Source organism: Pseudomonas pharyngis (assembly GCF_021602345.1).
In the GTDB taxonomy this organism is placed as follows: domain Bacteria; phylum Pseudomonadota; class Gammaproteobacteria; order Pseudomonadales; family Pseudomonadaceae; genus Aquipseudomonas; species Aquipseudomonas pharyngis.
On the sequence record NZ_BQID01000010.1, the window covers coordinates 1 to 57,488 of the forward strand.

The window sequence follows — 57,488 nt, forward strand, 5'->3', positions numbered from 1 at the left end:
ACATAGCTCGCATGCACAACGACCTTGGTACTGTTATTTTCGCACCCTCAAACTAAACAAAAAGAGAAACCGTCATGAATGACACAACAAACAACACCGCTTCAAAAGACGAAAACAATCATGAAGAAACTCAAATCAAAACATTCGAAAACACTACTCTAAACTCCATTTTATCAAGCTCAACCTATTTAATTAATCCAGTCGCCGCTGGTATTTTAGGTACTGTGCTTTCCAGCGTCACCGACGACGAACCCACCAAGACCACTAACCACTCAAAACCCGAAGATGAATTTAAAACCGTTATCAAAAAAGCTCAACAACACGAAGAAAAAACCTGGAATACGATTAAACACGAAGGCAATAACAGTATTCTGATCAATATCTACAACGGAACCTCGGAAAAATTTTCACTCACCCAATGCAGCTGGGATACCAGTGGATTCCAAGGAGAGGATCTGGTCATCCACCCGTGGAAATACATGCAGTTCATACTACGCAGCACGCCTCCAGCGATTTCTGGTGGGGCGAAACGGCGCAGATCCACCCCCGTCGGACATGCGTTTACTTACTCCGGTGAAAAACAGGCCTTTCATTTCACAACCTCAGTAAAGTTAACGGCCCCCTATGAACCGTTCGCCTTTGACACGAAAATAATCCCCAAACGCGAACATAACGTTCGTTCTATTGGCAAAAAACCACTGACCTGCGAATCTCATATAACCCGGCAACAGCCCGCTCGCCCTTATAGCTATGCCATAGTGATCAACTTAGGTTAAGTACGACCGCCGCCCGTATAACCAATTATTGGGCTGTCGGGAACTGAGATTACATAGTTCGCAACCATTCAAGTAAAAAGATTCCTTTGTTCGTAAAGCGGTATGCACTCAAGGATGCTCCACGGTCGGCCACATCGACTACCCGACAGTATTCGTCAATTACAGAAACACGAAAAAAGCCCTGGACTCGAAAGAGTCGGGGCTTTTTGTTTATCGTAGGTCTGACGCAGCTCCAATAGGGGATCACGTCAGGATTGATTGTCTGGCACTTACCCTCTCTCACATTCCAGACACAAAATTCCTACAAAATACTGAGCTAGCAATCTGTCAATCAAGTGAACGTGCGTATATAAAAGCAGCCCATCACCGCAGCGTGCGTGAAGCACCGTTCATTTTCAACATCACGGTTGACACCCACGGACCAATAACGAATTTTGTTTCATTTGCGCAGGCTGGGGCTCCAGCGCAGCATGTCCAGCCCCGTATCGACCCAACGCTCCGCCTCGGCGTACAGATCGAAGGCGTCCGGCGCCAGGAGCCATCCATAAAGGAGGCCGTCGATATAGGCGTGAATGCTGATGGCTGCCCGGGCGGTGTCGAGGTCCGCCGGCAACTGCCCACGATTGACCGCGTTACTCAGTGTCAGCGCGATCCGCACATTGCAATCGAGGCTGGCGGTCCGGCGCTGCTGACGCAGATCGCACATTTCATCGGTGAACTCGCACTTATGAAACAAAATTTCGTTGATACGCCGGGTCTTCGGATCCAGTGCAACTTTATGAAACAAATGAATCAGCAATTGGCGCATGCAGCCCAGTGGATCGGGTTCGTCCTCGCTTTCGCTGGCCTTGGCCAGTTCGTCCAACGGCTCATGCAGAGTATCGAGCATGGCTTGCAACAGATCGGCCTTGTTGCTGAAGTGCCAGTAGATGGCTCCGCGCGTCACCCCGGCCAGGGTCGCGATATCCGACAATGTCGTGCGCGCCACGCCCCGCTCATAGAAGGCTTTCTCGGCCGCTTCGAGAATCTGGCTGCGCGTTTCCTGAGCTTCCTCTTTGGTACGACGGACCATGGCAGTAAAACCTCAAACAGGATGTTTCAGGGATGGCTGAATATCCGCTGAATAAAAAAGGGTCGATCTCTCGCGGATCGGCTCCCCGGCCTACAATTTCAGACCTTGCGACGACTTTTGTAACAGGATGGATACGACGCCAAGGTGTTTACAAACAACCATGAACGTAAGTATATTCATTAGCAAGCTACTTATCCACCCGATAACCCTTTTTTACCCTTCCACACTTCTTGTGCGCTTTTCGCGCGCCTGACCCGAGGATCTTCATGCAATTCAAGCCAGCTGTTACCGCTCTGGTCACTGCCGTCGCCCTGGCATCGCTGCTCAGCGGATGTAAAAAGGAAGAGGCGGCTCCCGCCGCACCACCTCCTCAGGTCGGCGTCGTCACCCTGCAACCACAAGCCTTTACTCTGACTTCCGAACTGCCGGGCCGCACCAGTGCATTCCGCATCGCCGAAGTTCGTCCGCAGGTCAACGGCATCATTCTCAAGCGTCTGTTCAAGGAAGGCGGCGATGTCAAAGCCGGCCAGCAGCTGTATCAGATCGATCCGTCGGTTTATGAAGCGACCCTGAAAAGCGCCGAAGCCAACCTGCGTTCGACCAAGTCGATCTCCGACCGCTACAAGCAACTGGTCGACGAGCAGGCCGTCAGCCGTCAGGAATACGACACCGCCGTGGCCAACCGCCTGCAATCGGAAGCGTCGTTGCAAAGCGCGCAGATCAACGTGCGTTACACCAAGGTCTACGCACCGATCTCCGGTCGCATCGGCCGTTCTTCGGTGACCGAAGGCGCGCTGGTCAGCAGCGGCCAGACCGACGCGATGGCCGTGATCCAGCAACTGGACCCGATCTACGTCGACGTTACCCAGTCCTCGGTCGAGTTGCTGGAATTGCGTCGCGAACTGGAAAGCGGTCGTCTGCAGAAGGCCGGCGACAACGCCGCTGCCGTCAAGCTGACCCTCGAAGACGGCAGCCAGTACAAGCTCGACGGTAAGCTGGAATTCTCCGAAGTGTCGGTCGACCAGACCACCGGTTCCGTGACCCTGCGCGCCGTGTTCCCGAACCCGGACCACACTCTGTTGCCGGGCATGTTCGTCCACGCGCAGTTGCAGGCCGGTGTGAACAGCGCCGCGATCCTCGCGCCGCAGCAAGGCGTGACCCGCGACCTCAAGGGCACCCCGACTGCGCTGGTCGTCGGTCCGGACAACAAGGTCGAGCTGCGTCAGCTCAAGGCCAGCCGCACCGTCGGCAGCCAGTGGCTGATCGAAGACGGCCTGAAGGCCGGCGATCGTCTGATCACCGAAGGGCTGCAATTCGTCAAACCGGGTGTTGAGGTCAAACCGACCGAAGCGACCAACGTCGGCAACAAGAACCCGGCCCCCGCTCAGGCAGCTGACAAAGCCGCCGGCGGCAAAGGGGAGTAATCCATGTCAAAATTTTTCATCGACCGTCCGATTTTCGCCTGGGTAATTGCCCTGGTGATCATGCTGGTCGGGGCACTTTCGATCCTGAAACTGCCAATCAACCAGTACCCGAGCATTGCGCCACCGGCCATTGCAATCTCGGTGACCTACCCGGGTGCTTCGGCACAGACGGTTCAGGACACCGTGGTGCAAGTGATCGAGCAGCAGCTCAACGGTATCGACAACCTGCGTTATGTGTCCTCGGAAAGTAACTCCGACGGCAGCATGACCATCACCGCGACCTTCGAGCAAGGCACCAACTCCGACACCGCGCAGGTCCAGGTCCAGAACAAGCTGAACCTGGCCACCCCGCTGCTGCCGCAGGAAGTGCAGCAACAGGGTATCCGCGTGACCAAGGCAGTGAAGAACTTCCTGCTGGTGATCGGCGTGGTGTCGCGTGACGGCAGCATGACCAAGGACGACCTGTCCAACTACATCGTGTCGAACATGCAGGACCCGATCTCCCGGACCGCCGGTGTCGGTGACTTCCAGGTCTTCGGTGCCCAGTACGCGATGCGCATCTGGCTCGACCCGGCCAAGTTGAACAACTTCAACCTGACCCCGGTCGACGTGAAAACCGCGATTGCGGCGCAGAACGTCCAGGTTTCGTCCGGTCAGCTCGGCGGCTTGCCTGCCGTGCAGGGCCAGCAGCTGAACGCCACGATCATCGGCAAGACCCGTCTGCAGACCGCCGAGCAGTTCAAAGAGATTCTGCTCAAGGTCAACAAGGACGGCTCGCAGGTTCGCCTCAAAGACGTCGCCGACGTCGGCCTGGGTGGCGAGAACTATGCGATCAGCGCCCAGTTCAACGGCAGCCCGGCGTCCGGTCTGGCGGTGAAACTGGCCAACGGCGCCAACGCCCTCGACACCGCCAAGGCACTGCGCAAGACGATTGACGACCTCAAGCCGTTCTTCCCGCAAGGCATGGAAGTGGTGTTCCCGTACGACACCACCCCGGTGGTGACCGAGTCGATCAAAGGCGTGGTTCACACCCTGGTCGAAGCGATTGCGCTGGTGTTCCTGGTGATGTTCCTGTTCCTGCAGAACTTCCGCGCCACCGTCATCACCACGATGACCGTGCCGGTGGTATTGCTCGGTACTTTCGGCATCCTCGCAGCGGCCGGTTTCAGCATCAACACCCTGACCATGTTCGGCATGGTGCTGGCCATCGGCTTGCTGGTGGACGACGCCATTGTCGTGGTGGAAAACGTCGAGCGGGTGATGAGCGAAGAAGGCTTGTCACCGAAGGAAGCGACCAAGAAATCCATGGGCCAGATCCAGGGCGCCCTGGTCGGTATCGCCCTGGTGCTGTCGGCGGTGTTGCTGCCGATGGCATTCTTCAGCGGCTCCACCGGTGTGATCTACAAGCAGTTCTCGATCACCATCGTGTCGGCCATGGCGCTGTCGGTACTGGTCGCGCTGATCTTCACCCCGGCGCTGTGCGCCACCATGCTCAAAGCGATTCCGCACGGTGAGCACGGCACGCCGAAAAAGGGTTTCTTCGGCTGGTTCAACCGCAACTTCGACCGTGGCGTCAACAGCTACGAGCGCGGTGTCGGCAACATGTTGTCGCGCAAGGCGCCGTATCTGCTGGCGTACCTGCTGATCGTGGTCGGCATGATCTGGCTGTTCACCCGCATCCCGACCGCGTTCCTGCCGGAAGAAGACCAGGGCGTTCTGTTCGCCCAGGTGCAGACACCCGCCGGTTCCAGTGCCCAGCGCACTCAGGTGGTGGTGGATGAAATGCGTGAATTCCTGCTGCGTCCGACCAAGGACGGCGGTGAAGGCGACGCAGTAGCCTCGGTGTTCACCGTGACCGGCTTCAACTTCGCCGGCCGTGGCCAGAGCTCGGGTATGGCGTTCATCATGCTCAAGCCGTGGGACGAACGTAACGCCGACAACAGCGTGTTCAAACTCGCCGCCCGCGCCCAGCAGCACTTCTTCAGCTTCCGCGATGCGATGGTGTTCGCCTTCGCCCCGCCGGCCGTACTGGAGCTGGGTAATGCCACCGGTTTCGACGTGTTCCTGCAGGACCGCGCCGGTATCGGTCACGAACAACTGATGGCCGCGCGCAACCAGTTCCTCGGCATGGCCGCGCAGAGCAAGGTGCTCACGCAGGTCCGTCCGAACGGTCTGAACGATGAACCGCAGTTCCAGCTGGAAATCGATGACGAGAAGGCCAGTGCCCTGGGCATCACCATCTCCGACATCAACAACACCCTGTCGATTGCGCTGGGCAGTAGCTACGTCAACGACTTCATCGACCGTGGTCGGGTGAAGAAGGTGTACGTGCAGGGCCGGCCAGACTCGCGCATGAGCCCGGAAGACCTGAAAAAGTGGTACGTGCGCAACGCCGCCGGCACCATGGTTCCGTTCTCCGCGTTCGCCAAGGGCGAGTGGATCTACGGTTCGCCGAAGCTGGCGCGTTACAACGGCGTTGAAGCGGTTGAGATCCTCGGTGCCCCGGCGCCGGGTTATTCCACCGGTGAAGCGATGGCCGAAGTCGAGGCGATTGCCAAGAAACTGCCGGCCGGTGTGGGTATCTCGTGGACCGGTCTGTCGTACGAAGAACGTCTGTCCGGCTCACAGGCTCCGGCGCTGTACGCCCTGTCGCTGCTGATGGTGTTCCTGTGTCTGGCGGCGCTGTATGAAAGCTGGTCGATTCCGATCGCGGTCATGCTCGTGGTACCGCTGGGGATCATCGGTGCACTGATGGCCACCAGTCTGCGCGGTCTGTCGAACGACGTGTACTTCCAGGTGGGTCTGTTGACGACTATCGGTCTGGCGGCTAAAAACGCCATTCTGATCGTCGAGTTCGCCAAGGAATTGCACGAGCAGGGACGCAGTCTGCGCGATGCGGCCATTGAAGCCTGCCGCATGCGTCTGCGACCGATCATCATGACGTCGCTGGCCTTCGTCCTCGGTGTTGTACCGTTGGCTATCTCCACCGGCGCAGGCTCGGGCAGTCAACACGCGATCGGTACCGGCGTGATTGGCGGTATGCTCACCGCGACGATCCTGGCGATATTCTGGGTTCCACTGTTCTTCGTCACTGTGTCGTCCATGGGTCAGCGCAAAAACGCCGGCAAGGATGACGCCATAGAAACTCCTAAAGAGGCTGGCCAATGAGCAAGTCGCTACTCTCCATCGCAGTCGCCGCCTTCGTGCTGAGCGGTTGCTCGCTGATACCGGATTATCAGCAGCCGCAAGCACCGGTGGCGGGCCAATACCCGCAGGGCCCGGCGTACTCGCCGGCCCAGGCACCGGCGCAGGCCGCTGCTGAGCAGGGCTGGAAGCAGTTTTTCCATGACCCGGCCCTGCAGCAGCTGATCCAGGTGGCCCTGGAAAACAACCGCGACCTGCGTGTCGCGGCGCTGAACATCGACGCCTACGCGGCTCAATACCGCATCCAGCGCGCCGATCTGTTCCCGGCCGTGTCGGCCAATGCCAGCGGCAGCCGCCAGCGGGTTCCGGCCCGTGCGTCGCAGACCGGTGAAGCGGCCATCAGCAGTTCCTACTCCGCTACCGTCGGCATCAGCGCCTACGAACTCGACCTTTTCGGTCGGGTTCGCAGCCTGAGCGAACAAGCGCTGCAACAATACTTCGCCACCGAAGAAGCGCGCCGCAGCACCCAGATCAGCCTGGTGGCCAGCGTGGCCAACGCCTACCTGACCTGGCAGGCCGACAAGGAACTGCTCAAGCTGACCCAGGACACCCTCGGTGCCTTCGAGGAAAGCTACAAACTGACCAGCCGCAGCAACGAAGTCGGTGTGGCCTCGGCGCTGGACCTGGCGCAGTCGCGTACCTCGGTCGAGAACGCCCGGGCACAACTGGCGCGTTACACCCGCCAGGTGGCCCAGGACGAAAACAGCCTGACCCTGCTGCTCGGCACCGGCATCCCGGCCAACCTGCAAGCGGCCAAACCGCTGTCGGATGACCTGCTGGCCGACGTACCGGCCGGTCTGCCGTCGGATCTGCTGCAACGTCGTCCGGACATCCTTCAGGCCGAGTACAACCTGAAGGCCGCCAACGCCAACATCGGCGCGGCCCGTGCAGCGTTCTTCCCGAGCATCAGCCTGACCGCCAACGCGGGCAGCCTGAGCCCGGACCTGTCCGGCCTGTTCAAGGGCGGTTCGGGCACGTGGCTGTTCCAGCCGCAGATCAACCTGCCGATCTTCAACGCCGGCAGCCTGCGCGCCAGCCTCGACTACGCCAAGATCCAGAAGGACATTGGCGTGGCGAACTACGAGAAGTCCATTCAAACGGCCTTCCAGGAAGTCGCCGACGGCCTGGCCGCGCGCCAGACCTACACCGAGCAGTTGCAGGCCCAGCGTGATTTCGTTCAGGCCAACCAGGATTACTACCGCCTGGCCGAGCGTCGCTATCGCATTGGCGTCGACAGCAACCTGACCTTCCTCGATGCCCAGCGTCAGCTGTTCAGCGCACAACAATCGCTGATCACCGACCGCCTCGCGCAGCTGACCAGTGCGGTCAACCTGTACAAGGCCCTGGGCGGTGGCTGGAATGCGCAGACCGCGCAGAACGAGCCGCTCAAAGAAGAAGCGCCGAAGATGAAGTTGTTCTGATCATCTGCTGAATACAAGAAGCCCACCGTTTGGTGGGCTTTTTGTTGCCCGCAAATCTTGCGTTCGATAATCGCCCAAATTCCACTTTCACCGATTGAATCGCCTCGCCCGCGCCCCGCACCATTCGAGCCACAAAACCAATAACAACAGGTTCGACACCATGCTCCCGCGCCCTGCTCCTCCCGGCTGATCACCGCCGCTTCGCCTCTGAATCCATCGAATGTCTGCGCCTTGAAAAACGGTCGCAGCGCCCCCGTTTGCCCAAAAAAACAAGAGAGACCCGAGCCCATGACAACCTCCCCTGCGCCCTACGCACTTCCCGGTCTGATCGCCCTCGCCCTGGCCGGCATCGCGATGCCCGCTGCGGCAGAAGAAACCGGTTTTATCGACGGGGCCAAGGTCAACCTGAACCTGCGCAACTTCTACATCAACCGCAACTTCACCAACCCGACCAAGGCTCAGGGCAAGGCTGAAGAGTGGACGCAGAACTTCATCCTCGACGCCAAATCCGGTTTCACCCAAGGCACCGTCGGGTTCGGTCTGGATGTGCTGGGGTTGTACTCGGTGAAGCTCGATGGCGGCAAAGGCACCGGCGGCACGCAATTGTTGCCGCTGGATCATGACGGACGCCCGGCGGACAACTTCGGCCGCACCAACGTCGCCTTCAAGGCGAAGCTGTCGCAAACCGAAGTGAAGGTCGGCGAGTGGATGCCGGTGTTGCCGATCCTGCGCTCGGACGACGGCCGCTCGCTGCCGCAGACCTTTCGCGGTGGCCAGATCACCTCGAAGGAAATCGATGGCCTGACCCTTTATGGCGGCCAGTTCCGCGCCAACAGCCCGCGTGACGACAGCAGCATGAGCGACATGTCGATGACCGGCAAAGCCGCGTTCACCTCCGACCGCTTCAACTTTCAGGGTGGCGAATACGTGTTCAACGACAAGCGCACCCAGATCGGCCTGTGGAACGCTGAACTCAAGGACATTTACAGCCAGCAATACGTCAACCTGATCCACAGCCAGCCGCTCGGCGACTGGACGTTGGGCGCCAACCTCGGTTTCTTCTACGGCAAGGACGACGGCAGCGCCCGCGCCGGCGAGCTCGACAACAAGACCTGGTCGGGGATGTTCTCGGCAAAATACGGTGGCCACACCTTCTACGTCGGCCTGCAGAAACTCACCGGCGACAGCGCCTGGATGCGCGTCAACGGCACCAGCGGCGGCACCCTGGCCAACGACAGCTACAACGCCAGCTATGACAACGCGCAGGAACGCTCCTGGCAGGTCCGCCACGACTACAACTTCGTTGCCCTGGGCATCCCTGGCCTGACCCTGATGAACCGTTACATCAGCGGCGACAACGTGCACACCGGCACCATCACCGACGGCAAGGAATGGGGCCGCGAATCGGAACTGGGCTACACCGTGCAGAGCGGCACGCTGAAAAACCTGAACGTCAGATGGCGCAACTCGACCATGCGCCGCGACTTCAGCAACAACGAGTTCGACGAGAACCGCCTGATTGTCAGCTATCCGATCAGTTTGCTGTAGGTATCAATCCCCCTTAGGTGCCACCCGTCAGGATGTGTGGCACTTCGGCGGGCGTCGATTAGAGTGGAATCACCTGAAGGACTCAGGTGCCTCACCCTTCCCGCTTCCGTTATCTGTTGATGTTGGTCCCCAAGACTCGAGCCAGGCTGTCATCGGAAGACACTGCTGATCACCGGAGGATCACCTCATGATCACTCGCCTCAACACGCCACCCGACTGGGACGCCAAGGCGTACCAGCAGTTTTCCCGTCTCAGGCAACAACCGGTCGTTGAATTGCTCGGCCGCGTCGAACTGAACGATCCGAAACTCATTTATGACCTCGGTTGCGGCACCGGCATTGCCACGCAACTGTTGGCCGAACGCTGGCCGCGTGCGCAGTTGCGGGGCATCGACAGTTCGGCACAGATGCTCGATCAGGCCCGCAGCCTGCCGATCAAGGCGTCGTGGCAGCACTGCAATCTGCTCGACTGGCAACCCGAGCAATCGGCCGACCTGCTGCTGGCCGCAGCCGTGCTGCACTTTATCGACGACCATGAGCAACTGCTGCCCCGTCTGCTCGGCCACATAAACCCCGGCGGCTGCCTGGCCGCGCATATGCCGGACTGGCGTGATGCGCTGTGGTATCAGCTGATGCTCGACACCCTCAACCATGCCGGACCCTGCGGCCGCCCCATCGGCACTGCGCAATTGCGCCAGCGCATGGCCGCGCGGACGTTGTTGTCGCTGGAGGATTACTACCGGCTGCTGGCCCCGCTGACCCAATCACTGGATATCTGGGAAACCGAGCAGTTGCAGGTGGTCGACGGCAAGTCGCCGGTTTATGACTGGGTGAAGGTGTCGGCGCTGCGGCCGGTGATGCAGGGGCTGACGTCGGAGGAACAAGCGCGCTTCATTTATCACTACCTGAGGCGGGTGCATGCGCATTATCCGCAGGAGGAAAATGGCCATACGTTGTTTGCGTTCAAGCGGACTTTCATTGTTGCCAAGGTATGAAGTTCAAAGGATCGCAGCCTTCAACAGGCTGCGCCCCCTCGAATTCGGCGATTACTCGCGAGATTCGATACCCAGCTCATCCCACACCGATTCAGCCAGATGAAACGTCGCATTCGCCGCCGGAATCCCGCAGTAGATCGCGCTCTGCATGATCACTTCCTTGATCTCGCCGCGACTCACGCCATTGTTGGCCGCCGCCCGCAGGTGCAACTTCAGTTCACCTTCGCGGTTCATGCCGATCAGCATGGCGATGGTGATCAGGCTGCGGGTGTGGCGTGGCAGGCCCGGTCGGGTCCAGATGTCGCCCCAGGCGTGACGGGTAATCATCTCCTGGAATTCCGAGTTGAACTCGGTCAGCGTGGTCAGGCTGCGATCGACGTGGGCGTCGCCGAGCACCGCGCGGCGCACTTGCATGCCGTCGTCGTAACGTTGTTTCTCGTCCACGGAAATCCCCTCAATCGGCCAGCAAAAAGGTCAGCACGCGGTCGCTGAACGCGTCGCCGGCCTGAACGTTGGAAAGGTGCGCCGCATAAAACTCGGCGTACTCGGCGCCGCGCACATGCTCCTGAATGAAATGCCCGCCGGACGGTGGCGTCACCGCATCTTCGGTACCGGCGATCACCAGCAGCGGCACCGTGATCGACGCCAACTGCTCGCGGAAATCCGCATCGCGCACCGCTGCGCAGTTGGCGGCGTAACCTTCAGGATGGGTCGCGGCCAGCATGTCGGTAATCTGCTTCGCTGCTGCCGGATGGGCGGCAGAAAAGTCCGGAGTGAACCAGCGGGCAATCGATGCATCACGCAACGCGACCATCGCCGCCGGGCCGTCACGCAGCACGGTTTCGATGCGCGGGTTCCACACCGACGGATCGCCGATTTTCGCCGCCGTGTTGCAGACGATCAGTTTGTTCAGCCGCTGGCCGGCGTTGATCCCCAGCCACTGGCCGATCAGGCCGCCCATCGACAGACCGCAAAAATGCGCGCGTTCAATGTGCAGCGCATCCAGCAGCGCCAGCACGTCGCGGCCCAGTTGCTCGATGCTGTAAGGGGCCGGCGTCACCAGCGACTGGCCGTGCCCGCGAGTATCGAAACGCAGCACGCGAAAATGTTCGGTGAAGGCCGGCATCTGCACGTCCCACATGTGCAGGTCGGTGCCCAGCGAGTTCGACAGCACCAGCACCGGTGCATCGACCGGGCCTTCCAATGAGTAATGCAGTTCGCCATCGGCGAGTTGAACGAAAGCCACAGCCCTCTCCTTTCAGTCAGACAATGCGTTGTGTTCGGCCACTGCCCGCTCGACCCAGACTTGCGCCTGACCGAGGTAATGGGCGGGATCGAGCAGATGATCCAGTTCGGTTGCGCTCAGTTCGGCGATCACCTGCGGTTCGTCACCGAGGACCGCTCGCAGATGACGCTGTTCGGCCACCGCCCGTTTGCAGCATTGCTCGAGCAGATGATGCGCGGTGTCGCGGCCGACCCGTTGCGCGAGGACGATGCTCACCGCTTCGGCCAGCACCAGACCTTGGGTCAATTCCAGGTTGCGGGCCATGCGCGCGGCATCGACCTCCAGACCGTCGGCCAGCAGCCGCGCCTGTTGCAGTGCGCCCGACACCAGGCAGCAGATGTCCGGCAGGGTTTCCCATTCGGCGTGCCACAGACCGAGGCTGCGTTCGTGTTCCTGCGGCATGGCGCTGAACAGCGTCGACACCAGCCCCGGCACGCGGGCGGCGGCGCCGATCAGCACCGCCGCGCCCACCGGGTTGCGTTTGTGCGGCATGGTCGAGGAACCGCCCTTGCCCGGCGCCGACGGCTCAAACACTTCCGCCGCTTCGGTCTGCATCAACAGGCTGATGTCGCGGCCGAACTTGCCGAGGCTGCCGGCGATCAGACCGAGCACCGCGCCGAACTCGACGATGCGATCACGCTGGGTGTGCCACGGTTGTTCCGGCAGGGTCAGGTGCAGTTCTTCGGCCAGCGCCTGGGCAATCGGCAATGCCTGTTCGCCGAGCGCCGCGAGGGTGCCCGAGGCGCCGCCGAATTGCAGCACCAGCAGCCGTGGCTTGAGCTCGCGCAGACGCTGACGGCTGCGCGTGATCGCACCGAGCCAACCGGCGATCTTCATGCCGAGCGTCACCGGCGTCGCGTGTTGCAGCCAGGTGCGCCCGGCCAGCGGCGTCGCGGCGTGGCGCTGCGCCTGAATGGCGAGAGCGTCGGCCAGTTGCGCCAGTTCCCCTTCAATCAATTCCAGCGCCTGACGCAATTGCAGCACCAGACCGGAATCCATCACGTCCTGACTGGTGGCGCCCAGATGTACATAGCGCTCGGCTTCGGCATCGGTCGCGGCGATCTGTTTGCCCAATGCCTTGACCAGCGGAATCGCCGAATTGCCGGCCGTGGCAATCGCCTCGCCCAGCGCTGCGAAATCGAACAGTCCGGCGTGGCAGGCGTTTTCGATCGACTCGACTGCGCCCGCTGGAATCAACCCGACACGCGCTTCGGCCCGGGCCAGCGCCGCTTCGAAGTCGAGCATCGCCTGTACCCGGCCCTGATCGCAGAACACGTCGCGCATATCGCGGGCAGTAAAGTAGGCATCGAACAATTGATTGCCCGGTCGCTGAGTCATAAACAGTCCTTGCCGGCGCGGGCCGGTGTGGCCCGCGCGCATCGGTTTAAAGATCGTGGTGCAAATACTTCGCTTCTTTGGGCAGGCGCAGGCTGAACAGGAACGCCACGGCCATCATGATCGTGACATACCAGTAGAACGCGTTTTCCATGCCGCCAGCCTTGAGGCTCAGGGCCACGTATTCTGCCGAACCGCCGAAAATCGCGTTGGCCACCGCATAGGCCAGGCCGACGCCGAGGGCGCGGACTTCCGGCGGGAACATCTCGGCTTTCACCAGACCGCTGATCGAGGTGTAGAAACTGACGATAGCCAGCGCCACGGTGATCAGCACGAAAGCCAGGAACGGGCTGCCGACACTTTTCAGGCTGAGCAGGATCGGCACTGTGAACAACGTGCCGAGGCCACCGAACCAGAGCATCGAGTTACGCCGGCCGATCTTGTCGGCGAGCATGCCGAACAGCGGCTGCATGCACATGTACAGGAACAGCGCGCCGGTCATGATGTAGCTGGCGGTCTTGGCGTGCATGCCGGCGGTGTTCACCAGGTACTTCTGCATGTACGTGGTGAAGGTGTAGAAAATCAGCGAGCCGCCGGCGGTATAGCCGAGCACGGTGATGAACGCAGCCTTGTGATCGCGGAACAGTGCGCGGATGCTGCCGGCGTCCTTGTTCTCGCGCATTTCCTTGCTGGTGGTTTCTTTCAGCGAACGGCGCAGGAACAGCGAAATCAGCGCGGCGGCCGCACCGACCACGAACGGAATCCGCCAGCCGTAGGCACGCAATTCTTCTTCAGAGAGGAACTGTTGCAGGATCACCACCAGCAGCACCGCCAGCAGTTGCCCGCCGATCAGGGTCACGTACTGGAACGAGGCGAAGAACCCGCGCTGGCCCTTGAGCGCGACTTCGCTCATGTAGGTCGCGGTGGTGCCGTATTCACCGCCCACCGACAGGCCTTGCAGCAGACGCGCGAACAACAGCAGTAGCGGCGCCCAGACGCCGATGTCCTTGTAGGTCGGCAGGCAGGCGATCAGCAACGAGCCGAAGCACATCATCAGGATCGAGATCAGCATCGAGTTCTTGCGCCCGTGCTTGTCCGCGACCCGGCCGAAAATCCAGCCGCCGATCGGTCGCATCAGGAACCCGGCGGCGAACACGCCTGCCGTGTTGACCAACTGCACCGTGGGGTTGTCGGAGGGGAAAAACGCCGGGGCGAAATAGATCGCGCAGAAGGCGTAGACATAGAAGTCGAACCATTCGACGAGGTTGCCGGACGACGCGCCGACAATGGCAAAGATGCGCTTGCTGCGCTCTTCACCGGTGTAATGGGAGGTGAGGGTTGTCATTGTTTTTCACTCGATAGGGACAGTGAGAGTCTAGACACACTTTGCAACAGCCCCGTTCCACAGACACTCTGCGCCGCAAATCTCTGTGGGAGCGGGCTTGCTCGCGAAGGCGTTGGATCAGCCAACATCACTGTCGACTGACACACCCTCTTCGCGAGCAAGCCCGCTCCCACAGGGGATGTGTAATGACTTTAGTAATCGAAGAACACGGTCTCCGCATCAGTGCCCTGCAGGATCACATTCCACTGATAGACACCCGCCGCGTCCGGCTTCGCCAGCAACGTGGTGCGGCGCTCCGCCGGTACGCACTCGAGCAGCGGATCATTGACGTTCGCCGGATCGCCTTCGAAGTAAATCCGCGTCAGCAAGTGCTTCACCAACCCGCGCGCAAACACCAGCACCACCAGGTGCGGCGCCTGGGTCGAGCCCTTCAGGCCTTCAACCGTGCCCGGCTTGATGGTGGTGAAACGAAAGCGCCCTTCCGCATCCACCGGCACCCGGCCGAAGCCTTCGAAATTCGGATCGAGCGGCTTGGCCTGCTCGTCTTCCGGGTGGTCATATTTGCCGGCGGCGTTGGCCTGCCAGACTTCGAGCATGGCGTCGTTGACGACATCGCCGTTGCCGTCCACCACTTGCCCGGTGATCGCCACGCGCTGGCCGAGGGTCAGTTCGTTGGCGAGGTTTTCACGGTTCAGCCAGGTCAGGCCGATGTGGTAATACGGCCCGACGGTGTGGGACGTGGTCGCAGTCAGGGTCATCTCATTTCTCCATCGGCGTGGCTTCGCGGCCGCGCAGCACAATGTCCCAGCGATAAGCGAGGGCGTAGGACGGAATGGTTTTTTCCAGATCGAAAGCGGCGATCAGGCGTTCCTTGGCCGAGGTGTCCGGCACGCAGTTGTAGATCGGGTCGTAGGCCAGCAGCGGGTCGCCCGGGAAATACATTTGCGTGACCAGGCGCGTCAGGATGCTCGGCCCGAACAGCGAGAAATGCACGTGGGCCGGGCGCCAGGCGTTGTGGTGGTTGCCCCACGGATAGGCGCCGGGCTTGATGGTCTGGAACTGATACCAGCCGTCGGCGTCGGTCACGGTGCGGCCGGTGCCGGTGAAATTCGGGTCCAGCGGCGCGTCGTGCAGGTCACGGGCATGGTTGTAGCGACCGGCGGCGTTGGCCTGCCAGATCTCCACCAGAATTCCCGGGACCGGCAGACCGTCTTCGTCGAGCACACGCCCGTGAATGATGATCCGCTCACCGAGGGGTTCACCCTGATGCTGGGCGGTCAAATCGTTGTCGGTATCGGCCACACGCTCGGCACCGATGGTCGGCCCGGTGATTTCCGACAGCGAATGCGGCAGAAACACCAACGGCTTGGACGGCGAGCGCAGATTGGTGGATTGATAGGTCGGGTGCAGGTACGGCGGCTGGGTGCCTTCCTGCGGGCGGCGGTAACCAGGCTTGTCAGTCATTTCGCTTTCCTCTGTTCTTTTTCGTCACGGCTTGCGTCAGACGCGTTCGATGGCCAGGGCCAGACCCTGGCCGACACCGACGCACATGGTCGCCAGACCTTTCTTGCCACCAGTCTTTTCCAGCTGATGCAGCGCAGTCAGCACCAGCCGCGCGCCGCTCATGCCCAACGGGTGGCCCAAGGCAATCGCGCCACCGTTCGGGTTGACCTGGGCCGCGTCGTCTGCCAGTCCCAGTTCACGCAGCACCGCCAGACCCTGGCTGGCGAAGGCTTCGTTGAGTTCGATCACATCGAAATCGCTGACCGCAACGCCGAGGCGTTCGGTGAGTTTGCGCACCGCCGGCACCGGGCCGATGCCCATCACCCGTGGCGCGACCCCGGCACTGGCCATGCCGAGCACTTTGGCGCGAGCGGTCAGGCCGTGTTTTTTCACCGCTTCCGCCGAGGCCAGAATCAGCGCGGCGGCACCGTCGTTGACGCCCGAAGCGTTGCCGGCGGTGACGGTCTTGTCCGGGCCATTGACCGGTTTCAGTTTGCTCAGCGCTTCAAGCGTGGTGTCGGCGCGGGGGTGTTCGTCCTGGCTGACCACGGTTTCGCCCTTTTTGTGGGCGATCCGCACTTCGACGATTTCCTCGGCGAAGTAGCCGGCAGCCTGGGCAGCGGCCGTACGTTGCTGACTGCGCAAAGCGAAAGCGTCCTGATCCTCGCGGGAAACTTCGTAGTCGTCGGCGACGTTGTCGGCGGTCTGCGGCATCGCGTCAACGCCATACTGGGCCTTCATCAGCGGGTTGATGAAACGCCAGCCGATGGTGGTGTCCTCCAGCTTCATGTTGCGCGAGAACGCCGCATCAGCCTTGCCCATCACGAACGGTGCGCGGGACATCGACTCGACGCCGCCGGCAATCGCCAGCTCCATTTCACCGCTGGCAATGGCGCGGAACGCCGTACCGATGGCATCCATGCCCGAAGCGCAGAGGCGATTGAGGGTGACGCCCGGAACGCTCTCCGGCAGACCGGCCAGCAACAGCGCCATGCGCGCGACGTTGCGGTTGTCTTCACCGGCCTGGTTGGCGCAGCCGAGGAATACTTCGTCGATGGCGCTCCAATCCACCGACGGGTTGCGCTCCATCAGGGCCTTGATCGGCACGGCGGCCAGGTCGTCGGCGCGAACAGCCGCCAGACCACCACCGAAACGACCGATGGGGGTACGAATCGCATCGCAGATATAAACGTCGCGCATCATGCTTCTCCCGGTGCCTGGCCGTGGGCCGCTGCGGTGCGGGCTTCGAGATCGCGCAGGGCGGTCAGCTCGACTTCGGTCGGTTCGGCGGTGGTGTCAACGTTGTCGGCAAAACGGATTGCCCAACCGGTGGCAGCGATCACTTGCTCGCGGGTCACGCCCGGGTGCAGTGCGGTAACCACGAATTCGTGGGTGCCCTCTTCCGGCTCCATGATGCACAGGTCGGTGATGATCCCGACCGGGCCGGCGCCCGGCAGGCCCAGACGTTTGCGCGAATCACCACCCTCACCATGGCCGACCGAGGTGATGAAATCGAGCTTGTCGACAAACGAACGCGCCGACTGTTTAAGGATGATCAGCACGCTTTTCGCGGAGCCGGCGATCTCCGGCGCACCACCGGCACCCGGCAGGCGTACTTTCGGCTGGTGATAGTCGCCGACCACGGTGGTGTTGATGTTGCCGAAACGGTCGACCTGGGCTGCGCCGAGGAAACCGACGTCGATGCGCCCGCCCTGCAGCCAGTAGCGAAAAATCTCACCGGTCGGCACGACAGTGTCAGCGGTTTCTGCCAGTTCGCCGTCACCGATCGACAGTGGCAATACGCTGGGTTTGGCGCCAATCGGACCGGATTCGTAGATCAACACCACGTCCGGCGACGAGGTCAGGCGCGCCAGGTTGGCGGCTTTCGACGGCAGGCCGATGCCGACGAAGCACACCGAGCCGTTCTTCAGGCGACGGGCTGCGGCGACGGTCATCATTTCATTGGTGGTGTAAGTCATTACTTGGCCTCCGAAGCAGCGGCCAACTTGGCCTGGAACTCGCTGAAGTCAGCGCAGCCATGGATGTATTCGTTGATCCACGCGGTAAACGTCTCACGGTCGCGGGCGATCGGATCCCACGCCTGATAGAAGCGGTTGTCACGCTCGGTGTAACCGTGGGCGTAGGACGGATGCGCGCCACCGGGTACATGGCAGACCGCGCTCAAGGCCCAGGTCGGCAGCACGCAGGCGTTCATCGGGGCGTTGAGGTTGTCGACGATTTCTTCGACGGTGACGATGCAACGCTTGGCGGCCAGTGCGGCTTCTTTCTGCACACCGAGAATGCCCCACAGCAGCACGTTGCCCTGACGGTCGGCTTTCTGGGCGTGGATCACGGTCACGTCCGGACGCACCGACGGCACCGCCGCCAGCACTTCGCCGGTGAACGGGCAAGTCACGGATTTGATCAGCGGGTTGACCTTCGGCAGGTCGGAACCGGCGTAGGCCCGCAACACCGCGAACGGCAGGCCGGAGGCGCCGGCGACGTAGGCATTGGCCAGGTCGGCGTGGCTGTGTTCTTCGATTTCCAGCGCGTGCGGCCATTGCTTCTCGACCGCGTCGCGCAGACGGTGCAGCGAACCCACGCCAGGGTTGCCGCCCCAGGAGAAGATCAGCTTGCGTGCACAGCCGGCGCCGATCAGTTGGTCGTAGATCAGGTCAGGCGTCATCCGCACCAGGGTCAGATCTTTCTTGCCCTGACGAATGATTTCGTGACCCGCCGCCGTAGGGATCAGGTGAGTGAAGCCTTCGAGCGCGACGGTATCGCCGTCGTTGACGAATTGCTTCACCGCGTCGTGCAGCGAAAGGATCTCAGCCATGGAGCGGGCTCCCGTTTTTGTAATGAATCGCCAGTGAATAAAAAGGCGCGAGGTTCTGCGCCGGAGTCACTGAAGATTAAGCCGCTGATTTTCACCAAACAATCCGATAATCGACTGAGTGTTCGTTTATCGAACAGATTGTTATCTGCCTAATGATCACTCCCGCACCGCGTGCGGGAGTGGCACTGATCGTTCCCACGCTCTGCGTGGGAACGCAGCCCGGGACGCTCCGCGTCCCTTCCGAAGCCGAACGCGGAGCAACCTCTGCGGCCAGTTCGACGCGGGAACGATCCTGCAATGAAACTCAGGTCGCGTCCGCGTGACTGACCAGACCCTTGATCACCACCGCTGCCGTGGCCAGGCCCGCCGGAACCACCAGCGCCGTCAGCACTTGCTCGAAATTCCAGCCCAGGCCCAGCAGGGTCGCGCCCATCCACGCTCCGAGAATCGCGCCGAAGCGGCCGATCCCGAGCATCCACGACACACCGGTCGCCCGGCCCTGCGTCGGATAAAACCGCGCTGCCAGGGACGGCATCGCCGACTGCGCGCCGTTGACGCACATGCCCGCCACCAGCACCAGGGTCGCCAGCAGCGTGATGTTGCCCAGACTCTGCCCGACCGCGTAGGCAAACACCCCGGCCAGCAGGTAGAAAATGCCGATGACCTTGTGCGGATTGAAGCGGTCCATCGCCCAGCCTACGCCCACCGCACTCAGCACCCCACCGAACTGGAACAACGCACCGATGAAGGCCGCCTGCTCCATGCTCGCGCCGCTGTCGCGCATCAGGGTCGGCAGCCAGCTGGTCAGCAGGTACACGATCACCAGACCCATGAAGTAGGTCAGCCACAGCAGCAACGTGCCGACGCTGTAGGTGCCGGAAAAAATCACCGCAAACACGTTGCGCGCTTTCACGGTTTTCTGTTCCGGCACGCTGAAACTCGCGGCCTGAGCGACGATGGCAGGATCAATGGGTGCGAGGGTCTTGCGCACCTTGTCGGTGCCGCGATTGCGCACCACCAGATAACGCGCCGATTCCGGCAGCCAGAGCAGCAGCACCACGGTGAGGATCAGCGGCAGGATCCCGCCGATCAGCAACAGACTGTGCCAGCCGAATGCCGGGATCAACTTGGCCGAAATAAACCCGCCACCGGCCATGCCCAGGTTGAAGCCGCAGAACATGCTGGTCACCAACAGGGACTTCTTGCGCTCCGGGGTGTATTCCGACAGCAGCGTGGTGGCGTTCGGCATCCCGGCGCCCAGTCCCAGACCAGTGAGGAAACGCAGCACCAGCAACTGATCGACATTGGTGGCGTAGGCCGACGCCAGGCTGAAAGCGCCGAACAGAAAAACCGCGCCGACCAGTACGACTTTTCGCCCGAAGCGGTCAGCCAGCGGCCCGGAGCCCAGCGCACCGAAGACCATTCCGATCAGCGCGGCACTCATCACCGGGCCGAGGCTGGCGCGGTCGATGCCCCAGTCCTGGGACAGGGCCGGCGCGATAAAACCCATGGCCGCGGTGTCGAGGCCATCGAGGAACACAATCAGGAAACACAGGATCACGACGCGCCACTGATAGCGCGAGATCGGTTGGGCATTGATGAAGGACTGCACGTCGAGGCAGTGACCTACAGCGGACTGAGGCTGGTTCATTATTTTTATTCCACGCAAGAAAACGCAGTCGAACGGCGGCCGGCCAGAGAGCGGCACGGTCACAACTATATAAGGAAGAAATCAGGCGTTGCGCTAATACCGGCAACAGGAACGGGAGCGGCGACAGTCGGGGAACGTGCGCATGGGAAGTTGCCTCTTGTCATTATTATGGGAGTCGACGATCCGGCGGGCTCATTCACATTCGTGCCGGATGACGCTGCCGCGACATTAATGATCCGGGGGTTTTAGCGTCAATTCGATAAACGCAACTCTGTGCGTTTATCGAACAGCTTAATCAGGCGAACAACTGCGCACTGAGGTCGCGACTGGCGCTCAACAGGCCCGGCAGAAAGCGCTGCTCGAGCTCGGTACGACTGACCCGACCGGCGTGGGTGCTGACATTGAGCGCGGCCACCACCTGGCCGGACGCGTCATACACCGGCACGGCAATCGAACGCAGACCTTGTTCCAGTTCCTGATCGACGATGCACCAGCCCTGCTGCCGGACTTCCTGCAGACATTCGAGCAAGGCGTCGGGGGTGTGAATCGTGCGGCTGGTCTTGGCCACCAGTTCGGCGTGGTCGAGATATTCGCGCAGCGAGGTGTCGTCCAGCGCCGCCAGCAGGATTCGCCCCATAGACGTGCAGTACGCCGGCAAGCGCCCGCCCACCGACAGGTCCACCGAAATCAGACGCTGGGTGGTGGCCGAACGGGCAATGTAGAGAATGTCGTCGCCTTCCAGCGTGGCCATGTTGCAGGCCTCGTGCAGTTGCTCGCTCATGCGGTCGAGGTACGGCTGGGCCGAGACCGCCAGCGGCGTCGACGACAGATAGGCGTGACCGAGGGTCAGCACTTTCGGCAGAAGCGAATAAGTGCGCCCATCGGTGGTGGCGTAGCCGAGCTTGATCAGTGTGTGCAGGCAACGGCGCACAGCGGCGCGGGGAATTTCCGTGCGGTGGCTGATCTGGGCGATGGTCAGGTGGCGCTTGCGCTCCTGAAACGCCTGCACCACCGCCAGGCCACGGGCCAGGGAGGTCATGAAATCCGGATCACCGGTCAGGGCCTGGATACGCTTGGCCGGCGAAGCGACGATCGGCGGCGCTACCGAGGTGAAGGAATTGCGCATTTGATCGTTCATGTCAGGTCCTTTTTTTCTTGTTCGGATCAACGGCTATACAAGCGGCTCGTCGGCAGATACACAAGCGACACACCGCCAACACCGGGCGATTATCGAACCGTCGACCGATAATCGCAATCGCCCTCACCTCCTCGTTTGGGTTGTGCGCAACAGATTTGAACTTGGAACGCCGGTGCGGTTTAAGCGCCTTAGTTGTCCGACTAAATGGCGCCAGAAATCAAACACTGCGCAACGGCGATGCAACTATTGATGAAAGTTGCACGTCACAAAACAATCACACATCCGGAACCGTTTTTAACTTGGCAAAGATAGTCAATCCCGATTCGGCCGCTATAATGCACCTCAGTGACACCGCGCTTTTATTTGCCGACGGTGCCACCCGCTGGCGCGATGTCCATCGCCGCCGGCCCCGGCCAGCGCCTGACGCTCATTACTCATGCACCGCCAGCGCGCTCGCTGAAACAGGAAACTGATGCTGCGTCAGTTTTAATCTGGTGCCGTAGCCGCCTGCAACATGGAAGTCTTGACCGTCTTCCCGACAACACCGCTGCCTTTACAGGCAAGTCCTTGTTGGCGATTCGGTTAAATGATTCGTGCAGTGCGTTCACCAGACATTTTTCTCAACTCATACAGGTAGCACTGTGACGAAAGACGAACTGCGCGCGGAACTTGAGCGCCAGGAACAACGTTACAAGGAAGTTTACGGCGGGGAAGTCACCACCTACGCCGCCCAGCCCGAACCGGAACGCAAAGCCTGGCGTAAACGCCCTACCGTTCAGGATCAGGTCTTCCAGCAAGAACTGAAAAAAATGGAAGAGGAACTCAAAGCCGAAGAGCCTTGACGACGTCCTTTGCATCTTTCGAGGGTAAGCGTACTCACCGGGTTACAAGCACGGTGGGCTGACGATGCCTTGCGCGCCCGCTACCCGCGGGCAGCGGCCAAGTCCCCCTGTATTGCACAGGCTGGGAGCATGTCAGACGCGTTTCTCAGATATTTCATACAAGTTTCAGCCCCCTCCCGACAACCGGCCAATCCGCCGACTCCTCGCATTTTTCCCAATAGAATCAAAGGCTTGAAAATCCCTGCAAAAAGCTTGGGTAATGCCCCCTGATACAAATTAATTCGTTGAAGAATGTTACCGATGAGCAGGTAGGGGATCGATTTCCAGTCTTTTCTGGCATAATCGCGCCCCCTTATGACCGGGTCAGAAAACCTTCATGATCGATTTATTCAGCGGACTGGATGCCTGGGTGCTTGTGAGCCTCCTGCTCGCCCTGACATTTGTCCTCGCCTTCGAGTTCATCAATGGATTTCATGACACCGCTAACGCGGTAGCCACTGTTATCTACACCAAAGCGATGCCGCCTCACTTGGCGGTGTTCTTCTCGGGCGTGTTCAACTTCCTCGGCGTACTGCTGGGCGGCGTTGGCGTGGCGTATGCCATCGTGCACCTGCTGCCGGTAGAACTGTTGATCAACGTGAACACCGGCCATGGTCTGGCAATGGTGTTCTCGCTGCTCGCCGCCGCGATCGCCTGGAACCTGGGCACCTGGTACTTCGGTATCCCGGCCTCCAGTTCGCACACCCTGATCGGTTCGATCCTCGGTGTCGGCCTGGCCAACGCCCTGATCAACGAAATTCCACTGGCTGACGGCGTCAACTGGCAGAAAGCGATCGATATCGGTGCCTCGCTGGTGTTCTCGCCAATGGCAGGCTTCCTGATCGCCGCGCTGGTGCTGATCGGCTTGAAGTGGTGGCGTCCGCTGTCGAAGATGCACAAGACGCCGGAACAGCGCCGCAAGATCGACGACAAGAAGCACCCACCGTTCTGGAACCGCCTGGTCCTGGTAATCTCGGCCATGGCCGTAAGCTTCGTGCACGGCTCCAACGACGGCCAGAAAGGCATCGGCCTGATCATGCTGGTACTGATCGGTATCGTGCCTGCGCAGTTCGTACTCGACCTGAATAGCACCACCTACCAGATCGAACGTACCCGCGACGCGACCCTGCACCTGAGCCAGTTCTACAAGCGCAACGCCGACACCCTGGGTGAATTCCTGGCCCTGGGCAAAAGCGTGGAAGGCGACCTGCCGGAGAAATTCCGTTGCAACCCGCAACAGACCGAACCGACCATCGCCGCCCTGCTCGACACCCTCAAAGGTGTAGCCGACTACCACTCGCTGTCCGCGGAAAGCCGCATCGAAGTGCGTCGTTACCTGCTCTGCCTGGACGACACTGCGAAGAAAGTCAGCAAACTGCCAGGCCTCGCCGCTCGTGAAAAAGCCGACCTGGACAAACTGCGCAAAGACCTGACCACCACCACCGAATACGCCCCGTTCTGGGTCATTCTGGCGGTAGCGCTGGCCCTGGGCCTGGGCACCATGGTCGGCTGGAAACGCGTGGTACTGACCATCGGCGAGAAGATCGGCAAGCAAGGCATGACCTACTCGCAAGGCATGTCGGCCCAGATCACCACCGCCAGCCTGATCGGCATGGCCAACATCTTCAGCCTGCCGGTGTCCACCACCCACGTCCTCTCCTCGGGCGTGGCCGGCACCATGGTCGCCAACAAAAGCGGCCTGCAAGGCGGCACGGTGAAAACCATCCTGCTGGCCTGGGTCCTGACCCTACCGGCCACCGTGGCCCTGTCGGCCGGCCTGTTCTGGCTGGCGTCGAAGGCGCTGGGTAGCTGATAGATTGATGTAGTGAAGAAGGCGTGATTCGAAAGGATCACGCCTTTTTTGTTGCCTTCAGAAATGGGACACAGAGCGTGGGAACAATCAACATCAAAAGCGCCCTCACCCTAACCCTCCCGAAACGTCGGACCGCCCAGAGGGAGAGGGGACTGACCGAGTTGTTTGGGAGAGGTACGCCGACGTGACATACCGAGTTGTACTCAGACCTTAAAAAGCAAACATCTCAAGCCTGCCTTTGCCTTTGCCTTTGCCTTTGCCTTTGCCTTTGCTTCCACCACTCAACACGATGAGCGTTAGCTCGAGAACCGCTTTTGACGTGCTGGCCCCATCGGAAGGCTGAGTGGAGGGATTTATCCGGGGGTGGGAGCGCAGCGACCGTGCGGCGCAGCCGCATGCATCGAGAGGAGGTGCAGCGAAGCAAACCGTAGGCGATGCCCCCGGATGAATCCCGGAACGAAGGAACGCCGAGCCTCAGCGAGGCGCCGAACGCAGGGGCCAAGCCTTTTGCTTACTTTTTGGCGTTTGAAAAAGTGAGCCGCCGTAAGGGCGGAACCATAGGAAGCCGTTACCAAAAAAACGGATATTCACCCAAAACGGACCACAACTTGGTCGGCCCAACGGCCGCCAATACACAAAAAAAAGGGCAACCGAAGTTGCCCAAAATGCCTTGCGTGCTCATCAAATCCAGAAGAATCAAGGCTTCTTGCGCTTGTTCGCATCCTTCCAGATAAAAAATCCAAACCCTGCAAAAAACAGAACCATCAGCCCCACAGTCAGGACCCCGGCAAACACCACGTTATCGAAAAACATGACTGGCCTCCTGGCCCCTGCTTTGCTGCGATGGAACTAAGTTAACCAATCAGGCAGGCGCAGGAATTGACCGGGATCAATGCCGGTCACAGAGAGGAGGAAAGGAAGGGAAATAACTGACCTGCATCAACAGATGCAGGGGAGATCAACGCTTTTTCGGTTTGTTTTTCGGCTTTTTCTTCGGTTTACCCAACGGCATGGCCTGCTCGAAAGCCTGGCGCACTTCATTCAGGCGCTTCTCGTTGAGGTCATGAACCCGCTTGGCGCGTTCGGTGTTGAGGTCGATCAGCTTGTCGTCTTGGCTCATGGCGTTCGGTGCATCGCTTGGACTGAATCACAACTGCCGCTTCAACGGCAGGACTGCGCCAATAATGCGGCCTGGCGCGAACGCTGACCAGCCACTCGCCTGAACCCTCTACAACATTTCATGTACCGCCCACCGGATTTGCTTGCACAATCGGCGCCTCGCCCTGAACCCGAAGGATCTGCGCCGTGCCCCTGCATCAGGACCTGCCACCGCTGATGGCCTTGCGTGCCTTTGAGGCCGTGGCCCGTCATTTGAGTTTCATCAAGGCTGCCGATGAGCTGTCGGTGACCCAAAGCGCGATCAGCCATCAGGTGCACAAACTCGAAGAATTCCTCGATCAGCGACTGTTCGTGCGCCGCACCCGGGCGATCGATCTGACGGTCGCCGGCGAACATTACTACCGGCAGATCGAACCGGCCCTCGCCGCGATTGCCGCCGCCACCCACGACCTGCGCGGCGAGCGCTCCACCACCCTGCGCATCGGTCTGCTCGCCTCCTTCGCCACCTTGTGGCTGGCGCCGCGTCTGGCGGATTTCAACGCAACATACCCGAACATCCACGTCGAACTGCTGCCCGCCGTACAACTGGCGGATGTCGACGCCGGCGAGGTGGATCTGGCGATCCGCTACGGCAAGGGCGGCTGGCCGAAAGTCCAGGCCCGCCGGTTCATGGGCGAGACCCTGACGCCGGTGTGCAGCCCGGCATTCAAGGCCAGGGGCGTGACCAACGGACCGTTGCTGATGGCCAAGTCGCACCAGCCATTCGAATGGATCGACTGGCAGCAACACAGCGGCATCGATCTGGCTCATGTGCCCAGCGTCATGCTGCACGACTACAACATCGTCGTCGAAGCGGCCGTCGCCGGCCAGGGCATTGCCATGGGCCGCCAGCGAATGATCGAACGGCGAATCAAGGAAGGCGCGCTGGTGCCAGCCTTCGACACGCCGCCGATGCTCGGCGAGATCGGTTATTGGCTGGTCACGCCGCAACGCCCGCCCACGCCGGCGGCGCAGAGTTTCTGCGAGTGGCTGGAGGAAACCGCGAACGCATGAGTTTTTTGGATGCGTCAGATTAAATCTATCCGTTTGTCGCCCTTCGCTCGCACCAACATGCTGAAGCCCTCACTCAGGAGGACTTCCCATGACCGATTCCCTCAGCCAACGCGTTCAACAACTCGGCCTGCGCCTGCCCGAGCCGAGCCAGCCGATCGCCAATTACGTCAACCATGTGGTCAGCCAGAACCAGTTGTTCATCTCCGGGCAGATTCCATTGCTCGACGGCAAACCTGCGTTCATCGGGCGACTGGGCGAAGCAATTTCCGACGAAGAAGGGGTTAACGCCGCTGAACTGGCTGCCTTGGGCCTGCTCGCCCAGTTGAGCCATGCGCTGGGCGATGACCTGTCGAAACTGGTGCGCATCCTGCGCCTCGGGGTTTTCGTGGCCGCCACGTCGGACTTCAAGGCTCAGGGCGTCGTCGCCAACGGGGCGTCGAACCTGCTGGTCAACGCCCTCGGCGACAAGGGCCGACACGTGCGCACCGCGGTCGGCGTGGCGAGCCTGCCGGCCGGCGTCGCGGTGGAAATCGACGCGATCTTCGAGCTCAAGCCGTGAACATCGACGACATCTTGCGTCTGCGCGCCGCCACGCCCGGCTGCGCCCAGGTGATCCACTTCAACCACGCCGGCGCTTCGCTGCCGAGTCAGGCGACCCTCGACGCGGTAATCGAACAGTTGCAACGCGAAGCGCTCGGCGGGCCGATGGAGGCGGCGGACAACCGGGTACAGGAACGCGCGCGCAACGCGGCCGCCGCCCTGCTCAACGCCCAGCCCGAAGACATCGCCTTCGCCAGCAGCGGCTCGGCAGCCTGGAGCCAGGCGTTCAACGCGCTGGGGCCGTGGCAGCCCGGCGAACGGATTCTAGTGGGTCGCCATGAATGGGCCGGCAACCTGGCGTGCATGGCCGAAGCGGTGAAGGCCGGCGCGCGGCTCGAAGTGATTCCTTGCGATGCCAAAGGTGCGGTCGATCCGCAAGCCCTGGCGCAGATGATCGACGGCCAGGTACGTCTGATCGCCCTGACCTGGCTGCCGGCCAACGGCGGTCTGATCAACCCCGCCGCGCAGATCGGCAATGTCGCGCGGCGCCACGGCATCCCTTATTTCATCGACGCCGGCCAGGCACTGGGACAGTTGCCCTGCGATGTTCAGGCCTTGCAGTGCGACGTGCTCAAGGGTGCCGGACGCAAGTTTCTGCGCGGGCCGCGCGGCACGGCGTTGATGTACATCCGGCCGCAATTCCTGCAACGGCTGCTCCCCGTGCAACGCGATGTACTGTCGGCGCCGTGGGACGGCAAGCGCTTTACCCTGCGTGACGACGCCCGCCGCTTTGAAACCAGCGAGGTATCGCTGGCCCTGCTGGCCGGTCTGGCCAATGCGCTGGAGGAGTACAACCGCCTCGGCTCGATCCCCGTCCGCCAGCGCATCGAACAACTGAGCAGCGGATTGCGCCAACGCCTGAAGGCGATTCCCGGTCTGACACTGCGGAATCTCGGCGCGGCCAATCAACAATCCGGGCTGATCGCCTTCACGCTTGAGGGCTGGGACAGCGTGGCGCTGAAGCAGACGTTGGCCGGACGACGAATCAACATCGGCGCCAATGGCGTGGCCTACACGCCGCTGGACATGCAGGCGCGCGGGCTGACAAATATTGCGCGGGTGGCGGTGAGCTACTTGAACACACAAGAAGAAATCGACGTGTTGCTGGAAAACCTGACACAGCTGGCCGCCCGGCCTCAGATTTCGATGTCGACCCAAAGCCCCTGACGCGGCTGATCGTCCATCAGCGGCGCCACCGGCACAGTGTTGTCGGCATTGAGTTCGGTGCCGGGCACGGCGAGGTGCGCTTCAGGGTCGTCGTCGGCTTCGCGGCGCCGGCGATCACGTTCCTGCTGGCGGCGCTGCTCTTCACGCAGCAGATAGCCGTCTTCTTCCGGGTCGCGCTTTTGCAGGTCGATGGTGCTTTCGTTTGAGCTTTCCTGCACCGGCACCACAGGGGGAATATCCGGTCGCTGGCGGATCGGATCCTGCTGGGAGGTGATCGGCACGGCGCTCAGGGGGAGCATCGGTGGCAGCATATGAAGGGTCTCCTGTCAGCAAGCTATCGGCTGGGGCGAGGTTGCCTTGAACCATCTGTCGCAAACTTGTGACCGGGTTGGCACTCACAGGTGCCCCGGCCCTGCGTAAAACTGACAGATGACCACATCTGCCTTACTTGCAGCGTGCAGCCAAAAGCTCGTCACCGCTCCTTATCCTTTGGCCTCGGGCCCTCATTCCGTTAAGATAGCCCGCTTTTTCAAGGTGGGAGTCAGGCAGCATGGCGCAGCAGTATCAACCGGGGCAACGCTGGATCAGTGACAGCGAAGCAGAGCTTGGTTTAGGCACCGTTCTGGCACAGGACGGCCGCTTGTTGACCGTGCTTTACCCGGCCACTGGCGAGACTCGCCAGTACGCGCTACGGAATGCGCCCCTCACCCGCGTGCGGTTCTCGCCGGGCGATTCGATCACTCACTTCGAAGGCTGGAAAATGACCGTCCAGCAAGTCGACGACGTCGACGGCCTGATGGTCTACCACGGCCTCAACGCGCAGAACGAAGCGGTCACCCTGCCGGAAACCCAGCTGTCGAACTTCATTCAGTTCCGTCTGGCCAGCGACCGTCTGTTCGCCGGCCAGATCGACCCGCTGGCGTGGTTCTCCCTGCGTTACCACACCCTGGAACACACCAGCCGCCAGTTGCAGTCTTCGCTCTGGGGCCTGGGCGGCGTGCGCGCACAACCGATCGCCCACCAACTGCACATTGCCCGTGAAGTCGCCGACCGCATCGCGCCGCGGGTATTGCTGGCGGACGAAGTGGGTCTGGGCAAGACCATCGAAGCCGGTCTGGTGATCCATCGTCAGTTGCTGTCGGGCCGCGCCAACCGCGTACTGATCCTGGTGCCTGAAAACCTCCAGCACCAATGGCTGGTGGAAATGCGCCGCCGCTTCAACCTGCAGGTCGCGCTATTCGACGAAGAACGTTTCATCGAAAGCGATGCCACCAACCCGTTCGAAGACACCCAACTGGCCCTGGTGGCGCTGGAGTGGCTGGTCGACGATGAGAAGGCTCAGGACGCACTGTTCGCTGCCGGCTGGGACCTGATGGTGGTCGATGAAGCCCACCATCTGGTGTGGCACGAAGACAAAGTCAGCCCGGAATACTCGCTGGTGGAACAGCTGGCCGAGGTCATTCCCGGCGTGCTGCTGCTCACCGCCACCCCTGAACAACTCGGCCAGGACAGCCACTTCGCCCGTCTGCGCCTGCTTGACCCGAACCGTTTCCATGACCTGGCCGCCTTCCGTGCCGAGAGCGAAAACTATCGCCCGGTGGCCGAAGCCGTTCAGGAACTGCTGGACAAGGGTCGCCTGTCGCCGGCCGCGCACAAGACCATCCACGGTTTCCTCGGCAACGAAGGTGAAGCCCTGCTCACCGCCGTCAACGATGGCGACACCGAAGCCAGCGCCCGCCTCGTGCGTGAACTGCTCGACCGCCACGGCACCGGCCGCGTGCTGTTCCGTAATACCCGCGCCGCCGTGCAGGGCTTCCCGGAGCGCAAGCTGCACCCGTACCCGCTGCCGTGCCCGGACGAATACCTCGAACTGCCCCTGGGCGAACACGCCGAGCTGTACCCGGAAGTCAGCTTCCAGGCCCAGCCGGACGCCAGCGAAGAAGAACGCTGGTGGAAATTCGACCCGCGCGTCGAATGGCTGATCGACCAGCTGAAAATGCTCAAGCGCACCAAAGTGCTGGTGATCTGCGCCCACGCCGAAACCGCGATGGACCTGGAAGACGCCCTGCGCGTGCGCTCCGGCATCCCGGCCACGGTGTTCCACGAAGGCATGAACATCCTCGAGCGTGACCGCGCCGCCGCCTACTTCGCCGACGAAGAGTTCGGCGCGCAGGTGTTGATCTGCTCGGAAATCGGCAGTGAAGGTCGCAACTTCCAGTTCGCCCACCACCTGGTGCTGTTCGACCTGCCGTCGCACCCGGACCTGCTGGAGCAGCGGATCGGTCGTCTCGACCGGATCGGCCAGAAGCACATCATCGAACTGCACGTGCCGTACCTGGAAACCAGCCCGCAAGAGCGCTTGTTCCAGTGGTACCACGAAGCCCTGAACGCGTTCCTCAACACCTGCCCGACCGGCAACGCCTTGCAGCATCAGTTCGGCCCGCGCCTGCTGCCGCTGCTCGAAGAGGCCGACGACGGCGAATGGCAAGCGCTGATCGACGAGGCGCGCACCGAGCGCGAACGTCTGGAAGCCGAGCTGCACACCGGTCGCGACCGTCTGCTGGAGCTCAACTCCGGCGGCGCCGGCGAAGGTGAGGCGCTGGTCGAGGCCATCCTCGAGCAGGACGATCAGTTCGCCCTGCCGATCTACATGGAAACCCTGTTCGACGCCTTCGGCATCGACAGCGAAGACCATTCGGAAAACGCCCTGATCCTCAAGCCGAGCGAGAAGATGCTCGACGCCAGCTTCCCGCTGGGCGACGACGAAGGCGTGACCATCACCTACGACCGCAACCAGGCGCTGTCGCGCGAAGACATGCAGTTCATCACCTGGGAACACCCGATGGTGCAGGGCGGCATGGATCTGGTGCTGTCCGGTTCGATGGGCAACACCGCCGTTGCGCTGATCAAGAACAAGGCGCTCAAGCCAGGCACTGTTTTGCTGGAATTGCTCTACGTCAGCGAAGTGGTTGCCCCGCGTTCGCTGCAATTGGGCCGCTACCTGCCGCCGGCCGCCCTGCGCTGCCTGCTCGACGCCAACGGCAACGACCTGTCGTCGCGCGTGGCGTTCGAAACCCTCAACGATCAACTGGAAAGCGTGCCGCGCGCCAGCGCCAACAAGTTCATCCAGGCCCAGCGCGATCAGCTGACGCCACGGATCAACGCCGGTGAAGACAAGGTCACCCCGCGCCACGCCGAGCGCGTCGCCGAGGCCCGCCGCCGTCTGGCAGCCGACACCGACGAAGAACTGGCACGCCTGACCGCGTTGCAGGCGGTCAACCCGACCGTGCGCGACAGCGAACTGGATGCCCTGCGCAAGCAGCGTGAACAAGGTTTGGCGATGCTCGACAAAGCGGCGCTGCGACTGGAAGCGATCCGGGTGCTGGTGGCGGGCTAAACCGCCCTGCTCCATCGCCAAAAAAAGAAAAGGCCCGCAGCGATGCGGGCCTTTTTGTTTGCCTGATATTTATCCTGCGCGGCTGATTGCCTCTTCGCGAGCAAGCCCGCTCCCACAGTTGGCCGGTTTCCTTCAGGAGGAAATGCGGTCGAATGTGGGAGCGGGCTTGCTCGCGAAGGCGATTACGCAGTCACCGCTGCACCCTCTGGCTCAACCACCGCCACCAGCCCTTCCTTCATCCGCTTGGCATCCCGCACAAAACAGCGCGAGGCGAGGAACAGGAACACCATGGTCAGGAACAGCGCCACCGGAATCAGGTACATCGCATCATGCAGACCGACGGCCTTGAACGCTTCGGTCATCTGCTCGGCGCCCGCCGAGGCCATCGCCGACTTGGCGAAGTGATCCGACAAACCGCCGACCACCACCGGACCCAGACCACCACCGAGCAAATACAACCCGGCAAAGAACAGCGCCATCGCCGTAGCCCGCAGGCGTGGCTCGACCACGTCCTGAATCGCCGTGTACACGCAGGTGTAGAAGTTGTAGGCGAACAGCCAGCCCACACTGAACACCGCGACAAACACCCCGATCTCAATACGCCCGGCATGCAGCGCCCACGCCGTACACAGGGTCGAGATGATCAGGCTGAACGCAGCAAACAGCAGTCGGCCGTTGGCCACCCGCTGGTGGATCTTGTCAGCGATCCAGCCGCCGAGGGTCAGGCCGATCAGCCCGGTCACACCGACGATTACCCCGGTCGCCACCGCCGCTTCCTGCAACGGCATCAGGAAATAACGCTGGAGCATCGGCACCAGGAACGAGTTGCAGGCGTAGGTCGCAAAGTTGAAGCACAACCCGGCCATCACCAGCCACAGGAAGGTCGGAATGGCGAGAACCCGACGAATCGGCCTGTCGACTTTTTCCTGAGACACCTGCACGGTTTCCGCCGCGCCGCGCTTGGGTTCCTTGATGAAGAACATGAACACCGCCAGCACCAGCCCCGGCACGGCGGCGATGAAGAACGGCGCGCGCCAGCTGTCGAAAGCCTTGACCATCCAGCCGATGGTGAAGAAGGCCAGCAGCAGCCCCAGCGGCAGGCCGAGCATGAAAATGCCCATGGCCCGGGCCCGGCGATGGGCCGGGAACAGGTCGCCGATCAGCGAGTTGGCGGCGGGCGCGTAACTGGCTTCACCGATGCCGATGCCCATGCGCACCAGCAGGAAACTCCAGAAACTGCCGACCAGACCGTTGACCGCCGTCAGCGCGCTCCAGGCCGCCAGGCCCCAGCCCATCAGTTTGCTGCGCGAACCGGTATCGGCCATGCGCCCCAGTGGTAAGCCGGCGATCGCATAGACCAGGGTGAACGCGGTGCCGACGATCCCCAGCTGAAAGTCGCTGAGGTGCCACTCCATGCGGATCGGCTCGATGATGATCGCCGGGATGGTGCGGTCGAAGAAGTTGAACAGGTTGGCAAGGAACAGCAGGAACAGAATGCGCCAGGCATTCGCCGCTTGGGTCGAGTTCTGCATGGGTCCGTCTCTTTATTGTTATGAGGGCTTCACTGCCAACGCATCCGAGCCCGGAACCTGCAATCTAGTCACGCTCGTCGGGGCTGTCTGTGATCATTCGCAAGCCTGATGACGGGCCATGGCCGTGTAACGAAACGTAAGCCCTTGAAATGCTTCGAATCCCCCGAAAACCGGGGGTTTTGCGGAAAAATCCGGCAATGAAAAAATACTTTCACGCCCCCCTTCCCAACGCCGTGGCGAAGCCTAGAATGGCCGCCGGATCCGTCCGGATCCTGCCGATCAACCCCTTTGATATCCCGCCCATGTCCGAAGTCAGTCCGTGTCTGAATTGCGGTGCCTGCTGTTCCCATTTTCGTGTGTCATTTTTCTGGGGTGAATGCGCATCCTCCGGCGGGACCGTACCCGATGAACTGGTCACCCAGATCACGCCCAGCCGGGTCGCGATGATCGGTACCGACCGCAAGGCGCCGCGCTGTACCGCGCTGGAGGGCGAAGTCGGAAAAGCCGTGAGCTGCACGATCTACGACAAGCGTTCCAGCCCCTGCCGCGAATTCGAAGCATCGTGGGAAAACGGCGAACAGAACACCGACTGCGACAAGGCGCGGGCCCGTTTCGGCCTGCCACCGCTGCAACCGCACTGGAACGAAGTCGCCTGAGTTCAGGCCTGTGCACGCTTAGCGCCATTCGCTATGAGGCTAATGCCGAAATCATTAGCACCAATGTGCCACTACCGCGTGCACGGCAAAAACCGCCTCTATACTGCAACCATTCGCCTGCGTTGATGACGCAGTAAGGACGCACTCAGAGACGGGGCATGCTATGGAGTGGCTTGGGTTGCAGTTTGTTGCCGAGCAGCCGGAGAGCGGGCAGGTCATCCTCAATTGCACACACAATCCCCTGCTGGTGCTGGTGGCCTACCTGGTCGCCTGCGCCGCGAGTTTCGCCACCCTCGACATGGCCGAACGGGTCGCCCACGCCGAAGAGCCCGGTTCGCAACGCCTGTGGCGCTGGATCGGCGCAACCTGCCTGGCCGGCGGCATCTGGGCGATGCACTTCATCAGCATGCTGGCGTTCCAGGCGCCGATCGACATCCAGTACGACCTGCCCGTGACCCTGTTTTCCCTGGTGATCGCGTTACTGGCGTCCTGGCTGGCGATGCACACCCTGAGCACGCCCCAACCGAACCTGCTGCAGTACCTCAAGACCGCCATCGTCATCGGCCTCGGCATCGCCGGCATGCATTACGTCGGCATGGCCGCCATCGAATCCGCCGCCACGGCCTACTACGAGCCCACCCTGTTCCTGTCGTCGATCGTGATCGCCATCGGCGCCAGCTTCGCGGCGTTGTGGGTCGCCGGCAACTTGCGCGAAGGCAGTGGCCTGCACATCCAGATGCTCAAATACCTGGCCGCGCTGATTCTCGGCGCCGGCATCCTCAGCATGCATTTCACCGGCATGGCGGCGCTGCAACTGGTGCTGCCCGAGGGGCAATTGCCGATCCTGGCGTCGCAATCCAGTCACCTGCAACTGGGCCTCACCGTCGCACTGATCACGTTGCTGATCCTGGGCAGCGCGATCAGCGCCGCGCTGGCCGACAAGAAGCTGCAGAACAAGGAACACGATCTGCGCCGGGTCAACGCCCTGCTCAGCCAGCTTGATCAGGCGCGCATGTCGCTGCAGCACGTGGCCAACTACGACGCCCTGACCAACCTGATCAACCGACGCGGTTTCAATCAGATCTTCGCCGAAAAACTCAGTCAGAAATCCAGCGAAGGCGGGATGCTGGCGGTGATGTTCCTCGACATCGACCACTTCAAACGCATCAACGACAGCCTCGGCCATGACGCCGGCGACGAACTGCTCAAAGTCATCGCCCAGCACATCAAGGGCTCGGTGCGCAGCCACGAAGATGTGGTGGCGCGATTCGGCGGCGACGAGTTCTGCATCCTGATCGGTCTGCGCGACCGCGAAGAGGCACGCAATCTGGCCCAGCGCATCATGCTCAAGATGAAAGAGCCGATCGAACTCGCCGGTCGGCGCATGGTGATGACCACCAGTATCGGCATCAGTCTGTTCCCCGAGGACGGCTCCACCTGCGATGAACTGCTCAAGCACGCGGATCTGGCGCTGTACCAGTCCAAAGGCGCCGGGCGCAACGGCGTGCATTTCTTCGATTCCAATCTGAAAAACCGCGCCAGCCTTGAGCTGCAACTGGAAGAGGAACTGCGCCACGCCCTGCGTGAAGAGAACGGCCTGCGGTTGTATTACCAGCCGATCTTCGAACTCAAGACCGGCAAGGTCACCAAGCTCGAAGCGCTGATCCGCTGGCAGCATCCGGTGCACGGCCTGCTCACCCCGGACCGATTCATCGCCATCGCCGAAAACAACGGCCTGATTGCCGAGCTCGACAACTGGGTCCTGCGCAAGGCCTGTGAGGACCTTGGCGAACTGTCGCGCCATGGCTGTTCAGAACTGAAGATCGCCTGGAACTGCTCACCGCTGAATCTGGCCCGGGAAGAACTGGCCAATGAAATCGAGCACGCCTTGCGCAGCGCCGGGGTCGCCCCGGAACGGCTGGAACTGGAAGTCACCGAAAACGCCTTGATGGGCAACATCGCCAACACGCTGGTGTTGTTGCGACAGATCCGCGCCCTCGGCGTGTCACTGTCGATCGACGACTTCGGGACCGGCTATTCGTCGCTGGCCTACCTCAAGCGCCTGCCGCTCAACACTCTGAAGGTCGACCGCTCGTTCATCCTCGACATTCCCAAGGCCACCGCCGACATGGAGATCGTCCAGGCGATCATCGTCATGGCGCACACCCTGCATTTGCAGGTGGTCACCGAAGGCGTCGAAAGCCTGGAGCAGTACGAATTCCTCGAGCGCTCGGGCTGCGACTTCATTCAGGGTTACCTGCTCAGCCGCCCGGTGCCACTGGCCGAACTGCGCCCGGTGCTGGAGGAAATCAATCAGCGCAAACACGCGCACGCGGTCAATCCGTTGAGTCTGGCGCGCGGTACATTTGCACCAGTGTCGCTGGATCCTTCTGCAAAAAACCCTGCGCCCCATGCAGGCGCATCAGTTGTGCGGCCAATCCGCTGATCGGCGTGGCCGAGCCGGTTTCCCGGGAAAACTTCACGGCGGTATCCAGATCTTTCAGCAGCGTGCGCACGTGCCACTTCACCGGTTCGAAACGACTTTCGGCCATTTGCGGGGCAAGAATCTGCAACGGTCTGGAATCGGCAAAACCACCGGCCAGCGCCTCGGCGATCAGGCTGGCATCAACCCCGGCCTGCTCGGCCAGCGCCACCACTTCGGCGATCACCAGGGCATTGCAGGCGACGATCATCTGATTGCAGGCCTTGGTCACCTGACCGGCGCCGACGCCGCCCATGTGCGTGACGCGCTGCCCGAGTTCGAGCAATACCGGGCGTACGCGATCAAGATCTGCTGCATCACCGCCGACCATGATCGCCAGGCTGCCGGCCTCGGCCCCGACCACCCCGCCGGACACCGGCGAATCGAGCCAGGCCATGCCTGTCTTGTCGGCCAGTTCAGCCGCCATTTCACGGGTGGCCGTCGGTTCGAGGCTGGAAAAATCCACCAGCAACTGACCGGGTTTCGCCCCTTCGGCCACGCCGGCCGGGCCGAACACCACCTCGTGCACCACCGCGGTGTCGGCCAGGCACAGCATCACCACGTCAGCCTGTTCACAGAGTTCAGCGGGGGTCACCACCTGCCGGGCGCCGGCCTCGACCAGCGGCGCGCACTTGGCCGGGTTGCGGTTCCACACGGTCAGCGGGTAACCGGCGGCCAGCAGGCGGCGGCACATCGGCAGGCCCATCAGGCCGATTCCGGCAAAACCCAACGAAGGTCGCGTTGACATCATTTAGCCTCCTTTTGATTAAAGATCGCCGAATAATGGCCGATCCATCATCAATCAGGAAAGGATTCCCCCGCGCGGCACTCAGGTCATACCCCCTGACGCACGGGCCAAACACGCGCAAGAAAAAGACGCGAGATTCCCATTCCGTGAGGTTCGACGACAGCGGTCGTTGAACCAACCAGTCCAGGTAGATGGCGCTCAATGACTTCTAAAAACAATCCGGCCACTGCGGTATCCGATCTGACTCTGAGCCCGGCGGCGAACAGCCCTGCCCCGATGAAGCCATTGCCCCCCTCGCGCCCGCTGGGCACCCAGCAATACCTGTACTTCACCGAAACCAATACCGACCGCATCCTCGACAACCTCGATGGCCTGCGTGACCTGGTGTTCCCGCGCCCGCCGCACCTGGAAGGCGACAACGAACAGCACAACGATCAGGAATTCCCGTCGGTGTGCCTGATCGGCCTCGGTCGCTGCGGCTCCAACATCGCCCTCGACGTGGCGGAGCTTGTGTACAACGCGCGCAAGTTCTACCTCAACGAATTCAACAGCGAAGATCGCGCGGCTGACCGTCGCCTGGCCTCCGACAAAGGCTACAGCCCGGCCCAGTGGATCAAGCAGAATCTGCGGATCGGCCCGAGCAAGTCGACCAAACCGGTGTTCCTGGTGGAACCGCTGGTGATGCTCGGCGACCTCGACAAGGACATTGCCGGGCGTATCCGTTTCTCGCGCAAGGGCGAAAAAAGCGGTTTCCTGCGCGACTACAGCAAGATGAAGATCATGGACTTGTCCGAAGTCCACGCCGGTGGCGCCGGTAACGCGCCGATCCTCGGCCAGTACCTGGCGAAGATCATCCTCAACAAGGACACCCAGCGTTTCTCCAGCCCTGACTGGAAAATGATCCACTCGTACCTGATCGACAGCTGCGGCATCAAGGCCAACCAGTCGCGCCTGTATTTCTCGATCTTCAGTGCCGGCGGTGGTACCGGTTCGGGCATGGCCTCGGAATTCGGCCTGGCCCAGCAGCACTCGTACATGAACAAGACGTTCGACACCAAGCCGATGGATGAGCATGACGGCAAGAGCGGTCATTCCTTCGTGTTCGAACCGATCTTCACCAGCGGCATCTGCGTGCTGCCGAACATTTCCGACCACCGCAGCGAAATGTCCGAGGCGCTGCACATCAACGCCGGTCGTCTGCTGTGCAAATACCTCTCGGAAGAATGGGATTTCTCGTACAACTTCGCCAACGAAGACAGCAGCGAAGCCAGCGTCATGGGCCGTATCCGCCCATGGAACGCGATGATGCTGATTTCCAACGACATCATGCGTTACGCCGAAGAGAGCGATGACGGCAACATCCAGAACATTGATGTCAATGCGATGGAGAAGCACGCCAACCAATACATCTCGCAGCAGATCTTCAACATTCTGACGGCCCAGGCGGTCACGACCGACTACGACCAGAACTATTTCCGTCGCGCCGGCATCGACATCGGCGAGACCATTCGCCTGGACGCCAACGACCTGTTCATGAGTCTGGCCGGCCCGGTGGCGATTGCCTACGCCGAATCCGTGGTGCCGGAAACCCCGCCTCCGAGCAGCGACAAGTTCAAGGTGTTCGACAAAGAGCCGCAGCGCCTGAACATCGACGACCTGTTTTTCCGCTCGATCGACCTGCCGCACTTCAATAAAGTGACCCAGGCCATCGAAGGCATCAGCCTGCTGCCGATCGAGTCCAAGCGTTATCGCGCCTCGCTTGAGCAATACAAGAACTCCGGCTACGACGCGGCTGCGCTGCACGACCTGCACTTCTTCAAGAACTGCTCGTCGGTGGTCTCGATCGTTTCGCTGCCGAAAGACTACAAGCTGTCGTACATGGACCTGAACCGGTTGAAGACCCACCTCAACAGCCTGTTCCCCAACACCACGCTCAAGCGCTACGCGCTGGTGATCGGCGCCTCGGCCAACCTGTCGCTGACCACCCTGATCGCCAAGAGCCCGTGCCTGTCGGACGACTTCCTGACGCTGATCGTGGCATTCATCAAGCGTTGCTTTGCCAAGACGCCGTACCGTTTCGACGAGACCCTGGACAACTCGATCCTCGATTTCATCATTCAGGAAGAGTTCGACGAGGACCGCATCGACGACCTGCTCAACGAATTCGAGAACCCGGCGAAGATCCTCGATACCAACTGGTACGCGATCAAGCCGATGTACGAGAAGAAGTACCGCGAGTTGATCAACGACAAAGAGAAGTTCGTCTCGATCAATGACATTCGCCTGTCGCGCGATTGCGTGAAGAAGTCGATCAAGTACCTGCGCGAGATCTACCGTCACCGGATCGGCAAGACCAAGGTTATTTCCCTCAATAACCATACGGGCAAGACTTACACGGTCTGATCCAGACCCGAGTCGCCCCATTCGCGAGCAAGTCGAATCGTCGCACCGCCGCTCCCACATTTGGAATGCATTTCCCCGTGGGAGCGGGCTTGCTCGCGAAGAGGCCCGCTAATTCACTGAAGATTTCAGCCTTTCCAATATCCCGAAACAATTAAGCAGCCGTCAGGCTGCTCAATAAACTGTGCCCGTTACGTTTACGTCACCGTTATGCCACCCACGCTTGTGGCATTTCTCTACGGCAACGTGCCATCACGCTACTCCGCTACACACTTTTTGCCGGTCAGTGCCCGCACCAACAAGGTGCAACCCGTCAGGTCGCTGCCCTTTCCTGGATCAGGATCCACGGCCGGACTACCACCGCCCACATCTCGGGATCACGCTCGAAGATATCCAGCGCCCGCGTTTCAGACAGCTTGGCGACCTTGTCTTCGGCCAGCCAGGCAGCGACTTTCTCGCCCTGATCCGACGCCACGGCCTCGGCGACCGCGATCAAATCCAGGCCGGCGTCGACCCACAATAGGGCACCCTGGGCATAGAAGCGCTCCAACTCTTTCCAGGTAATAGATGCGGTTTCACCAAGCAGCTTGGCATAGAGGGTGCTAGGTTCTTGATTCATGGGACTGTCCGGAAAAGAAATCGGCGCGAATGATAACGTCGGTGGTCCGGCAGAAAAACCCGGTTGCAAAAGGCCGTACCGAACGAAAAGAGCAGGAACGCCAAGGAATGCTGATGATTGGGGCATAAGCCCTCTGAACGTCCCGCCGCAATTCTGTCTTTTTCTTTCATTAAAGCGACACCCTCAGGTTTTGCCCCCTGGCGCCAGCTTCCCAGGCCAACAACCGGCGCTCTACACTGTACCGGTACAGTTGCCGGGGGCTTTTCCGGAGGGTATCGCCCAGATATCTGTCCCGGTTCTGCTGCTACGGCGTCAGGACTCTAAAAAAATACAACAGTAAGAGTGGAGCACTATGACTAAGGCTACTAAGCAGATTTCCAAACTGTTTGCCGCTATGGTTCTGGCCGGGGTTGCCAGCCATTCGTTCGCAGCTGACACCATCAAGATCGGTATCGCCGGCCCTAAAACCGGTCCAGTAGCCCAGTACGGCGACATGCAGTTCAGTGGCGCGAAAATGGCCATCGAACAGATCAACGCCAAGGGCGGCGTCGACGGCAAGAAGCTCGAAGCCGTTGAATACGATGACGCCTGCGATCCCAAACAAGCGGTAGCGGTTGCGAACAAGGTCGTCAACGACGGCGTCAAGTTCGTGGTCGGTCACCTGTGCTCCAGCTCCACCCAGCCTGCTTCGGACATCTACGAAGATGAAGGCGTGATCATGATCACCCCGGCTGCCACCAGCCCGGACATCACCAACCGTGGTTACAAAATGGTGTTCCGCACCATCGGTCTGGACAGCGCCCAAGGCCCTGCCGCCGGTAACTACATCGCCGATCACGTGAAGCCGAAAATCGTCGGCGTGCTGCACGACAAGCAGCAGTACGGTGAAGGCATCGCCACCGCCGTCAAATCCACCCTCGAGAAGAAAGGCACCAAGGTTGCCGTGTTCGAAGGCGTCAACGCCGGCGACAAGGACTTCTCCGCGATCATCGCCAAGCTCAAGCAAGCCAACGTCGACTTCGTCTACTACGGCGGCTACCACCCGGAGCTGGGTCTGATCCTGCGTCAAGCCCAGGAAAAAGGCCTGAAGGCCAAGTTCATGGGTCCGGAAGGCGTGGGTAACGACTCGATCACCCAGATCGCCAAGGACGCGTCCGAAGGCCTGCTGGTGACCCTGCCGAAGTCCTTCGACCAGGATCCGGCCAACGTGGCCCTGGCCGATGCATTCAAGGCCAAGAAAGAAGACCCGAGCGGTCCGTTCGTGTTCCCGTCCTACTCGGCCGTTGAAGTGATTGCCGAAGGTATCAAGGCTGCCAAGTCCGAAGATGCTGCCAAAGTGGCTGAAGCCATCCACAAAGGCACGTTCAAGACACCTACCGGCGACCTGAGCTTCGACGACAAGGGCGACCTGAAGGACTTCAAATTCGTGGTTTACGAGTGGCACAACGGCAAACCTAAAACCGAAGTGTCGCCTCAGTAAGGCGCTGCCTGACTGACTGCCAATAAAGCCCACGGCGTGCCGTGGGCTTTGTTTTACGAATGTATTGGGCCGCGCTGGCGTGATCCGCCAGTCTCCCCACCTGAAAATCTCAAAACCGTCATCAGCGGTTCGCTGGCAAAACCCGGATTCGAAGTGGATATAGATCCACGGGACCGGGCGGGAAAATGACTCCACCAGTGAAATGCGTATCAGGTTTTTAGGAGCGCTGTAATGCCTGACATCTATCACTTCTTCCAACAGCTGGTTAACGGCTTGAACGTTGGCAGCATGTATGCCCTGATCGCCATCGGCTACACGATGGTCTACGGCATCATTGGAATGATCAACTTCGCCCACGGCGAGGTGTACATGATCGGTTCCTACGTGGCGTTCATCGCCATCGCCGGGCTGACCATGATGGGACTCGAAAGCGTCCCGCTGCTGATGACCGTGGCGTTCATCGCCAGCATCGTCGTCACCAGTTCCTACGGTTACAGCATCGAACGCATTGCCTACCGCCCGTTGCGCGGCAGCAACCGTCTGATCCCGCTGATTTCCGCGATCGGTATGTCGATCTTCCTGCAGAACACGGTTCTGCTGGCGCAAGACTCCAAGGACAAAGCAATCCCCAACCTGATTCCGGGCAACTTCGCCTTCGGCCCGGGTGGCGCACATGAAGTGCTGATTTCCTACATGCAAATCGTGGTGTTCGTGGTGACGCTGATCGCCATGCTCGGCCTCACGCTGTTCATCTCCCGCTCTCGCCTGGGCCGCGCGTGCCGCGCCTGTGCCGAAGACATCAAGATGGCCAACCTGCTGGGCATCAACACCAACAACATCATCGCCCTGACCTTCGTCATCGGTGCTGCGCTGGCGGCCGTCGCGGCCGTGCTGCTGAGCATGCAATACGGCGTGATCAACCCGAACGCCGGTTTCCTCGTCGGCCTCAAGGCCTTCACCGCCGCGGTACTGGGCGGGATCGGCAGCATCCCCGGCGCCATGCTCGGCGGGCTGGTGCTCGGGGTGGCGGAAGCCTTTGGCGCCGATATCTTCGGCGACCAGTACAAGGACGTCGTGGCTTTCGGCTTGTTGGTTCTGGTGCTGTTGTTCCGTCCGACCGGCATTCTGGGCCGTCCGGAGGTTGAGAAAGTATGACTAGGAATCTTAAACAGGCGCTGTTCAGCGCCTTGCTGGTCTGGGCCGTGGCCTATCCGGTACTGGGTCTGAAACTGACCATCGTCGGCATCAACCTGGAAGTGCACAACACCAGCCCGGCCATTCTGGCGACCATCGCCATCTGCTCGGTGCTGATGTTCCTGCGAGTGCTGTTCAACCAGCAGATCAGCAAGGCGTGGCGTTCGTCGCCGGGCATGCCGCTGATCCCGGCCAAGGCCAGCAACTTCCTGACCCTGCCTTCCACCCAGCGCTACTTCATCATCGCGCTGATCATCGGTGCGCTGGTGTGGCCGTTCTTCGGCTCCCGTGGCGCGGTGGACATCGCGACGCTGATCCTGATCTACGTGATGCTCGGCCTGGGCCTGAACATCGTGGTCGGTCTGGCCGGTCTGCTCGACCTGGGTTACGTCGGTTTCTACGCCGTCGGCGCCTACAGCTACGCGCTGCTGTCGCACTACTACGGCCTGAGCTTCTGGATCTGCCTGCCGATTGCCGGCCTGATGGCGGCGACGTTCGGCTTCCTGCTCGGCTTCCCGGTGTTGCGTCTGCGCGGCGACTACCTGGCGATCGTGACCCTCGGCTTCGGGGAAATCATCCGCCTGTTCCTGCGTAACCTGACCGACATCACCGGCGGCCCGAACGGCATCAGCAACATCGAGAAACCGACGTTCTTCGGCCTGACCTTCGAACGCAAGGCTGCGGAAGGCCTGCAAACCTTCCACGAGTATTTCGGCCTGCAATACAACTCGATCAACAAGGTGATCTTCCTCTACCTGGTCGCCCTGCTGCTGGCGCTGGCGGCGCTGTTCATCATCAACCGCCTGCTGCGCATGCCGATCGGCCGTGCGTGGGAAGCGCTGCGTGAAGATGAAATCGCCTGCCGTGCGCTGGGTCTCAACCCGACCGTGATCAAGCTGTCGGCGTTCACCCTGGGCGCGAGCTTCGCCGGTTTCGCCGGCAGCTTCTTCGCCGCCCGTCAGGGTCTGGTGACGCCGGAATCGTTCACCTTCATCGAGTCCGCCATCATCCTCGCCATCGTGGTGCTGGGTGGCATGGGCTCGCAGTTGGGCGTGATTCTCGCGGCCGTGGTGATGATCCTGCTGCCGGAAATGATGCGTGAGTTCAGTGAGTACCGCATGTTGATGTTCGGCGCCCTGATGGTGCTGATGATGATCTGGCGACCTCAAGGTCTGCTGCCCATGCAACGTCCTCACATGGAGCTGCGCAAATGAGCCGCGAGATCCTGAAAGTCGAAAATCTGAGCATGCGCTTCGGCGGCCTGCTGGCGGTCAACGGCGTGGCCCTGACCGTCAAAGAGAAACAGGTGGTTGCACTGATCGGGCCGAACGGCGCGGGCAAGACCACCGTGTTCAACTGCCTGACCGGTTTCTACCAGCCATCGGGCGGCAGCATCCTGCTGGACGGCGAGCCGATCCACGGCCTGCCGGGCCACAAGATCGCCCTCAAAGGCGTGGTGCGCACCTTCCAGAACGTGCGCCTGTTCAAGGACATGACGGCGGTCGAGAACCTGTTGATCGCCCAGCACCGTCACCTGAACACCAACTTCCTGTCCGGCCTGTTCAAGACCCCGGCGTTTCGCAAGAGCGAGCGCGAGGCCATGGAGTTCGCCGAGTACTGGCTGGAAAAGGTCAACCTCAAAGAGTTCGCCAACCGCCCTGCCGGCACCCTGGCTTACGGTCAACAGCGTCGCCTGGAAATCGCCCGCTGCATGATGACCCGTCCGCGGATCCTCATGCTCGACGAACCGGCCGCCGGTCTGAACCCGAAGGAAACCGAAGACCTCAAGGCGCTGATCAGCGTGCTGCGTGAAGAGCACAACGTGACCGTGCTGCTGATCGAACACGACATGAAACTGGTCATGAGCATTTCCGATCACATCGTCGTGATCAACCAGGGCACGCCCCTGGCCGACGGCACGCCGGAGCAGATCCGCGACAATCCTGAAGTGATCAAAGCCTACCTGGGGGAAGCGTAAATGCTGCAGTTCGAAAACGTTTCCACCTTCTACGGCAAGATCCAGGCGCTGCACAGCGTCAACGTCGAAGTCCGCCAGGGCGAGATCGTGACCCTGATCGGCGCCAACGGTGCCGGCAAGTCCACGCTGCTGATGACGCTGTGCGGTTCGCCGCAGGCCCACAGCGGCAGCATCCGTTACATGGGTGAGGAACTGGTCGGCCAGGATTCGTCGCAGATCATGCGCAAGAGCATCGCCGTAGTGCCGGAAGGTCGTCGGGTGTTTGCCCGTCTGACCGTCGAAGAAAACCTGTCCATGGGCGGATTCTTCACCGACAAGGGCGACTATCAGGAACAGATGGACAAGGTTCTCGGACTTTTCCCACGCCTGAAAGAACGCTTCAACCAGCGCGGCGGCACCATGTCCGGCGGCGAACAGCAAATGCTCGCCATCGGCCGTGCGCTGATGAGCAAGCCGAAACTGCTGCTGCTCGACGAGCCGTCGCTGGGCCTGGCACCGATCATCATCCAGCAGATCTTCGACATCATCGAACAGCTGCGCAAGGACGGTGTGACGGTGTTCCTGGTCGAGCAAAACGCCAACCAGGCGCTGAAAATCGCTGACCGTGCCTACGTTCTGGAGAACGGCCGGGTGGTGATGCAAGGCACCGGCGAAGCGCTGCTGACCGACCCGAAAGTGCGCGAGGCGTACCTCGGCGGTTGATCGATCGCTTCAAAAAAAACGGCCTTCGGGCCGTTTTTTTTGTGCCCGGCAAAAAAACTTTTACTGATCGCTGTAACGCATCGCCGAGTCGTTTCTCTAGTGGGGCAAGCAAGCGCAATCGCTTGTTCAAACCCAAGTTCAAACCGGAGAAACATCATGACTGCTACCACCCGCACCCTGTCCGCCACCGCCCTGGTTCTGGCCCTCGGTTCCGCCCTGAGCATCGCTGCCGTCTCCACCGCCCACGCCGCTGACGACAACATGGAAAAATGCTTCGGCGTGGCCATGAAAGGCAAGAACGATTGCGCCGCAGGCGCGGGCACCACCTGTGCCGGCACCGCGAAAATGGATCATCAGGCCAACGCCTGGAAACTGGTCCCGAAAGGCACCTGCACCACCACTGAAAGCAAAACCTCGCCGACCGGTTTCGGTCAGCTCGAAGCGTTCAAAGCCAAGTCCTGATCCGGGAGCCGCCCGAGTGTCGATCATGATCACATCCTGCGACCATGCCTTGCGCCGCACTCGGGCAGCCCTCACCGGGCTCCCGCCCCGTGCCGGGCTGGGGCTCAAGAGCGAGCACTTCAGCGAAGTGCTCGACTCAAGTCCTGACATCGGCTTCTTCGAAGTCCACGCCGAAAACTACATGGTGGCCGGCGGACCGTTTCACCACTTTCTGGGTTTGATCCGCGAGGCGTATCCGCTGTCGCTGCATGGGGTCGGGCTGTCCATCGGTGCCGAAGGCCCGCTGGATGTCCAGCACCTCAAACGCCTGGCCGCGCTGATCGAGCGCTATCAACCCCACTCCTTTTCCGAACACCTGGCCTGGTCGAGCCATGGACCGGTGTTTCTCAATGACTTGTTGCCCCTGGCCTACGACATGCCGACGCTGAACCGCGTCTGCGACCACATCGACCAGGTACAAAGCACCCTCAAACGTCCGATGCTGCTCGAAAACCCGGCGACCTACCTGGCATTCGAGCGCTCGACCATCGACGAAGCGGACTTCATCCGCGAAGTCATCCAGCGCACTGGCTGCGGTCTGTTGCTGGACGTGAACAATGTCTACGTCTCATGCATCAACCATCAGCGCGATCCCCTGACTTACCTCGATGCCCTGCCGCTGCATGCAGTGAGCGAAATTCATCTGGCGGGGTTCGCCGAAGATGCCGACAGCCTCGGTGATCGCTTGCTGATCGACGATCACGGCGCACCGATCGATCAAGCGGTCTGGTCGTTGTATCGGCAAGCGCTGGAACGTGTCGGCCCGGTGGCGACGCTGATCGAACGGGACAATCAGGTGCCGGCCTTCAAGGTGCTGTTGGCGGAAGCGCAGCAGGCCGACGAGCTGTTGCTGTTCGCGGGAGGTCGGCCATGAGCACTCAAGCCGCATTCAGCGCAGCGTTGCTCGATATCGTTCTGCCCTGCCCCGACGGTTTGTACAGCGCCAACGGTGCCGACCCGGCCAGCCGTTTCGCGGTGTACCGCAACAATGTTCAGAGCTCGTTGATCAACGCACTGGCCGACGGTTATCCCGTGGTGATGCAGCTGGTGGGGGACGAATTCTTCCGGGCCATGGCCGGAGTTTTTGTGCAAAGCCATCCGCCCCACAATCCGATGATGAGCTATTACGGCGGTGAGCTGGCGGACTTCATCAGCGGCTTCGAACCTGCCGCGAGCGTTCCCTATCTGGCTGACGTCGCAAGGCTGGAACGCCTGCGCACGCTGGCCTATCACGCGGCCGATGCGTTGCCTCTGAGTCAGGAGCGGATCGCCACTGTATTTGCAGACGCCGATGCGCTGAATGAACTGCGCATCGGCCTGCACCCTTCGCTGTATCTGCTCGATTCAAACTTCGCCGTGGTGGACATCTGGGCCGCGCATCAGCACGACGCGACCCTGGGCGGGATCGATCTGCATCACGCCCAACACGCGCTGATCCTGCGTAATGAACTGGAGGTCGAGGTGTTCGCCGTGGATCGCGGCGCCAGCCAGTTCATTCGCCAGCTCAAGGCCGGCCTGTCACTCACGCAGGCTCTGGAATCCGCCGAGGCCTTCGACCTCAGCCAGACCCTCGCCCTGCTGATCAGTCGCCAAGTCATCACTCATTTCCATCCAAAGGTGTCGTCATGAACAGCCTCATTGTCCGCGCCATCGCGCTGCTGGAAAAAATCCCCCAGAGTCTGATCGCTTTCATCGCGCGTTTTTCCATCGCAGCGGTGTTCTGGAAATCCGGGCAGACCAAGGTCGAAGGGCTGGCCGTCGACCTGATCGATGGCACCTTCGAGTTCGGCTGGCCGCGTCTGGGCGACTCGACGATTCCACTGTTCAAGAGCGAATACCATGTGCCGCTGCTTTCGCCGGAAATCGCCGCGCATCTGGCCGCGTTTGCCGAGCACTTTTTCCCGGTCCTGATCCTGATTGGCTTCGCCACGCGCTTTTCTGCGCTGGCGTTGCTGGGCATGACCCTGACCATTCAGTTGTTCGTGTACCCGGATGCCTACCCGACCCACGGCACCTGGATGGCGGTGTTGCTGTACCTGATGGCCACCGGGCCGGGAAAAGTGTCGATCGATCACCTGATCGCCCGGCACTACAACCGGTCCAGCGCTTCGCCGCTGAGTTTGAACCAGCCGATCAGGTAATCCGCCAGTACCTGAGTGCGTTTCGGTAGCCCGCCCTGATACGGATGCACCAGATACATCGGCATGCGGCGGGTCTGAAAATCGCGCAGGAGCCAGCGCAATCGACCGTCAGCCAATTCCGTCTGCAACAGATAGGACGGCAAGCGAGCGATCCCGGCGCCGGCCAGTGCGGCTTTCTTCAACAGGTTGTAGTGATTGCTGGCGAACGGTCCCGACACCCGCACCCGCAGCAGTTCGTGCTGTTGGTGATAGAGCCATTCCTCGCGACCGCTGTAATGACTGTTGAGCAGACAACGGTGCTCGGCCAGCGCCTGCGGCGTCAGCGGTTCGCCAAAGCGCTCCAGATAGTCAGGGCTGGCGCAGGTCATTTCCTGCCAGGCCAGCAGCGGCTTGGCCACCAGTCGCTCATCATTGGCGACTTCAGTGCGGATCGCCAGATCGAAGCCTTCGCGGGACAGGTCGCGGTAGCTGTTGTTCAGCTCCAGTTCGATCTGCACCTCGGGGTATTTCTGCGAGAAATCCAGCAACAGGCCATCGAAGAAGGTTTCTCCCAGCGACACCGGAACGGTCATACGCACCGGGCCGGCCATGTCGTCCTTCAATCGCGCCAATGCCTGACGCGCTCTTTCAACCTGGACGACAAGCGCCTGAGCCTGTGGCAACAATGCCGCACCGGCCGCCGTCAGGCTTAGACGACGCGTGGTGCGTTGCAGCAACACCACGGAAAACCGCGCCTCCAGCTGACTGATGCGCTTGGACAACTGTCCCTTGCTGCACCCCAGTTGCTGCGCCGCCAGGGTAAAGCTGCCGGCCTCGATCAACACCGCGAACGCCGCCAGATCATCCATCTCGCTCATGGATTGTTTCCAATTGAAAACCAAAGGTTGCCCATTAGTGCGCTTATCCGCAGAAAAAACCACTCTAGACTGAAACCTCGTTCAATCACTTGAGGCAATCACGATGAAAATTCTGTTGATCGGCGCGGGCGGCACCATCGGTTCGGCCGTGGACAAAGAGCTGTCGCAGCGTCATGAAGTCATTCGTATCGGTCGCAGCAGCGGCGATTATCAGGTGGATATCAGCGACAGCGCATCGATTCGCAAGCTGTTCGAACAGACCGGCAAGTTCGACGCGCTGGTCTGCGCCGCCGGCAACGTGACCTTCGCTCCACTGGGTGAAATGACCGAAGACAGCTTCGCCCTCGGCCTGAAAGACAAGTTGATGGGCCAGGTCAATCTGCTGCTGATCGGCCGCGAATTCGCCAACGACGGCGCATCGTTCACTTTCACCACCGGCGTGCTCAGCCACGATCCAATCCGCAGCGGCGCGTCGGCTGCACTGGTCAACGGCGCGCTGGACAGCTTCGTGCGGGCCGCCGCCATCGAACTGCCACGCGGTCTGCGCGTGAACTCGATCAGCCCGACCGTGCTGGTCGAAGCCATGGGCAGCTACGCCCCGTACTTCCGTGGCTACAAGCCGGTTCCTGCGGCGGATGTGGCATTGGCCTACGCCAAAAGTGTCGAAGGCTTGCAGACAGGTCAGACGTTTCACGTGGGCTAAACCCTTGTGATGAACGGTCAGCCTGCGTAACGTGGCGGCACTTGTCTGGAGAGCCGAAGATGCGTGTTGCCCGTTCCCTGATCGTTGTTGCCCTGCTCCCGTTGTTTGCCGCGTGCCAGTTGTTCGATGGCGCGCGGGAAAGCGCCTCCCACGTCGGCCAGACGCGGATGCAGGGGCAACTGACCGCTGCCGACGGCAAACTGGTGTTCCAGGCCTGCGGCGAGCAGCGCCAATACGTAGTCAATGACATCGGCGGCACCAGCGTCCTGCAAGAGGCCGCCACCCTGGCCGATGAGCAAGGCAAGCTGTTCGCCGACGTGCGCGGGAAGATCGCCGGCGACCGCCTCGACCTGACCCAGCTCTATCGCGTCGAACGCTCCGGCACTGCCTGCGACGATCCCAACTTCAAACAGTTGATCCTGCGCGCCGCCGGTCATGGCCCGGAATGGAACGTCAAGGTCAGCGGCAAGGGCCTGGTCATCGACCGCGAAGGCCAGCCGCCGCTCGCCGTGCCTTACGTCGAAGAACAACTGGGCGATGGCCGCTTCAACCTCAGCAGCGAAGCCAACAACCAGCGCATCGAATTGTGGGTGGCGCCGCAGCGCTGTGTCGACAGCAGCACCGGCAGCGTGCAGCACATGAGCGCCGAGTTGCGTATCGACGGCCAGGTACAGCGCGGTTGCGGGTATTTCGGCGGTTCGCGTAACGACTGATCGTTTTACCCTCACGGGATCCGGCGGATGCGGCTTATAATCGCCGCCTTCAAACGCCCTGGCGCAGTTGTGCGCCCCGCGAACCGGATCCTGTCATGTTACGAATCACCGAACTCAAGCTGCCGATCGACCATCCCGACGAAGACCTGCGCGCTGCCATCGTGCAACGCCTGGGCATTGCCAGCGATGACCTGCTCGATTTCACCTTGTTCAAGCGCAGCTACGATGCGCGCAAAAAGTCCTCCGAACTTTGCTTCATCTACACCATCGACCTCGAAGTGCGCGACGAGGCCAAAGTGTTGGGCAAGTTCGCCGACGACCGTAACGTCAACGTGGCGCCGGATGTCAGCTACAAATTCGTCGGCCAGGCGCCAAGCGACCTGAGCCAGCGCCCGATCGTGGTCGGTTTCGGCCCGTGCGGGATCTTCGCCGGCCTGCTGCTGGCGCAGATGGGCTTCAAGCCGATCATCCTCGAACGCGGCACCGAAGTGCGCCAGCGCACCAAGGACACCTGGGGCCTGTGGCGCAAAAGCGTGCTCAACCCCGAGTCCAACGTGCAGTTTGGCGAAGGCGGCGCGGGCACGTTCTCCGACGGCAAGCTGTACAGCCAGATCAAGGATCCGAAATTCCTCGGCCGCAAGGTTCTGCACGAATTCGTCAAGGCCGGCGCGCCGGAAGAAATCCTCTACGTCAGCAAACCGCACATCGGTACGTTCCGCCTGACCGGCATGGTCGAGACCATGCGCGAAGAAATCCGCGCCCTCGGCGGTGAAGTACGCTTCCAGGAACGCGTCACCGACGTGCTGATCGAGGACGGCCAACTGGTCGGCGTCGAGCTGGCCAGCGGCGAAACCCTGCACTCCAGACACGTGATCCTGGCGCTGGGCCACAGTGCCCGCGACACCTTCCGCATGCTCCACAGCCGTGGCGTGTTCATGGAAGCCAAGCCGTTCTCGGTGGGTTTCCGCATCGAGCACCCGCAATCGTTGATCGACCGTGCGCGACTGGGCAAATACGCCGGCCACCCCAAGTTGGGCGCCGCCGACTACAAACTGGTGCACCACGCCAAGAACGGCCGTTCGGTCTACAGCTTCTGCATGTGCCCGGGCGGTACCGTGGTGGCGGCGACTTCCGAGCCGAACCGCGTGGTCACCAACGGCATGAGCCAGTACTCGCGTAACGAGCGCAATGCCAACTCCGGCATCGTCGTCGGCATCACCCCGGAAGTCGATTATCCGGGCGGCCCGCTGGCCGGGATCGAGTTGCAGGAACGTCTGGAATCCCACGCCTTCATCCTCGGCGGCAGCGACTACAAGGCGCCGGCGCAACTGGTCGGCGACTTCATCAACGACATTCCTTCGACCGAACTGGGCGAAGTCGAACCCTCGTACAAACCGGGCGTGGCCCTGGGCGATCTGGCCTTGGCCCTGCCGGACTTCGCCATCGAAGCGATCCGCGAAGCACTGCCGGCGTTCGAGAAGCAGATTCGCGGTTATTCGCTGCACGATGCGGTGCTGACCGGGATCGAGACCCGCACCTCTTCGCCGCTGCGCATCACGCGTAACGAGGCGCTGCAGAGCATGAACGTCAAAGGACTGTTCCCGGCCGGTGAAGGCGCGGGTTATGCGGGCGGGATTCTGTCGGCGGGTGTGGACGGGATTCGCATCGCGGAAGCCGTGGCGCGTGACATTCTCGGTCTCGAGGCCTGACACCGGAAAATTGTGGGAGCGGGCTTGCTCGCGAATGCGTTGGATCAGTCAACATAATGGTTGAATGTAAGACCGCATTCGTCGGATCGCCGCCCGGAGCAAGCCCGCTCCCACATCAGGTTCCGGGTGTATCAAATATTGGCGCGTAGAACCGAGGTCGGCAGCGCCTCACCCTGCTCGGCACTCGCCGCCACGGCCGCCATCAATCCCTCCAGCTCATAGCCCTGCGCCTTGAGCCACGCCTGATCGTAATAGGTGTCCGCGTAGCGCTCGCCGCCATCGCACAGAATCGCCACGATCGAGCCCGACTCCCCCGCCGCTTTCATCTGCTGGGCCGCCATCAGCGCGCCGATCAGGTTGGTCCCGCTCGACCCGCCCACATGCCGGCCCAGACGCTGCGCCAGGTAATGCATGGCCGCCAGCGACAACGCATCCGGCACCTTGACCATCGCATCGATCACCTTCGGCAGGAACGACGCTTCTACCCGTGGCCGGCCGATGCCTTCGATGCGCGAACCGTGGTCCAGACGCAGGCTGGCGTCGCCAGTCTGGTAGTAGTCGAAAAACACCGAACGCTCGGCATCAGCGCACAGCACGCGGGTGCAGTGCTGGCGATAACGCACGTAACGACCGAGGGTCGCGGTGGTACCGCCAGTGCCGGGGCTGGAAATCAGCCAGGCCGGGCATGGGTGCTGTTCGTAGCGCATTTGCTGGAAGATCGACTCGGCGATGTTGTTGTTCGCCCGCCAGTCAGTGGCGCGTTCGGCGTAGGTGAACTGGTCGATGAAGTGCCCGTCGTGTTCGCGGGCCAGGCGTTCGGATTCGGCGTAGATCTGGGTCGGATCATCCACCAGATGACTCTGGCCACCGTAGAAGGCGATCTGCGCAATCTTTTCCTTGGAAGTGGTCGCCGGCATCACCGCAATGAACGGCAGGCCGAGCATCCGCGCGAAGTACGCTTCGGAAATCGCCGTCGAACCGCTGGACGCCTCGATCACCGGTGCGCCGGGCTTGAGCCAGCCGTTACACAAGGCGTAGAGAAACAGCGAACGGGCCAGCCGGTGCTTGAGGCTGCCGGTCGGGTGGCTGGATTCATCCTTGAAATACAACTCGATGCCCGGAAACCCCGGCAGCGGCAAGGGGATCAGGTGGGTGTCGGCGCTGCGCTGGAAGTCCGCTTCGATAATCCGGATGGCTTCGCGGGCCCACTGTCGGTTGTCGCTCATGGCTGTCGTTCTCGTTGAATCGGGCAGAAGTGCCTTTACAGGCTCAGCCCCCAAGCTTAGGAAAAAACCTACGGCACCGACAGATACAGCTGAACTTCAATCCCTTGGGCAACTGCTAGGCTCTCCTGCACGTGGGGGCCGATGCCTGTAACCATATATAACAAAAAAGAATATAACTTTTGTTTTAACAACTAACGGTACGGGTTAGGGTGTGCCACCTTTTGACTTTATCGATGGAGAGCGACCTTGCCTCTGCGTAGCACTTTCACGCGTTTCTTTCAGTTGGAAGCTGCCAGCGGTCTGTTATTGATCGCCGCGGCCATCCTGGCTCTGATCATCAACAACTCGCCGCTGTCGTGGTTGTACAACGGCCTGCTCGACACCCCGGTGGTGGCGCAGATCGGCGCATTGAAAATCGCCAAGCCTCTGCTGCTGTGGATCAACGACGGCCTGATGGCGCTGTTCTTCCTGCTGATCGGCCTGGAAGTGAAGCGCGAAGTCCTCGACGGTCAGTTGTCCAAGCCGTCGCAGATCGTCCTGCCCGGTGCGGCGGCGATCGGCGGCATGCTGGTGCCGGCACTGATCTACTGGTTCCTCAACCGCGACAACCCGGCCGCCCTCGATGGCTGGGCGATTCCGACCGCCACCGACATCGCCTTCGCCCTCGGCGTACTGGCCTTGCTCGGCAAGCGCGTGCCGGTGTCGCTGAAGCTGTTCCTGATGACCCTGGCGATCATCGATGACCTCGGTGCCATCGTGATCATTGCGATCTTCTACTCCGGTGAGTTGTCGACCCTGTCGCTGGGCCTGGCGGCGGCGTGCATCGCGGCGCTGGTGGCGATGAACCGGCTCGGGGTGGTCAAGCTCGGGCCGTACATGATCATTGGTTTGATTCTCTGGGTCTGCGTGCTCAAGAGCGGTGTCCACGCCACGCTGGCCGGCGTAACCCTGGCGTTCTGCATCCCGCTGCGCACCAAGAATGCCGAGCCTTCGCCGCTATTGGCCCTCGAACACGCGCTGCACCCGTGGGTCGCCTACGGCATTCTGCCGCTGTTCGCCTTCGCCAACGCCGGCCTGTCCCTGACCGGCGTGACCGCCGAAAGCTTCACCCACCACGTCCCGATGGGCATCGCCGTCGGCCTGCTGCTGGGCAAGACTCTCGGCGTGTTCGGCCTGACCTGGCTCGCCGTAAAAATCGGCATCGCCGCCCTGCCCCACGGCGCCAACTGGGGTCAGGTGCTGGGCGTGGCGATCCTCTGCGGGATCGGCTTCACCATGAGCCTGTTTGTCGGCTCCCTCGCCTTCGTGCCGGGCGCCAGTGAATACGCCGGGATGGACCGAATGGGCATTCTCACCGGCTCGGTGTTTGCGGCATTGATCGGTTATGCGGTGACGGCGGCTGCGAGCAGAAAGAACACCGCGTTGCCTTCCTGATACTCCGTGGATCGCTGTAGCGAACAATCCTCACGTCTTTAGAGACGCGTCCTACAGCCACGATTTTCCTGCTTCGTTAATGGCGCAACCCAACAAAAAACCCCGACCAGTCAGCAAAAATCTGCAAAATTATGCTGAAAAATCGGAGAAAAATCTGCAAAAGGGAGTATGCGGGGCGCGCTCCGAGCGCTGCGGAAACTGTTCATTCCCTAGAACCAGATGAATGTGCATTCATTGGACATTGGCGTCTTGGCGACATCACCTCGACCTGTGCAAGCCAAGGTAATCTTGTCGCCCGGTTTCAGTGTTACGGCGAACTTCTCGTTGCTTTCCGCCAGAGCGAACTGGGGCTCCATGAACTGATTCACGCCACCTTTCATCGTGATGTATGGCTTGCCTCTGAAATTGGTGTTGATGCTGACCACAGTGCCGGTCACTTTGAACGGCTTTCCCTTGAAGGTCTGGTCTGCCGCGTAGGTGTTGCGGCTGTAAGCCTCAGCTATGTCCGCTGCGGTGAAAGACTCCAAGGCGGCAACCCGCTCTGCTTCTTTTTGTCGTTGTGCCATTTCATCCACCCCTTTGGATGCGGATGTCTTGGGTTGCGACGTGTCATTGGCTACACCCTTGATAACGATGTACGCCAGGCCGACCGCAAGCACGATACCGAAAGTCCTTTTCGCTGACACAGCTCTTTCCTTGAAAGTGACGGAGGGCCCTTATGGTGGCAGGATGGCATGGTGAACGTCCAGTACAGGGGCGTAAGCTCAGATGAGTTCATCCAACCCCAACACTCACGCGAAGAGACGCGCTCATGGCAAAAGACGATTCGAAGCCGCCCTTGACTTGCTTTAAGTATCGTAGCGGCGCGAGTGCCCTGAGATGTCTCGAAGAAGGAACGCTTTACTTCGCCAAACCGGGCGAACTGAACGATATCCTCGAAACCAAGTTCGATCATGCGGAGCCCGAAGCATTCACCAAGATCTATCTAGACACGATCTCCTATGTGAGTGAGAAACGGGGTGGCCCCCGTCTATCACCCGGTTACCCATGCCCTCCTGAGTTTGTGGCGGTAAACTCAGAAGAAAACGAGCGGTTCAGAAATGCTTGCGACAACGTAGGCATCTTCTCTGCTGCACGTCGCCCCAACGATCAGGCTATGTGGGCCTATTACGCCGAAGACGGCAAAGGGGTATGTTTTGAACTTGAATGGTCTGCGTCGATCCTTGATGAGAAGGCTTTGATTCCAGTGGACGTGACGTACAGTCGTGTAGCTCGCAAACATAATCGTGCGGAAGACTGGCGTACCATTTTTCTCGATCTGGCAGAGAAGAACCCTGACGCTAGCTTTCAAGAACTCTATGAGCTTTCACTTGAAGAAAACTCCCGCCGTAGAGTTGGAATACTTTCAACGGCACGGGCCACGTCCGTAAAACACACAGATTGGGCACATGAACGGGAGATAAGGATTCTGTCAGGTAAATCAGGCGCCCGTCAGATACTTTCATCCGTACTGAAGCGAGTTCACTTCATGCGTACCGATGGAGATGAATGGGGGCCGATCCTTCAGGAACTACATCTGAATTACCCTCATGTGGAACTGGCTCAATGGACTTTCCACCACGGAGAAATTACAGCCGCTGTTCGCGGTATGAAAACCAAGTCTATCCCCATAGTGGATTGATGAAAAAAAACCTTCGAACGTCATCCCACTCCAGCACACCAAGCAATTCACATACGAAGATCAGTTTCGAAATTGGCGTGGTCTGCACATAGCGCGTTCCGCTCTTGATCTACGCCGTTGGAAGTGGCCCGTAGCCACCATTCAAAGTCTCTATCCAACCATTTCTCCTCCGCACCTCCAGCAATTGACATGGAACATAGGGAGTATTCAGTACGGCTTTTGGGATTTGTCCTACAGCCATTACATGAGCTTCCCACTAACGTCGATGCTGCCCAGCTAAAGGCTGGAATTCCCCAAGGACGAAAGGAAGCTGCATGTCTGGTTATGTACCCAACCCACCAAGGGCTACCGCAATAGCGGTGTTGAGCCTGTCGATATCAATGCCCAGCGTTGGGCCGAATACAAAGACCTACCCTCCAAAGAAGACGCCAAGCCAAACGCTGCTGGCTGTGTGTTCGCCAAGGCATCAAACGGCGATTGGCATTCCGCTATCAACCTAAGCTTGGGCTAAACGCTCTTGATCTGCCGCTGTATAACTTGGCTTAGCCATTGGAAATCCTCAAATTGACGATGAATAAACACATAATAGACCGAATGTGACAAGCCTAGCACTTGTCAATTTTCCACACGTCAAATACAGGCATCTCCAAAACTTTGCATACGTTCCTGCCCCTCAGACATCTCGTAATATGAGGCTTCAAGTTCTACGCCTTTCAGCATGTTTGAATCGACGGGGTGAAATTCGTGCTGCTTGCTATCTCCTAACAAGGCTGGCGGCAGATGCATTTCGGCCAGTTTCAACACGCCAAATCCACCGATCATGGCATTCAGGTTTTCAAATCCTGCGGAGGCAACACGAGCAATTGTGTCGAAGGAGCTTTCTTTAATCTCAGCAAAAATACCTTGAGCTTCCTGTAGCGCTGTCCTCTCATAATCCTTCTCGTAGTGCACACCCAGCCTGGCCATTGCTATCACCATTGACGCACCAAAGCTTACAGGAGTTTTTAGCGCATCCCTGTCCATTATCAGGCAGATCACATAAAACAATGCGCCTACATCATAGTTACCCAATGCTCGGCGAATAGCCTTAGCTTCAACATCAGAATATCGCAACCCTACTTCATCGAAGAACACCCGGATATTCTTTAAGACAATATTGAACACATCGAG

At 60.7% G+C, this 57,488-nt stretch carries 51 protein-coding genes and 1 pseudogene (1 of these 52 running past the window's edge); 30 read left to right on the forward strand and 22 right to left on the reverse strand.

The window, feature by feature from the left end; translation table 11 throughout:
* Window positions 1-74: 74 nt before the first annotated feature.
* Window positions 75-776, forward strand: a complete 702-nt coding sequence (locus tag L6D74_RS20320) for a hypothetical protein (protein ID WP_236190159.1) — start codon at window positions 75-77, stop codon at window positions 774-776.
* Window positions 777-1,215: 439 nt separating this feature from the next.
* Here L6D74_RS20320 and L6D74_RS20325 read toward each other — a convergent pair whose 3' ends face one another.
* On the reverse strand, window positions 1,216-1,848 hold the full coding sequence (locus L6D74_RS20325; protein ID WP_064593995.1) for a TetR family transcriptional regulator: 633 nt from the start codon (window positions 1,846-1,848) through the stop codon (window positions 1,216-1,218).
* A 266-nt stretch (window positions 1,849-2,114) separates the two neighbouring features.
* Here L6D74_RS20325 and emhA point away from each other — a divergent pair, with 266 nt between their 5' ends.
* From emhA to L6D74_RS20350, 5 genes are all read left to right on the forward strand, one after another.
* Complete coding sequence (gene emhA / locus L6D74_RS20330) at window positions 2,115-3,272, forward strand: efflux RND transporter periplasmic adaptor subunit EmhA (protein WP_236190160.1); 1,158 nt, start codon at window positions 2,115-2,117, stop codon at window positions 3,270-3,272.
* Window positions 3,273-3,275: 3 nt separating this feature from the next.
* On the forward strand, window positions 3,276-6,440 hold the full coding sequence (emhB, locus tag L6D74_RS20335) for an efflux RND transporter permease subunit EmhB (RefSeq protein WP_236190163.1): 3,165 nt from the start codon (window positions 3,276-3,278) through the stop codon (window positions 6,438-6,440).
* A complete protein-coding gene (emhC, locus tag L6D74_RS20340; RefSeq protein ID WP_064593991.1) occupies window positions 6,437-7,897 on the forward strand; it encodes an efflux RND transporter outer membrane subunit EmhC in 1,461 nt (486 codons plus the stop codon). The genes emhB and emhC overlap by 4 nt, the downstream gene beginning before the upstream one ends.
* Before the next feature lie 288 nt (window positions 7,898-8,185).
* The gene (locus L6D74_RS20345) at window positions 8,186-9,445 is read left to right on the forward strand and encodes an OprD family porin (protein ID WP_236190165.1); all 1,260 of its coding nucleotides are present in this window, start codon (window positions 8,186-8,188) and stop codon (window positions 9,443-9,445) included.
* A gap of 187 nt (window positions 9,446-9,632) precedes the next feature.
* The gene (locus L6D74_RS20350; RefSeq protein ID WP_236190167.1) at window positions 9,633-10,439 is read left to right on the forward strand and encodes a methyltransferase domain-containing protein; all 807 of its coding nucleotides are present in this window, start codon (window positions 9,633-9,635) and stop codon (window positions 10,437-10,439) included.
* Between the two features lie 51 nt (window positions 10,440-10,490).
* On the opposite strand, the gene pcaC is transcribed toward L6D74_RS20350, so the two are convergent.
* The 11 genes from pcaC to pcaR all read right to left on the reverse strand — a co-directional run bounded on the left by pcaC (window position 10,491) and on the right by pcaR (window position 21,532).
* Window positions 10,491-10,883 (reverse strand): 4-carboxymuconolactone decarboxylase, encoded by a 393-nt coding sequence (gene pcaC / locus L6D74_RS20355; RefSeq protein WP_041070503.1) that lies wholly within the window; start codon window positions 10,881-10,883, stop codon window positions 10,491-10,493.
* Between the two features lie 10 nt (window positions 10,884-10,893).
* Complete coding sequence (pcaD, locus tag L6D74_RS20360) at window positions 10,894-11,685, reverse strand: 3-oxoadipate enol-lactonase (RefSeq protein WP_236190168.1); 792 nt, start codon at window positions 11,683-11,685, stop codon at window positions 10,894-10,896.
* 12 nt (window positions 11,686-11,697) lie between these two features.
* Window positions 11,698-13,062: a 3-carboxy-cis,cis-muconate cycloisomerase gene (locus tag L6D74_RS20365; RefSeq protein ID WP_236190170.1), complete on the reverse strand. Its 1,365-nt coding sequence runs from the start codon at window positions 13,060-13,062 to the stop codon at window positions 11,698-11,700.
* A gap of 46 nt (window positions 13,063-13,108) precedes the next feature.
* Window positions 13,109-14,404, reverse strand: a complete 1,296-nt coding sequence (locus tag L6D74_RS20370; RefSeq protein ID WP_039771430.1) for an MFS family transporter — start codon at window positions 14,402-14,404, stop codon at window positions 13,109-13,111.
* A 191-nt stretch (window positions 14,405-14,595) separates the two neighbouring features.
* Complete coding sequence (gene pcaG, locus L6D74_RS20375) at window positions 14,596-15,162, reverse strand: protocatechuate 3,4-dioxygenase subunit alpha (RefSeq protein ID WP_064593979.1); 567 nt, start codon at window positions 15,160-15,162, stop codon at window positions 14,596-14,598.
* A gap of 1 nt (window position 15,163) precedes the next feature.
* Window positions 15,164-15,868: a protocatechuate 3,4-dioxygenase subunit beta gene (gene pcaH / locus L6D74_RS20380; RefSeq protein ID WP_011332820.1), complete on the reverse strand. Its 705-nt coding sequence runs from the start codon at window positions 15,866-15,868 to the stop codon at window positions 15,164-15,166.
* Between the two features lie 36 nt (window positions 15,869-15,904).
* On the reverse strand, window positions 15,905-17,110 hold the full coding sequence (gene pcaF / locus L6D74_RS20385) for a 3-oxoadipyl-CoA thiolase (protein WP_178076184.1): 1,206 nt from the start codon (window positions 17,108-17,110) through the stop codon (window positions 15,905-15,907).
* Window positions 17,107-17,886 carry a CoA-transferase subunit beta gene (locus L6D74_RS20390; protein WP_011332818.1) on the reverse strand — a complete coding sequence of 260 codons (780 nt, stop codon included), beginning with the start codon at window positions 17,884-17,886 and terminating at the stop codon, window positions 17,107-17,109. Before L6D74_RS20390 ends, pcaF begins: the two co-directional genes overlap by 4 nt.
* Entirely contained in the window at window positions 17,886-18,743 is an 858-nt protein-coding gene (locus tag L6D74_RS20395) for a CoA transferase subunit A (protein ID WP_003222404.1), read from the reverse strand. Before L6D74_RS20395 ends, L6D74_RS20390 begins: the two co-directional genes overlap by 1 nt.
* Before the next feature lie 304 nt (window positions 18,744-19,047).
* Entirely contained in the window at window positions 19,048-20,394 is a 1,347-nt protein-coding gene (gene pcaK, locus L6D74_RS20400; RefSeq protein WP_085666812.1) for a 4-hydroxybenzoate transporter PcaK, read from the reverse strand.
* A 295-nt stretch (window positions 20,395-20,689) separates the two neighbouring features.
* Window positions 20,690-21,532, reverse strand: a complete 843-nt coding sequence (gene pcaR, locus L6D74_RS20405; protein WP_007917109.1) for a pca regulon transcriptional regulator PcaR — start codon at window positions 21,530-21,532, stop codon at window positions 20,690-20,692.
* Between the two features lie 641 nt (window positions 21,533-22,173).
* On the opposite strand from pcaR, the gene L6D74_RS20410 reads away from it, so the two are divergent.
* A complete protein-coding gene (locus L6D74_RS20410; RefSeq protein ID WP_007957826.1) occupies window positions 22,174-22,374 on the forward strand; it encodes a hypothetical protein in 201 nt (66 codons plus the stop codon).
* A 376-nt stretch (window positions 22,375-22,750) separates the two neighbouring features.
* Entirely contained in the window at window positions 22,751-24,226 is a 1,476-nt protein-coding gene (locus L6D74_RS20415; protein WP_011332813.1) for an inorganic phosphate transporter, read from the forward strand.
* A 696-nt stretch (window positions 24,227-24,922) separates the two neighbouring features.
* Here L6D74_RS20415 and ccoM read toward each other — a convergent pair.
* A complete protein-coding gene (gene ccoM, locus L6D74_RS30000) occupies window positions 24,923-25,039 on the reverse strand; it encodes a cytochrome c oxidase subunit CcoM (RefSeq protein ID WP_007959205.1) in 117 nt (38 codons plus the stop codon).
* A gap of 145 nt (window positions 25,040-25,184) precedes the next feature.
* Window positions 25,185-25,346: a hypothetical protein gene (locus L6D74_RS20420; protein WP_007959203.1), complete on the reverse strand. Its 162-nt coding sequence runs from the start codon at window positions 25,344-25,346 to the stop codon at window positions 25,185-25,187.
* A 185-nt stretch (window positions 25,347-25,531) separates the two neighbouring features.
* On the opposite strand from L6D74_RS20420, the gene L6D74_RS20425 reads away from it, so the two are divergent.
* The 3 genes from L6D74_RS20425 (at window position 25,532) to L6D74_RS20435 (ending at window position 28,165) form a co-directional block, all read left to right on the forward strand.
* Window positions 25,532-26,398 carry a LysR substrate-binding domain-containing protein gene (locus L6D74_RS20425; protein ID WP_236190171.1) on the forward strand — a complete coding sequence of 289 codons (867 nt, stop codon included), beginning with the start codon at window positions 25,532-25,534 and terminating at the stop codon, window positions 26,396-26,398.
* An 88-nt stretch (window positions 26,399-26,486) separates the two neighbouring features.
* Window positions 26,487-26,957 carry a RidA family protein gene (locus L6D74_RS20430; protein WP_236190173.1) on the forward strand — a complete coding sequence of 157 codons (471 nt, stop codon included), beginning with the start codon at window positions 26,487-26,489 and terminating at the stop codon, window positions 26,955-26,957.
* Window positions 26,954-28,165: an aminotransferase class V-fold PLP-dependent enzyme gene (locus tag L6D74_RS20435; RefSeq protein ID WP_236190174.1), complete on the forward strand. Its 1,212-nt coding sequence runs from the start codon at window positions 26,954-26,956 to the stop codon at window positions 28,163-28,165. The genes L6D74_RS20430 and L6D74_RS20435 overlap by 4 nt, the downstream gene beginning before the upstream one ends.
* On the opposite strand, the gene L6D74_RS20440 is transcribed toward L6D74_RS20435, so the two are convergent.
* A complete protein-coding gene (locus L6D74_RS20440; RefSeq protein WP_074691426.1) occupies window positions 28,135-28,476 on the reverse strand; it encodes an aspartate-semialdehyde dehydrogenase in 342 nt (113 codons plus the stop codon). The two genes, L6D74_RS20435 and L6D74_RS20440, sit on opposite strands and share 31 nt — an antisense overlap.
* Window positions 28,477-28,715: 239 nt before the next feature.
* On the opposite strand from L6D74_RS20440, the gene rapA reads away from it, so the two are divergent.
* Window positions 28,716-31,562 (forward strand): RNA polymerase-associated protein RapA, encoded by a 2,847-nt coding sequence (gene rapA / locus L6D74_RS20445; protein WP_085748196.1) that lies wholly within the window; start codon window positions 28,716-28,718, stop codon window positions 31,560-31,562.
* Window positions 31,563-31,744: 182 nt separating this feature from the next.
* Here rapA and L6D74_RS20450 read toward each other — a convergent pair whose 3' ends face one another.
* Window positions 31,745-33,094 carry a spinster family MFS transporter gene (locus L6D74_RS20450; RefSeq protein ID WP_236190176.1) on the reverse strand — a complete coding sequence of 450 codons (1,350 nt, stop codon included), beginning with the start codon at window positions 33,092-33,094 and terminating at the stop codon, window positions 31,745-31,747.
* A gap of 302 nt (window positions 33,095-33,396) precedes the next feature.
* On the opposite strand from L6D74_RS20450, the gene L6D74_RS20455 reads away from it, so the two are divergent.
* Window positions 33,397-33,750: a YkgJ family cysteine cluster protein gene (locus tag L6D74_RS20455; RefSeq protein ID WP_064382949.1), complete on the forward strand. Its 354-nt coding sequence runs from the start codon at window positions 33,397-33,399 to the stop codon at window positions 33,748-33,750.
* 163 nt (window positions 33,751-33,913) lie between these two features.
* Window positions 33,914-36,196 (forward strand): putative bifunctional diguanylate cyclase/phosphodiesterase, encoded by a 2,283-nt coding sequence (locus L6D74_RS20460; protein WP_236190177.1) that lies wholly within the window; start codon window positions 33,914-33,916, stop codon window positions 36,194-36,196.
* Here L6D74_RS20460 and L6D74_RS20465 read toward each other — a convergent pair.
* Window positions 36,087-36,983: an NAD(P)-dependent oxidoreductase gene (locus L6D74_RS20465; RefSeq protein WP_197868657.1), complete on the reverse strand. Its 897-nt coding sequence runs from the start codon at window positions 36,981-36,983 to the stop codon at window positions 36,087-36,089. The two genes, L6D74_RS20460 and L6D74_RS20465, sit on opposite strands and share 110 nt — an antisense overlap.
* A 198-nt stretch (window positions 36,984-37,181) precedes the next feature.
* Here L6D74_RS20465 and L6D74_RS20470 point away from each other — a divergent pair, with 198 nt between their 5' ends.
* Entirely contained in the window at window positions 37,182-39,383 is a 2,202-nt protein-coding gene (locus tag L6D74_RS20470) for a hypothetical protein (RefSeq protein ID WP_236190179.1), read from the forward strand.
* A gap of 310 nt (window positions 39,384-39,693) precedes the next feature.
* Here L6D74_RS20470 and L6D74_RS20475 read toward each other — a convergent pair whose 3' ends face one another.
* On the reverse strand, window positions 39,694-39,999 hold the full coding sequence (locus L6D74_RS20475; protein WP_039771396.1) for a DUF2288 domain-containing protein: 306 nt from the start codon (window positions 39,997-39,999) through the stop codon (window positions 39,694-39,696).
* 352 nt (window positions 40,000-40,351) lie between these two features.
* Here L6D74_RS20475 and L6D74_RS20480 point away from each other — a divergent pair, with 352 nt between their 5' ends.
* The 9 genes from L6D74_RS20480 to L6D74_RS20520 all read left to right on the forward strand — a co-directional run bounded on the left by L6D74_RS20480 (window position 40,352) and on the right by L6D74_RS20520 (window position 47,995).
* Window positions 40,352-41,479: a branched-chain amino acid ABC transporter substrate-binding protein gene (locus L6D74_RS20480; RefSeq protein ID WP_039771394.1), complete on the forward strand. Its 1,128-nt coding sequence runs from the start codon at window positions 40,352-40,354 to the stop codon at window positions 41,477-41,479.
* A gap of 231 nt (window positions 41,480-41,710) precedes the next feature.
* On the forward strand, window positions 41,711-42,634 hold the full coding sequence (gene livH / locus L6D74_RS20485; protein ID WP_007959165.1) for a high-affinity branched-chain amino acid ABC transporter permease LivH: 924 nt from the start codon (window positions 41,711-41,713) through the stop codon (window positions 42,632-42,634).
* Complete coding sequence (locus tag L6D74_RS20490; RefSeq protein ID WP_039771392.1) at window positions 42,631-43,887, forward strand: high-affinity branched-chain amino acid ABC transporter permease LivM; 1,257 nt, start codon at window positions 42,631-42,633, stop codon at window positions 43,885-43,887. The genes livH and L6D74_RS20490 overlap by 4 nt, the downstream gene beginning before the upstream one ends.
* Entirely contained in the window at window positions 43,884-44,651 is a 768-nt protein-coding gene (livG, locus tag L6D74_RS20495; protein WP_007959160.1) for a high-affinity branched-chain amino acid ABC transporter ATP-binding protein LivG, read from the forward strand. Before L6D74_RS20490 ends, livG begins: the two co-directional genes overlap by 4 nt.
* Window positions 44,652-45,353 carry an ABC transporter ATP-binding protein gene (locus tag L6D74_RS20500; protein ID WP_003222380.1) on the forward strand — a complete coding sequence of 234 codons (702 nt, stop codon included), beginning with the start codon at window positions 44,652-44,654 and terminating at the stop codon, window positions 45,351-45,353.
* A 156-nt stretch (window positions 45,354-45,509) separates the two neighbouring features.
* Window positions 45,510-45,815: a BufA1 family periplasmic bufferin-type metallophore gene (locus tag L6D74_RS20505; protein WP_011332799.1), complete on the forward strand. Its 306-nt coding sequence runs from the start codon at window positions 45,510-45,512 to the stop codon at window positions 45,813-45,815.
* A 25-nt stretch (window positions 45,816-45,840) separates the two neighbouring features.
* On the forward strand, window positions 45,841-46,728 hold the full coding sequence (gene bufB, locus L6D74_RS20510) for an MNIO family bufferin maturase (RefSeq protein WP_236190181.1): 888 nt from the start codon (window positions 45,841-45,843) through the stop codon (window positions 46,726-46,728).
* Window positions 46,725-47,483 carry an HvfC/BufC N-terminal domain-containing protein gene (locus tag L6D74_RS20515; RefSeq protein WP_236190182.1) on the forward strand — a complete coding sequence of 253 codons (759 nt, stop codon included), beginning with the start codon at window positions 46,725-46,727 and terminating at the stop codon, window positions 47,481-47,483. The genes bufB and L6D74_RS20515 overlap by 4 nt, the downstream gene beginning before the upstream one ends.
* A complete protein-coding gene (locus tag L6D74_RS20520) occupies window positions 47,480-47,995 on the forward strand; it encodes a DoxX family protein (protein WP_236190183.1) in 516 nt (171 codons plus the stop codon). The genes L6D74_RS20515 and L6D74_RS20520 overlap by 4 nt, the downstream gene beginning before the upstream one ends.
* Here L6D74_RS20520 and L6D74_RS20525 read toward each other — a convergent pair.
* Window positions 47,944-48,852, reverse strand: coding sequence for a LysR family transcriptional regulator (locus tag L6D74_RS20525; protein WP_221398861.1), 909 nt, complete (start codon window positions 48,850-48,852; stop codon window positions 47,944-47,946). The two genes, L6D74_RS20520 and L6D74_RS20525, sit on opposite strands and share 52 nt — an antisense overlap.
* 103 nt (window positions 48,853-48,955) lie before the next feature.
* Here L6D74_RS20525 and L6D74_RS20530 point away from each other — a divergent pair, with 103 nt between their 5' ends.
* From L6D74_RS20530 to L6D74_RS20540, 3 genes are all read left to right on the forward strand, one after another.
* Entirely contained in the window at window positions 48,956-49,555 is a 600-nt protein-coding gene (locus L6D74_RS20530; RefSeq protein ID WP_236190184.1) for a short chain dehydrogenase, read from the forward strand.
* 59 nt (window positions 49,556-49,614) lie between these two features.
* Complete coding sequence (locus L6D74_RS20535; protein WP_064593947.1) at window positions 49,615-50,268, forward strand: COG3650 family protein; 654 nt, start codon at window positions 49,615-49,617, stop codon at window positions 50,266-50,268.
* A gap of 95 nt (window positions 50,269-50,363) precedes the next feature.
* Entirely contained in the window at window positions 50,364-51,977 is a 1,614-nt protein-coding gene (locus tag L6D74_RS20540) for an NAD(P)/FAD-dependent oxidoreductase (RefSeq protein WP_236190185.1), read from the forward strand.
* A 131-nt stretch (window positions 51,978-52,108) separates the two neighbouring features.
* Here the strand turns inward: L6D74_RS20540 and L6D74_RS20545 are convergent, their stop codons facing one another.
* A complete protein-coding gene (locus tag L6D74_RS20545; protein ID WP_236190186.1) occupies window positions 52,109-53,203 on the reverse strand; it encodes a PLP-dependent cysteine synthase family protein in 1,095 nt (364 codons plus the stop codon).
* Between the two features lie 246 nt (window positions 53,204-53,449).
* On the opposite strand from L6D74_RS20545, the gene nhaA reads away from it, so the two are divergent.
* The gene (nhaA, locus tag L6D74_RS20550; protein ID WP_085647845.1) at window positions 53,450-54,637 is read left to right on the forward strand and encodes a Na+/H+ antiporter NhaA; all 1,188 of its coding nucleotides are present in this window, start codon (window positions 53,450-53,452) and stop codon (window positions 54,635-54,637) included.
* A gap of 209 nt (window positions 54,638-54,846) precedes the next feature.
* On the opposite strand, the gene L6D74_RS20555 is transcribed toward nhaA, so the two are convergent.
* Window positions 54,847-55,296, reverse strand: coding sequence for an OB-fold protein (locus L6D74_RS20555; RefSeq protein ID WP_236190187.1), 450 nt, complete (start codon window positions 55,294-55,296; stop codon window positions 54,847-54,849).
* Window positions 55,297-55,448: 152 nt separating this feature from the next.
* Here L6D74_RS20555 and L6D74_RS20560 point away from each other — a divergent pair, with 152 nt between their 5' ends.
* Both L6D74_RS20560 and L6D74_RS20565 read left to right on the forward strand, forming a co-directional pair.
* On the forward strand, window positions 55,449-56,318 hold the full coding sequence (locus L6D74_RS20560; RefSeq protein ID WP_236190188.1) for a DUF2971 domain-containing protein: 870 nt from the start codon (window positions 55,449-55,451) through the stop codon (window positions 56,316-56,318).
* A gap of 314 nt (window positions 56,319-56,632) precedes the next feature.
* Window positions 56,633-56,790 (forward strand): annotated as a pseudogene (locus L6D74_RS20565) (S-type pyocin domain-containing protein); the annotation flags it as partial.
* 158 nt (window positions 56,791-56,948) lie between these two features.
* Here the strand turns inward: L6D74_RS20565 and L6D74_RS20570 are convergent.
* Window positions 56,949-57,488, reverse strand: partial view of a hypothetical protein gene (locus L6D74_RS20570; RefSeq protein WP_236190189.1) — the end only. The gene runs 819 nt beyond the window's last position; only the last 540 of its 1,359 coding nucleotides appear in the window; its start codon lies off the right edge, out of view; the stop codon is at window positions 56,949-56,951.

Excerpts from the sequence above, each read along its gene's own strand:
- L6D74_RS20320 (WP_236190159.1), top strand. The coding sequence starts at position 75 with ATGAATGACACAACAAACAACACCGCTTCAAAAGACGAAAACAATCAT.
- L6D74_RS20325 (WP_064593995.1), bottom strand. The coding sequence starts at position 1,848 with ATGGTCCGTCGTACCAAAGAGGAAGCTCAGGAAACGCGCAGCCAGATT.
- emhA (WP_236190160.1), top strand. The coding sequence starts at position 2,115 with ATGCAATTCAAGCCAGCTGTTACCGCTCTGGTCACTGCCGTCGCCCTG.
- emhB (WP_236190163.1), top strand. The coding sequence starts at position 3,276 with ATGTCAAAATTTTTCATCGACCGTCCGATTTTCGCCTGGGTAATTGCC.
- emhC (WP_064593991.1), top strand. The coding sequence starts at position 6,437 with ATGAGCAAGTCGCTACTCTCCATCGCAGTCGCCGCCTTCGTGCTGAGC.
- L6D74_RS20345 (WP_236190165.1), top strand. The coding sequence starts at position 8,186 with ATGACAACCTCCCCTGCGCCCTACGCACTTCCCGGTCTGATCGCCCTC.
- L6D74_RS20350 (WP_236190167.1), top strand. The coding sequence starts at position 9,633 with ATGATCACTCGCCTCAACACGCCACCCGACTGGGACGCCAAGGCGTAC.
- L6D74_RS20365 (WP_236190170.1), bottom strand. The coding sequence starts at position 13,062 with ATGACTCAGCGACCGGGCAATCAATTGTTCGATGCCTACTTTACTGCC.
- L6D74_RS20370 (WP_039771430.1), bottom strand. The coding sequence starts at position 14,404 with ATGACAACCCTCACCTCCCATTACACCGGTGAAGAGCGCAGCAAGCGC.
- pcaG (WP_064593979.1), bottom strand. The coding sequence starts at position 15,162 with ATGACCCTGACTGCGACCACGTCCCACACCGTCGGGCCGTATTACCAC.
- pcaH (WP_011332820.1), bottom strand. The coding sequence starts at position 15,868 with ATGACTGACAAGCCTGGTTACCGCCGCCCGCAGGAAGGCACCCAGCCG.
- pcaF (WP_178076184.1), bottom strand. The coding sequence starts at position 17,110 with ATGATGCGCGACGTTTATATCTGCGATGCGATTCGTACCCCCATCGGT.
- L6D74_RS20390 (WP_011332818.1), bottom strand. The coding sequence starts at position 17,886 with ATGACTTACACCACCAATGAAATGATGACCGTCGCCGCAGCCCGTCGC.
- L6D74_RS20395 (WP_003222404.1), bottom strand. The coding sequence starts at position 18,743 with ATGGCTGAGATCCTTTCGCTGCACGACGCGGTGAAGCAATTCGTCAAC.
- pcaK (WP_085666812.1), bottom strand. The coding sequence starts at position 20,394 with ATGAACCAGCCTCAGTCCGCTGTAGGTCACTGCCTCGACGTGCAGTCC.
- pcaR (WP_007917109.1), bottom strand. The coding sequence starts at position 21,532 with ATGAACGATCAAATGCGCAATTCCTTCACCTCGGTAGCGCCGCCGATC.
- L6D74_RS20415 (WP_011332813.1), top strand. The coding sequence starts at position 22,751 with ATGATCGATTTATTCAGCGGACTGGATGCCTGGGTGCTTGTGAGCCTC.
- ccoM (WP_007959205.1), bottom strand. The coding sequence starts at position 25,039 with ATGTTTTTCGATAACGTGGTGTTTGCCGGGGTCCTGACTGTGGGGCTG.
- L6D74_RS20420 (WP_007959203.1), bottom strand. The coding sequence starts at position 25,346 with ATGAGCCAAGACGACAAGCTGATCGACCTCAACACCGAACGCGCCAAG.
- L6D74_RS20430 (WP_236190173.1), top strand. The coding sequence starts at position 26,487 with ATGACCGATTCCCTCAGCCAACGCGTTCAACAACTCGGCCTGCGCCTG.
- L6D74_RS20440 (WP_074691426.1), bottom strand. The coding sequence starts at position 28,476 with ATGCTGCCACCGATGCTCCCCCTGAGCGCCGTGCCGATCACCTCCCAG.
- rapA (WP_085748196.1), top strand. The coding sequence starts at position 28,716 with ATGGCGCAGCAGTATCAACCGGGGCAACGCTGGATCAGTGACAGCGAA.
- L6D74_RS20450 (WP_236190176.1), bottom strand. The coding sequence starts at position 33,094 with ATGCAGAACTCGACCCAAGCGGCGAATGCCTGGCGCATTCTGTTCCTG.
- L6D74_RS20455 (WP_064382949.1), top strand. The coding sequence starts at position 33,397 with ATGTCCGAAGTCAGTCCGTGTCTGAATTGCGGTGCCTGCTGTTCCCAT.
- L6D74_RS20460 (WP_236190177.1), top strand. The coding sequence starts at position 33,914 with ATGGAGTGGCTTGGGTTGCAGTTTGTTGCCGAGCAGCCGGAGAGCGGG.
- L6D74_RS20465 (WP_197868657.1), bottom strand. The coding sequence starts at position 36,983 with ATGATGTCAACGCGACCTTCGTTGGGTTTTGCCGGAATCGGCCTGATG.
- L6D74_RS20470 (WP_236190179.1), top strand. The coding sequence starts at position 37,182 with ATGACTTCTAAAAACAATCCGGCCACTGCGGTATCCGATCTGACTCTG.
- L6D74_RS20475 (WP_039771396.1), bottom strand. The coding sequence starts at position 39,999 with ATGAATCAAGAACCTAGCACCCTCTATGCCAAGCTGCTTGGTGAAACC.
- L6D74_RS20480 (WP_039771394.1), top strand. The coding sequence starts at position 40,352 with ATGACTAAGGCTACTAAGCAGATTTCCAAACTGTTTGCCGCTATGGTT.
- livH (WP_007959165.1), top strand. The coding sequence starts at position 41,711 with ATGCCTGACATCTATCACTTCTTCCAACAGCTGGTTAACGGCTTGAAC.
- L6D74_RS20490 (WP_039771392.1), top strand. The coding sequence starts at position 42,631 with ATGACTAGGAATCTTAAACAGGCGCTGTTCAGCGCCTTGCTGGTCTGG.
- livG (WP_007959160.1), top strand. The coding sequence starts at position 43,884 with ATGAGCCGCGAGATCCTGAAAGTCGAAAATCTGAGCATGCGCTTCGGC.
- L6D74_RS20500 (WP_003222380.1), top strand. The coding sequence starts at position 44,652 with ATGCTGCAGTTCGAAAACGTTTCCACCTTCTACGGCAAGATCCAGGCG.
- L6D74_RS20505 (WP_011332799.1), top strand. The coding sequence starts at position 45,510 with ATGACTGCTACCACCCGCACCCTGTCCGCCACCGCCCTGGTTCTGGCC.
- bufB (WP_236190181.1), top strand. The coding sequence starts at position 45,841 with ATGATCACATCCTGCGACCATGCCTTGCGCCGCACTCGGGCAGCCCTC.
- L6D74_RS20515 (WP_236190182.1), top strand. The coding sequence starts at position 46,725 with ATGAGCACTCAAGCCGCATTCAGCGCAGCGTTGCTCGATATCGTTCTG.
- L6D74_RS20520 (WP_236190183.1), top strand. The coding sequence starts at position 47,480 with ATGAACAGCCTCATTGTCCGCGCCATCGCGCTGCTGGAAAAAATCCCC.
- L6D74_RS20525 (WP_221398861.1), bottom strand. The coding sequence starts at position 48,852 with ATGAGCGAGATGGATGATCTGGCGGCGTTCGCGGTGTTGATCGAGGCC.
- L6D74_RS20530 (WP_236190184.1), top strand. The coding sequence starts at position 48,956 with ATGAAAATTCTGTTGATCGGCGCGGGCGGCACCATCGGTTCGGCCGTG.
- L6D74_RS20535 (WP_064593947.1), top strand. The coding sequence starts at position 49,615 with ATGCGTGTTGCCCGTTCCCTGATCGTTGTTGCCCTGCTCCCGTTGTTT.
- L6D74_RS20540 (WP_236190185.1), top strand. The coding sequence starts at position 50,364 with ATGTTACGAATCACCGAACTCAAGCTGCCGATCGACCATCCCGACGAA.
- L6D74_RS20545 (WP_236190186.1), bottom strand. The coding sequence starts at position 53,203 with ATGAGCGACAACCGACAGTGGGCCCGCGAAGCCATCCGGATTATCGAA.
- L6D74_RS20560 (WP_236190188.1), top strand. The coding sequence starts at position 55,449 with ATGGCAAAAGACGATTCGAAGCCGCCCTTGACTTGCTTTAAGTATCGT.